General features: G+C 63.4%; 52 protein-coding genes. 14 read left to right on the forward strand and 38 right to left on the reverse strand.

Annotated elements, in window-relative coordinates; all coding sequences use genetic code 11:
- Positions 1–277: ester cyclase (locus AC04PH_RS16840; RefSeq protein WP_483067000.1), on the forward strand; the 277-nt coding region annotated here is incomplete at its 5' end.
- A 31-nt stretch (positions 278–308) separates the two neighbouring features.
- On the opposite strand, the gene AC04PH_RS16845 is transcribed toward AC04PH_RS16840, so the two are convergent.
- The 10 genes from AC04PH_RS16845 to AC04PH_RS16890 all read right to left on the reverse strand — a co-directional run bounded on the left by AC04PH_RS16845 (position 309) and on the right by AC04PH_RS16890 (position 8,447).
- Positions 309–806, reverse strand: a complete 498-nt coding sequence (locus AC04PH_RS16845) for a peptide-methionine (S)-S-oxide reductase (protein WP_483067001.1) — start codon at positions 804–806, stop codon at positions 309–311.
- 4 nt (positions 807–810) lie between these two features.
- A complete protein-coding gene (locus tag AC04PH_RS16850) occupies positions 811–1,269 on the reverse strand; it encodes a carboxymuconolactone decarboxylase family protein (protein ID WP_483067002.1) in 459 nt (152 codons plus the stop codon).
- A gap of 142 nt (positions 1,270–1,411) precedes the next feature.
- Entirely contained in the window at positions 1,412–2,899 is a 1,488-nt protein-coding gene (locus tag AC04PH_RS16855) for a multicopper oxidase family protein (RefSeq protein ID WP_483067003.1), read from the reverse strand.
- A gap of 35 nt (positions 2,900–2,934) precedes the next feature.
- Positions 2,935–3,543 carry a DedA family protein gene (locus AC04PH_RS16860; protein WP_483067004.1) on the reverse strand — a complete coding sequence of 203 codons (609 nt, stop codon included), beginning with the start codon at positions 3,541–3,543 and terminating at the stop codon, positions 2,935–2,937.
- Entirely contained in the window at positions 3,540–3,893 is a 354-nt protein-coding gene (locus tag AC04PH_RS16865) for a hypothetical protein (RefSeq protein WP_483067005.1), read from the reverse strand. The genes AC04PH_RS16860 and AC04PH_RS16865 overlap by 4 nt, the downstream gene beginning before the upstream one ends.
- Positions 3,886–4,410: a ricin-type beta-trefoil lectin domain protein gene (locus tag AC04PH_RS16870; protein ID WP_483067006.1), complete on the reverse strand. Its 525-nt coding sequence runs from the start codon at positions 4,408–4,410 to the stop codon at positions 3,886–3,888. The genes AC04PH_RS16865 and AC04PH_RS16870 overlap by 8 nt, the downstream gene beginning before the upstream one ends.
- Entirely contained in the window at positions 4,407–5,183 is a 777-nt protein-coding gene (locus AC04PH_RS16875; protein WP_483067007.1) for a MarR family winged helix-turn-helix transcriptional regulator, read from the reverse strand. The genes AC04PH_RS16870 and AC04PH_RS16875 overlap by 4 nt, the downstream gene beginning before the upstream one ends.
- On the reverse strand, positions 5,072–5,377 hold the full coding sequence (locus tag AC04PH_RS16880) for a hypothetical protein (protein ID WP_483067008.1): 306 nt from the start codon (positions 5,375–5,377) through the stop codon (positions 5,072–5,074). Before AC04PH_RS16880 ends, AC04PH_RS16875 begins: the two co-directional genes overlap by 112 nt.
- A complete protein-coding gene (locus AC04PH_RS16885; protein WP_483067009.1) occupies positions 5,374–7,842 on the reverse strand; it encodes a cbb3-type cytochrome c oxidase subunit I in 2,469 nt (822 codons plus the stop codon). Before AC04PH_RS16885 ends, AC04PH_RS16880 begins: the two co-directional genes overlap by 4 nt.
- On the reverse strand, positions 7,839–8,447 hold the full coding sequence (locus tag AC04PH_RS16890; RefSeq protein ID WP_483067010.1) for a cytochrome c oxidase subunit II: 609 nt from the start codon (positions 8,445–8,447) through the stop codon (positions 7,839–7,841). Before AC04PH_RS16890 ends, AC04PH_RS16885 begins: the two co-directional genes overlap by 4 nt.
- Before the next feature lie 54 nt (positions 8,448–8,501).
- On the opposite strand from AC04PH_RS16890, the gene AC04PH_RS16895 reads away from it, so the two are divergent.
- Positions 8,502–9,047, forward strand: coding sequence for a DUF2231 domain-containing protein (locus tag AC04PH_RS16895; protein WP_483067011.1), 546 nt, complete (start codon positions 8,502–8,504; stop codon positions 9,045–9,047).
- Here AC04PH_RS16895 and AC04PH_RS16900 read toward each other — a convergent pair.
- The 11 genes from AC04PH_RS16900 to AC04PH_RS16950 form a co-directional block, all read right to left on the reverse strand.
- On the reverse strand, positions 8,999–9,511 hold the full coding sequence (locus tag AC04PH_RS16900) for a CopD family protein (protein ID WP_483067012.1): 513 nt from the start codon (positions 9,509–9,511) through the stop codon (positions 8,999–9,001). The genes AC04PH_RS16895 and AC04PH_RS16900 overlap by 49 nt on opposite strands.
- Positions 9,508–10,221, reverse strand: coding sequence for a cytochrome c oxidase assembly protein (locus tag AC04PH_RS16905; RefSeq protein ID WP_483067013.1), 714 nt, complete (start codon positions 10,219–10,221; stop codon positions 9,508–9,510). Before AC04PH_RS16905 ends, AC04PH_RS16900 begins: the two co-directional genes overlap by 4 nt.
- Positions 10,222–10,319: 98 nt before the next feature.
- A complete protein-coding gene (locus AC04PH_RS16910) occupies positions 10,320–12,152 on the reverse strand; it encodes an acetyl-CoA hydrolase/transferase C-terminal domain-containing protein (protein WP_483067014.1) in 1,833 nt (610 codons plus the stop codon).
- Positions 12,145–14,220: a 3-hydroxyacyl-CoA dehydrogenase NAD-binding domain-containing protein gene (locus tag AC04PH_RS16915; protein ID WP_483067015.1), complete on the reverse strand. Its 2,076-nt coding sequence runs from the start codon at positions 14,218–14,220 to the stop codon at positions 12,145–12,147. Before AC04PH_RS16915 ends, AC04PH_RS16910 begins: the two co-directional genes overlap by 8 nt.
- Positions 14,220–15,515: an acetyl-CoA C-acetyltransferase gene (locus AC04PH_RS16920; protein WP_483067016.1), complete on the reverse strand. Its 1,296-nt coding sequence runs from the start codon at positions 15,513–15,515 to the stop codon at positions 14,220–14,222. The genes AC04PH_RS16915 and AC04PH_RS16920 overlap by 1 nt, the downstream gene beginning before the upstream one ends.
- Positions 15,512–17,761 carry an acyl-CoA dehydrogenase gene (locus AC04PH_RS16925; RefSeq protein WP_483067017.1) on the reverse strand — a complete coding sequence of 750 codons (2,250 nt, stop codon included), beginning with the start codon at positions 17,759–17,761 and terminating at the stop codon, positions 15,512–15,514. The genes AC04PH_RS16920 and AC04PH_RS16925 overlap by 4 nt, the downstream gene beginning before the upstream one ends.
- 52 nt (positions 17,762–17,813) lie before the next feature.
- Positions 17,814–21,743: a hypothetical protein gene (locus AC04PH_RS16930; protein WP_483067018.1), complete on the reverse strand. Its 3,930-nt coding sequence runs from the start codon at positions 21,741–21,743 to the stop codon at positions 17,814–17,816.
- On the reverse strand, positions 21,743–22,756 hold the full coding sequence (locus tag AC04PH_RS16935) for a hypothetical protein (RefSeq protein ID WP_483067019.1): 1,014 nt from the start codon (positions 22,754–22,756) through the stop codon (positions 21,743–21,745). Before AC04PH_RS16935 ends, AC04PH_RS16930 begins: the two co-directional genes overlap by 1 nt.
- 355 nt (positions 22,757–23,111) lie before the next feature.
- On the reverse strand, positions 23,112–25,085 hold the full coding sequence (locus tag AC04PH_RS16940; RefSeq protein ID WP_483067020.1) for an ABC transporter permease: 1,974 nt from the start codon (positions 25,083–25,085) through the stop codon (positions 23,112–23,114).
- Positions 25,085–26,104 (reverse strand): quaternary amine ABC transporter ATP-binding protein, encoded by a 1,020-nt coding sequence (locus AC04PH_RS16945; RefSeq protein WP_483067021.1) that lies wholly within the window; start codon positions 26,102–26,104, stop codon positions 25,085–25,087. The genes AC04PH_RS16940 and AC04PH_RS16945 overlap by 1 nt, the downstream gene beginning before the upstream one ends.
- A 77-nt stretch (positions 26,105–26,181) precedes the next feature.
- Positions 26,182–27,123 carry an ABC transporter substrate-binding protein gene (locus AC04PH_RS16950; protein ID WP_483067022.1) on the reverse strand — a complete coding sequence of 314 codons (942 nt, stop codon included), beginning with the start codon at positions 27,121–27,123 and terminating at the stop codon, positions 26,182–26,184.
- Between the two features lie 274 nt (positions 27,124–27,397).
- On the opposite strand from AC04PH_RS16950, the gene AC04PH_RS16955 reads away from it, so the two are divergent.
- The 4 genes from AC04PH_RS16955 to AC04PH_RS16970 all read left to right on the forward strand — a co-directional run bounded on the left by AC04PH_RS16955 (position 27,398) and on the right by AC04PH_RS16970 (position 32,501).
- The gene (locus AC04PH_RS16955) at positions 27,398–28,648 is read left to right on the forward strand and encodes a sarcosine oxidase subunit beta family protein (protein WP_483067023.1); all 1,251 of its coding nucleotides are present in this window, start codon (positions 27,398–27,400) and stop codon (positions 28,646–28,648) included.
- A 67-nt stretch (positions 28,649–28,715) separates the two neighbouring features.
- Complete coding sequence (locus AC04PH_RS16960; RefSeq protein ID WP_483067024.1) at positions 28,716–29,003, forward strand: sarcosine oxidase subunit delta; 288 nt, start codon at positions 28,716–28,718, stop codon at positions 29,001–29,003.
- Entirely contained in the window at positions 29,000–31,945 is a 2,946-nt protein-coding gene (locus tag AC04PH_RS16965; RefSeq protein WP_483067025.1) for a sarcosine oxidase subunit alpha family protein, read from the forward strand. Before AC04PH_RS16960 ends, AC04PH_RS16965 begins: the two co-directional genes overlap by 4 nt.
- A 1-nt stretch (position 31,946) precedes the next feature.
- Positions 31,947–32,501 (forward strand): sarcosine oxidase subunit gamma, encoded by a 555-nt coding sequence (locus AC04PH_RS16970; RefSeq protein ID WP_483067065.1) that lies wholly within the window; start codon positions 31,947–31,949, stop codon positions 32,499–32,501.
- On the opposite strand, the gene AC04PH_RS16975 is transcribed toward AC04PH_RS16970, so the two are convergent.
- Entirely contained in the window at positions 32,498–33,502 is a 1,005-nt protein-coding gene (locus AC04PH_RS16975) for a GlxA family transcriptional regulator (protein WP_483067026.1), read from the reverse strand. The two genes, AC04PH_RS16970 and AC04PH_RS16975, sit on opposite strands and share 4 nt — an antisense overlap.
- 126 nt (positions 33,503–33,628) lie before the next feature.
- On the opposite strand from AC04PH_RS16975, the gene AC04PH_RS16980 reads away from it, so the two are divergent.
- The gene (locus AC04PH_RS16980) at positions 33,629–34,258 is read left to right on the forward strand and encodes a helix-turn-helix domain-containing protein (RefSeq protein WP_483067066.1); all 630 of its coding nucleotides are present in this window, start codon (positions 33,629–33,631) and stop codon (positions 34,256–34,258) included.
- A 60-nt stretch (positions 34,259–34,318) separates the two neighbouring features.
- Here the strand turns inward: AC04PH_RS16980 and AC04PH_RS16985 are convergent, their stop codons facing one another.
- From AC04PH_RS16985 to AC04PH_RS17010, 6 genes are all read right to left on the reverse strand, one after another.
- A complete protein-coding gene (locus AC04PH_RS16985) occupies positions 34,319–35,386 on the reverse strand; it encodes a heme-dependent oxidative N-demethylase family protein (RefSeq protein WP_483067027.1) in 1,068 nt (355 codons plus the stop codon).
- Position 35,387: 1 nt separating this feature from the next.
- Positions 35,388–36,350 (reverse strand): PDR/VanB family oxidoreductase, encoded by a 963-nt coding sequence (locus tag AC04PH_RS16990; protein ID WP_483067028.1) that lies wholly within the window; start codon positions 36,348–36,350, stop codon positions 35,388–35,390.
- Positions 36,347–36,943 carry a dimethylamine monooxygenase subunit DmmA gene (gene dmmA / locus AC04PH_RS16995; RefSeq protein WP_483067029.1) on the reverse strand — a complete coding sequence of 199 codons (597 nt, stop codon included), beginning with the start codon at positions 36,941–36,943 and terminating at the stop codon, positions 36,347–36,349. The genes AC04PH_RS16990 and dmmA overlap by 4 nt, the downstream gene beginning before the upstream one ends.
- 1 nt (position 36,944) lies before the next feature.
- Positions 36,945–38,096: an aminomethyl transferase family protein gene (locus AC04PH_RS17000; RefSeq protein WP_483067030.1), complete on the reverse strand. Its 1,152-nt coding sequence runs from the start codon at positions 38,094–38,096 to the stop codon at positions 36,945–36,947.
- Positions 38,097–38,259: 163 nt separating this feature from the next.
- Positions 38,260–38,430, reverse strand: coding sequence for a hypothetical protein (locus tag AC04PH_RS17005; RefSeq protein ID WP_483067031.1), 171 nt, complete (start codon positions 38,428–38,430; stop codon positions 38,260–38,262).
- Positions 38,431–38,446: 16 nt separating this feature from the next.
- Positions 38,447–39,835: an ammonium transporter gene (locus tag AC04PH_RS17010; RefSeq protein ID WP_483067032.1), complete on the reverse strand. Its 1,389-nt coding sequence runs from the start codon at positions 39,833–39,835 to the stop codon at positions 38,447–38,449.
- A 213-nt stretch (positions 39,836–40,048) separates the two neighbouring features.
- Here AC04PH_RS17010 and AC04PH_RS17015 point away from each other — a divergent pair, with 213 nt between their 5' ends.
- The 4 genes from AC04PH_RS17015 (at position 40,049) to glnT (ending at position 44,417) form a co-directional block, all read left to right on the forward strand.
- On the forward strand, positions 40,049–40,978 hold the full coding sequence (locus tag AC04PH_RS17015) for a class II glutamine amidotransferase (RefSeq protein ID WP_483067033.1): 930 nt from the start codon (positions 40,049–40,051) through the stop codon (positions 40,976–40,978).
- 3 nt (positions 40,979–40,981) lie between these two features.
- Positions 40,982–41,665, forward strand: coding sequence for a protein GlxC (locus tag AC04PH_RS17020; protein ID WP_483067034.1), 684 nt, complete (start codon positions 40,982–40,984; stop codon positions 41,663–41,665).
- A gap of 12 nt (positions 41,666–41,677) precedes the next feature.
- Complete coding sequence (locus AC04PH_RS17025; RefSeq protein WP_483067035.1) at positions 41,678–43,024, forward strand: FMN-binding glutamate synthase family protein; 1,347 nt, start codon at positions 41,678–41,680, stop codon at positions 43,022–43,024.
- Between the two features lie 67 nt (positions 43,025–43,091).
- On the forward strand, positions 43,092–44,417 hold the full coding sequence (gene glnT, locus AC04PH_RS17030; protein ID WP_483067036.1) for a type III glutamate--ammonia ligase: 1,326 nt from the start codon (positions 43,092–43,094) through the stop codon (positions 44,415–44,417).
- A 49-nt stretch (positions 44,418–44,466) separates the two neighbouring features.
- On the opposite strand, the gene AC04PH_RS17035 is transcribed toward glnT, so the two are convergent.
- Positions 44,467–45,078, reverse strand: a complete 612-nt coding sequence (locus AC04PH_RS17035) for a hypothetical protein (protein ID WP_483067037.1) — start codon at positions 45,076–45,078, stop codon at positions 44,467–44,469.
- 272 nt (positions 45,079–45,350) lie between these two features.
- On the opposite strand from AC04PH_RS17035, the gene AC04PH_RS17040 reads away from it, so the two are divergent.
- The gene (locus AC04PH_RS17040) at positions 45,351–46,685 is read left to right on the forward strand and encodes an NAD(P)-binding domain-containing protein (protein ID WP_483067038.1); all 1,335 of its coding nucleotides are present in this window, start codon (positions 45,351–45,353) and stop codon (positions 46,683–46,685) included.
- On the opposite strand, the gene AC04PH_RS17045 is transcribed toward AC04PH_RS17040, so the two are convergent.
- The 5 genes from AC04PH_RS17045 to AC04PH_RS17065 are packed head-to-tail and all read right to left on the reverse strand — an operon-like array spanning position 46,682 to position 50,553.
- Positions 46,682–47,092 carry a PIN domain-containing protein gene (locus AC04PH_RS17045; protein WP_483067039.1) on the reverse strand — a complete coding sequence of 137 codons (411 nt, stop codon included), beginning with the start codon at positions 47,090–47,092 and terminating at the stop codon, positions 46,682–46,684. The genes AC04PH_RS17040 and AC04PH_RS17045 overlap by 4 nt on opposite strands.
- A complete protein-coding gene (locus AC04PH_RS17050) occupies positions 47,089–47,334 on the reverse strand; it encodes a type II toxin-antitoxin system Phd/YefM family antitoxin (RefSeq protein WP_483067040.1) in 246 nt (81 codons plus the stop codon). The genes AC04PH_RS17045 and AC04PH_RS17050 overlap by 4 nt, the downstream gene beginning before the upstream one ends.
- A 59-nt stretch (positions 47,335–47,393) precedes the next feature.
- Positions 47,394–47,807, reverse strand: coding sequence for a hypothetical protein (locus tag AC04PH_RS17055; protein WP_483067041.1), 414 nt, complete (start codon positions 47,805–47,807; stop codon positions 47,394–47,396).
- Positions 47,804–48,184 carry a hypothetical protein gene (locus AC04PH_RS17060; protein WP_483067067.1) on the reverse strand — a complete coding sequence of 127 codons (381 nt, stop codon included), beginning with the start codon at positions 48,182–48,184 and terminating at the stop codon, positions 47,804–47,806. The genes AC04PH_RS17055 and AC04PH_RS17060 overlap by 4 nt, the downstream gene beginning before the upstream one ends.
- Positions 48,184–50,553 carry a trimethylamine N-oxide demethylase gene (locus AC04PH_RS17065; protein WP_483067042.1) on the reverse strand — a complete coding sequence of 790 codons (2,370 nt, stop codon included), beginning with the start codon at positions 50,551–50,553 and terminating at the stop codon, positions 48,184–48,186. The genes AC04PH_RS17060 and AC04PH_RS17065 overlap by 1 nt, the downstream gene beginning before the upstream one ends.
- Before the next feature lie 161 nt (positions 50,554–50,714).
- Between AC04PH_RS17065 and AC04PH_RS17070 the strand changes: the two genes are divergently transcribed.
- Positions 50,715–51,560, forward strand: coding sequence for a DMT family transporter (locus tag AC04PH_RS17070; RefSeq protein WP_483067043.1), 846 nt, complete (start codon positions 50,715–50,717; stop codon positions 51,558–51,560).
- Here the strand turns inward: AC04PH_RS17070 and AC04PH_RS17075 are convergent.
- The 3 genes from AC04PH_RS17075 to AC04PH_RS17085 all read right to left on the reverse strand — a co-directional run bounded on the left by AC04PH_RS17075 (position 51,555) and on the right by AC04PH_RS17085 (position 54,352).
- Positions 51,555–52,421, reverse strand: a complete 867-nt coding sequence (locus tag AC04PH_RS17075; RefSeq protein ID WP_483067044.1) for a bifunctional 5,10-methylenetetrahydrofolate dehydrogenase/5,10-methenyltetrahydrofolate cyclohydrolase — start codon at positions 52,419–52,421, stop codon at positions 51,555–51,557. The genes AC04PH_RS17070 and AC04PH_RS17075 overlap by 6 nt on opposite strands.
- Before the next feature lie 115 nt (positions 52,422–52,536).
- Entirely contained in the window at positions 52,537–52,905 is a 369-nt protein-coding gene (locus tag AC04PH_RS17080; RefSeq protein WP_483067045.1) for a hypothetical protein, read from the reverse strand.
- An 88-nt stretch (positions 52,906–52,993) separates the two neighbouring features.
- Complete coding sequence (locus AC04PH_RS17085; RefSeq protein WP_483067046.1) at positions 52,994–54,352, reverse strand: cytochrome P450; 1,359 nt, start codon at positions 54,350–54,352, stop codon at positions 52,994–52,996.
- Between the two features lie 91 nt (positions 54,353–54,443).
- Between AC04PH_RS17085 and AC04PH_RS17090 the strand changes: the two genes are divergently transcribed.
- Positions 54,444–55,262, forward strand: a complete 819-nt coding sequence (locus AC04PH_RS17090) for a helix-turn-helix domain-containing protein (protein WP_483067047.1) — start codon at positions 54,444–54,446, stop codon at positions 55,260–55,262.
- Positions 55,263–55,314: 52 nt separating this feature from the next.
- Here AC04PH_RS17090 and AC04PH_RS17095 read toward each other — a convergent pair whose 3' ends face one another.
- Positions 55,315–57,168, reverse strand: coding sequence for an extracellular solute-binding protein (locus tag AC04PH_RS17095; protein WP_483067048.1), 1,854 nt, complete (start codon positions 57,166–57,168; stop codon positions 55,315–55,317).
- Positions 57,169–57,190: the final 22 nt, after the last annotated feature.

A 57,190-nucleotide genomic window follows, 5' to 3' on the forward strand; every position in this document is an offset into this window, starting at 1 on the left:
CATCTGTTCCGTCCCCTGCGAGGAGGGCGGCGTGAAATACGCAGTGCGCTGGATCGTCGAAGGCCACCATCTGGGCTGGGGCGTGTTCGAAGAGCTGGGCGCGCCCACCGGCAAGCGGTTGCAGGTCATGGGGATGAGCCATTTCCACGTGCGCGACGGCAAGGTCGTGGACGAATGGACCAACATCGACGAGATGTCGCTCTTGATGCAGATCAAGCTGGCGCAGATGGCCGACAGGGGCAGCGCGGTATTGGGCGACGACGATCCGCTGGCCTGATCCGCCGTTTGGATCGTTCAGCGCAGGAACGTCATGTTTCGCGCTCCGTGGTTTTCAGCAGCGGCAGGAATTCCCGGCGGAGCGTTGCAAGCTTGGGGTCGATGTAGGTCTTGCAGAACGGACGCTCGGCATTGCGGGCGTGGTAGTTCCGGAACCGGTCGTCGGACGGTCTGAAGCCGGCGTGCGGCAGAACGCGCGTTACAAACCCAAGGCCGGTCTCGCGGGCGACGTCATGCACGGCGGCGCGGGCCTGCTTACCCATGGCATCATCCGGCACGTAGATCGCGCTGCGGTATTTGCCGCGCATCCGGTGATCGGCGGTGCTGGCATGGGTCGCCAGATGGACCCGGATCAGCGCCTCCAGCGCGATGTCGCCCGGGTCGAACGTGACCTCGATCGCCTCGGAAAACGTATCGTGCGGCGGGGTGGACCGGATGAACCCCTGCGACACCGAATCCACATCGCGCAGTGACTGGAACACCGCCTCCGTGCACCAGTGGCAGCCACCGCCGAACCCGACCAGCGCCATCCCCTCAGCCCGCCGTGGGAACCTGGCCCTGCGCCAGTTTCAAGCGGGTCCAGAGGTTCATGTTGATGACGATCGCTGCGATTTCCGCGATGGCCTTTTCATCGAAGTGGTCGGCCAGCGCGTCGTGGGCACCGGGAAAATCGCGCAGGTCGTATGCGGTCAGCGCCTCGCAATAGGCCAGCGCGGCCTGTTCCTGGCCAGAGAACATCGTGCTTTCGCGCCAGCTTGCCAGATGGGCGACCTTTTCGACCGCGATGCCCTGATCATGCGCGGCCTGTGTGTGCAGGATCAGGCAATAGGAACAGGGGTTCATCTGCGCGACGCGCAGCCGCAGCAACTGCGCCAGCTGACCGTCCACCGACAGGTCCGCCGTGTAACCGACCGAGGCCGCCATCTGCTTGGCGATGCCGTGGAACTCGACCAGATCGGGATCGAAGCGCGTGTTCTTGAAATCGACGTCCATTTTTCAGCCTCCCTTGGGGTTTCCTGTGATTGATACCGGCACGATCCGATGCATGGAACCGCCATACTCTCCACGGCCGTCAGCGGCGGGCTGTCAGATGTGTCGCACATCGGACTTCAACTTGTTTTGAAAAAAATATGCGCTACGCTTCGACAATTTCCACGGTCTGCATCATGCCGCGATCTTCGTGACGCAGGATGTGGCAATGAATGACAAACTTGCCGGTGAATTCCGCGAATCGGGTCTTGTAGGTAATGCTGCCGGGGCCGGTGTTGTCGCTGAACGGCAGTGCGATCGTGTCCTGCCAACGCCGGCGCGGATCATCGCGTGAAAGTGCGACACCGTTGATATGGGTGATCAGGAACGGATTGACGTGGATATGGTGGGCGTGGACTGCATTGGTGTTATTCTCGATGGTCCATTCTTCGGCCGTTCCAAGCGTCATGACATGCTTCGTCTCGCCGGAGTATTGCTCTGCGTCGATCTGAAAGCCGCCCTGGAAATTGATCACCCGCCGACGAAGCGGGGTGTCGTCGAAGTCTTCGAGCATCACGGCTGGAAGCGCGGGGTCGTCCGACCACAGGTGATCCACCGGATCGCCTGTGATCTCGATGTTGAGGACGATCCGCTCGACCGTCGAGGTGAACGCCAAACCATCGGCGATCGACGCGCCCAGATCGACGATAAAGCCCCGTTCGTCCGCGTCGGCAGGTACGCGCACCATCAGATCCATGCGGTTGCCGGGGGCCATGGCAGCAGGGTTTTCCCACGGCTCATCCCGGTCATACTGATCAATCGCAAACCGTCGTGGCAGCGTCAGGCCGTCAAAGGCAATCTGATACATCTCGAGGTCGGGCACATTTGTCGAAATCCGCGCAAACGACCCGCCCCCGATACCTGATGCCTGCGCGTTGATGATGCGCCAGCGTTGCACCTCGCCGGGGCGGAGCGTCAGCGTCGGATCGACCTCTCCTCCGCCTTCGGGGTCCACCAGAACCAGCCCTTGGTTCATGAGCATGAAGGTCTTTTCTTCGGCTTGTTCGATATACGGGGGCATGCTGCCCGGCTTGTCGCGCACGATCAGTGGCCCGGCCAGACCGCCCGCGACCTGACTTTGCGTCGCACCGTGTTTGTGCGCGTGATACCAGAACGTGCCGGATGGATGATCGGGGCCGATCTCAAACCGGAATTGGTTACGATGTTCGCGGAACACATCTGCCACTTCAGCGCCGCAGATTTCCTCACACGGCACAAACTGGCCACGCGGTGTGACGTTGACGAAAATGTTGTCCGCATCGAATTCACCTGACGTATCCGTCGTCGGGGACACATGAAGCCCGTGAGTATGCAGATTGGTCGTATGCAGCCCGTGAAACTGGTTCACGTCGTCGGTGCAGTCGTCGTGCAAGGGTTCAAGATCGTTGACCAGCTCGATATCCAGCGTATCGCCGGGGTCCATCAGAAACGTCGGTCCCGGCGATTTCCCGTTGTAGGTGAACGCGCCGTCTGATCCTGCAACAGTCAAAACTGTCGGGTTCGATTGCGCTGTGGCGGGACGCCCGAGCATCAGACCCGTTGCAATCAAGGCGGTCGATCCCGCAAGGAACGTGCGGCGGCTTGTCTTGAGCATGATTGATCTCCCGATCGACGAAGTGACGAAATTGCTTAGGCGACAGTGCGGGTCTGCGCCGCTTTCCATCGGTTTTTCAAAAGCATCAGTGCGGCGACCGCGACGGCACCTGCCAGCACGACACCGAAGAAGTTGCTGATCAGCGTGGCCACCTGCTCTAGCTGGGTGGCAAAGACATAGCCAAGCCCGACATAACCCGCCGTCCAGACCGCAGCGCCCGGCAGCGCCACGGCCGTAAAGCGCGACCACGACAAGCCGCCCGCACCGCTGAGGTAGGTCACATAGGGGCACGTGGGGCTGAAGATCGTGTGGCTGAGCAAGACGGCGGTCGCACCCCGGCGGGCCAGCATATTCTCGCTCCGCGCAATGACAGGGCCCATGCGGGGCGAGTTTGCGAAGCGGACGATCAATTTGCGGCCAAATCGGTGTGCCAGCAGGAACGCCATCTGGTCTCCGATTACGAATGCGGCGAAGGTCGTCAGCAGCACCAAAGGCAATGACAGGTCACCGACTGCAGCAAAGCTCCCTGCGGTCAGTGTCAGCACCGAGGCTGGCAACGGCACGGCCATACAAGCCAGCACAACGACCGCAAACACGATGAACAGCCCGTAGTCCGGAATGAGGGCGAGAACGGTCTCGGTCATTCCTGTTCGGCCCGGTATCGCTCGGCCGCTTCGCGGACACGAACGGTCAATTCATCCATGGTGATCCCGTCACGCTCAGCAATACGGCGCAAGCGAAGACCCGCGTCTTCCTCTGGATCGAGCGACAGCAACTCGAAAACGAAGGGGCGTGGCAGGTCATATGTCAGCACCACGAAGCGCGGTGTCATCCACGGCTTGAGATCGACATCGACGTTTTGGGGATCGTTGAAATAGAGGAAATCCAGAAACACGCGCGACGCCATGAACAGAGCGAAAACGACAGCCACCAGAAAGACTGACAGAAGCATCCAGTTCTCACGGACAAAAGCGGCCATCCGACGCTCAGCCATCGCGCACCACCCATTCTCGCAGTTCGGCGGGTGTTTGGGCGCAAGCAGCCATCTCTAGCGGCCGGGACATGAACGGCCCTGCCCGGTGGCTTTGCGCCCCGACACGCATGCACAGGGTCGTATCATCGGTCGGCGATATGGCGCGGGTTGCGGGATCGTAAGTAAACTGCTGGGCGACCAAAGCGGGATCACAGCGCGTCAGAGCAAAATCCAGTGCGGCATGCGGTGTGTGCTCTGCGCAATACTCGGGAAAGGCGACCGAGCGGATCAAGCCGGTTTCCGGTTCAAAGGTGAATTGCACATCCCCGCCTTGCGGTTTGCAGGAGTGTGCCTGAAGCGTCTCCGCGAAACCGCGACCCAACGTGTCGATGCACCATCCCAGTTTGTCGGCCTCATCGAGGGTGTCGGCCAGATAGATTACCGGTGCCGGCGTCTGTAGGTTCGGTGCTTCGGCGACGGCGGCACCTGATGCAAGAACGAATGATCCGATAAGGCAAAGTCGCAAGGATTCCATCATGTCTTTCTTTCGGATACGTGTTGTTTTTGGGCCTGGCCGTTCGATTGGACCGGATGATCAGGATGGCCGATCACCCGCCCGCCGAGCGCGTACTTCAACTCTCGTGTCAACTCGTTGAATATCGCGGCTTTTTCGGTGCCAAGCCTTTCGACGATCAAATCGTCGATCTCTTGCCAGACGTCACGAACCTCGACCAGCACATCGCGTCCACGCTCGGAGAGTGAAATGACGTCAGTGCGCTTGTCGTCCGGGTGCTTTTCGCGATGTACCAGACCGGCAGCCAAAAGTCTGTCGATCATGGTGCTCATACTGCCGGAGGTGACGTCGAATTGTTCGGCCAACACCTTTTGTGAGGATGGGCCGATCCGTTTCAGAACGTTCAGGATGCGTGCCTGCTTCGGTTTGATCCCGATTGGCGTCAGCAGCGTGTCCAGCCGCTTGTCGATGATGCTGGCGCTGTGCAGCAGAGAATGAAATTTGAAGCGGCTTTTGGACATATACAGCATGATACAGGAATTTACCTTGAGTCCAAGGTAAATTAGAAGAGACACTGCTTCATTATGCAGCATTGGAAATTTCGGATGCGGCGCGGCAGCTTTTGATATGTCGCGTCGGTCAAACGCCGCCAGCGTGTCCGGCTCGTTCGTGACCGGATGATCTTCTAGGTGCAGCCTGGCAAAAGCACCGGAAACAGCGACCACAACATCGCCGCGATGGCGGTCCAGCCAAGCATCGTGGTGATGCGCTGGATCGGCGTCGATTGCGAGGGCCATCTGTAAAGGCCGATCAATACGCCGGTCTGCAGGCAGATCGCGACGATCCATGCACCGATCAGGACGCTGTTGGCAGGCAGTTGTTTCAGCACATTCGAATGTTGCGAACAGGCCAGCCCGTGCAGCCCGTAGATCGCGCTGAACGCGGCCAGCCACAGCAGCAACGGGATCAGAATGCGCAGCACGTCCCTCATGTCAGCAGCGCCGGCACGTGGGCGATCATCAGACATGCGGCACCCACGGCGGCGGTGTAGTCGACCCAGAGTTGCACGATGGCGGGTTCCGCCGCCCGCACGGGTGAGACATATCCGCGTTTCAGCCGCAGTATCGCGAATGCCAACATCAGCACGGTCAGAGCCGCATGGAACAGCCCGTATCCGCCCAGCACCAGTAACGTCGCGCCATAGGCATGGGCTGTCGGGTCGGGTGTGCGCCACATCAACGATCCAAGGCACAGTGCCAGCAGCAGCATGCCGCCAAGTGTCGTGCCGAACAGCGGTAGGGACAGGCGGGTGCGGGCGATACGCACCAACACAGGCGCGGCAAGGGTCGCCAGCAGGCCGGCGATCAGTTCGGGCCACCACTGATCGAGCCAGACCGGCGGCGGCCAACCCGGCGCGATGGTGGCCAGAAACGCATAGCCGAACAGCAACGACCCGAAGAACGTCGCGTTCGCGACGAGCAGGAACGTGCTGCCCCACCATCCCTGTGATCTGGTCGTTTCCGTCGCGAGCGGCAGTTCTGTATCCCGACCCGTGGGTTGTGGACCGGCATCCGAACGCGCGCCCAGCGACCAGACCCAGTACCACGCGAATGCGGCGACGCCGATCACAGCAAACGGCGTGATCCAGTATTGCTTGATCAGCAGCGACAGAAAGAACACGCCCGTCACGGCGGCCATCCTGATCGGCAGTGTGGTGTTCGGCGGATAGATGACCATCGCTTCGGGGGTGCCGCTGGCGACATCGACCATCAGCGTTTCGCGTCGGTCGCCTTGCGGATCACCGAGATACCCCAGACCCCGCGCCAGTTCATCCGGCAACGCCGGGTTGTCGGTGTAGGGTTCGCGCGAGGTGATGTGCGGCAGGCTGGCGAAATTATAGGACGGCGGTGGCGACATCGTGGCCCATTCCAGCGTGCCCGCGCCCCAAGGGCTGCGCTTGCCGCGCACGGCGACGAACAGGTGGATGATGATATCGACCAAAACCAGCCCCAGCCCGATCGCCATGATGAAACTGAAGATCGACGCGGTCAGGTTGATCGCGGTCCAGCCTGCATCGGCGTCATAGGTGTGGATACGGCGACGCTGGCCCAGCAGGCCCAGCACATGCATCGCCAGAAACGTGCCGTGGAATCCGACAAAGATCAGGGCAAAGGCCGTCTCGCCCAGTTTGAAGAACCGTCTGCGGCCCGTGACCAGCGGTAACCAGTAATACAGTCCCGCTAAAAGAGGGAAAACGAAGCCGCCGAAAAGGACGTAATGCAGGTGTGCCGTGATGAAGGCGGTGTCATGCACCTGCCAGTCGAACGGTACGATGGCGACCATCACGCCGGTCAGCCCGCCGATCACGAAAGTGATGAAAAAGCCGAGGATATGTAGCATCGGCAGATGCAGCTCGGGGCGGCCTTTCCACATCGTGCCGATCCATGCGAACACCTGCACCGCCGTCGGCACCGCCACCAGCGTCGAGGCGGCGGAAAAGAACGCGACACCCATGTGCGGGATGCCGGTGGTGAACATATGATGCACCCACAGCCCGAAGCTGAGGAAAGCCAGTGCCACCACGCTCGCCACGATCCAGCCGTAGCCCAGCAGGGTCGTGCGCGCCATGACGGGAATCAGCGTGGACAGGATGCCGGCGGCCGGCAGGAAGATGATGTAGACCTCCGGATGCCCGAAGAGCCAGAACAGGTGCTGCCACAACAGACTGTCGCCGCCCAGATCCGCCTGAAAGAACGGCAGCCCGAAGGCACGTTCCAATTCCAGCAGGATCGAGCCGAGGATCAGCGGCGGGAACCCCGTCAGGATCATCAGAGACGTGACGAGGATGTACCAGGCAAAGATCGGCATCTTGTCGAGCGACATGCCCGGTGCGCGGAATTTCAGGATCGACACGCAGAGTTCGACCGCGGCACATATCGCGGAAATCTCGACGAAGGTGATCCCGATCAACCAGAAATCGGTGTTGATCCCCTGCGCGTGGATGCCCCCCGTCAGCGGCGGATACATGAACCAGCCGCCGTTCGGCGCCAGCCCCAGCACCAGCGAGGCCAGCATCATCGCGCCGCCGAACGCATAGCACCAGAAGCCGTAGGCCGTGAGCCGTGGATAGGCCAGATCGCGCGTCCCCAGCATCTTGGGGACCAGATAGACGGCCATGCCCTCGATCGCGGGGATCGCGAACAGGAACATCATGATCGTGCCGTGCATGGTGAACAGCTGGGCGTAAACCTCTTCGCTGGCCCAGGCGGAATGGGGCGTGGCCAGTTGCGCGCGGATCAGCATCGACAACACGCCCGCGACGCCGAAATAGAAGAAAGCGGTCACAAGGAACATGCGCCCCAGATCGGTATGGCTGACGGTGCTGAACCAGCCGCGAAAGCCCGTGTCGGACGCCCAGATCGCGTGCAGTTTGCGGTGCCGCTGCAGGGCGTTCATTCGGTGTCTCCGCGCAGAAAGGTTTGCCAGCCATCGGCGTCATGGGCGCGCACCTGGAACCGTCGGTCAAGGTAGCCGGGTCCGCTGTATTCGGCGCTCAGCCCTTCGTACAGACCGGGTGTGTCGGCGTGGATGCGCAGCGTGTTCACGTGACCCGGGATGGCGTCGATCTTGCCCGCCAGACGCGGCACCCAGAAGCTGTGAATGATGTCGCCGGTGGTGATGGCGACCTCGACATCGCGTCCGGCGGGGATGTGCAGCGTGCCCGTGGTGTCGGCACGTTCACCGTAACCGAAGGTCCAGCCATCCAACCGTGCCAGGGCCGTGACCTGCACGGCATCGGCCGACGGGGCGGTCAGCCGCCCACCGACGGCAATGCCGTATGCCAGCAATGCCGCCAGCACCGCCATGGAAAACCCGAGGCCAAGGCCGACGATCCACGTCCGTTCCCGCGTCGCATCGTCGCCCGCGGCCGGTTTGCTGTGAAAGGCCAGTGCCAGCAGGACCATGACGAACCCCAGGATCGCCACCGCACCCGCCAGCATCACCCACCACAGCGTCGCGATATCGCGGGCAGCCGGTCCGGCGGGGTCGACAATCGACAAGGCCCCGTCGCACCCTGTAGTGAGGATCAACGCCCCGATGCACAGGAGCCTGAGATGACCGACAAAGACCCGCAAACCGAAGAGACGCCGGACGCGCCCGAACTGATCGACCCCATCGCGGAACTGCCCGGCCATGACCTGACCGAATCCCGCGTTGCGATCTTCGGTCATCCGATCCACGCGATGAGCGTCGCGTTTCCCGTCGCGTTGACGTTTTGCGGCTTCGGCGCGGACATCATGTACTGGTTCACCGGCGAGACATTCTGGGCGCGCGCGGCCCTTTGGGCCATCGGCACCGGTTTCATCTTCGGTATGTTCTCGGGCTTTTCGGGCACCGCTGAAATCCTGTTCGTGCCGGGCATCCGCGCCCGCGCTCCGGCCTGGACGCATTTCATCATCGCCGTGACCGCCCTTGCGCTGATGGGGGCCAACTGGGGCCATCGCCTGTCGGGCTACGAGAGCGCGGTTCTGCCCTGGGGCATCACGCTTTCGGCGCTCAGCGTTTTGGTCGTGATGGTCACGGGGTGGCATGGCGGGAAACTCGTCTTTGACTACAATCTGGGCACGTCGAGGGGAAAGTCGGCGTCCAAGGGTTCCTGAAGCCAGTCGGGAAATGTAAGCCAGCCCAGATCGGGTTTGGCCAGCACGAGGATCAGAATACACGTCGCGGGCAACAGCACGGCGGCCATCGGCAGCCAGGGGCGGGGCGGGCGCTTGCGACCGGCACTTTCCGCAACCGAAACAAGCACGTCACCGATCCAGATATGCGCCCCCACGAGCAGCACCACGAAGGCGAGTTTGGCATAGAACCACGGAAAATAGGTGCCGCGCATGAATATCAGCCAGGTTCCGGCGATCACGGTCAGCACGGCGGCGGGTGTCACCGCAAGCGTGTAGGTCAGATGGGTGGCCTTGCGGATGCGCCTGTAGTCGACCGGCGTGACGGCTGGATCGTGCCGCGACAACATCAGGGGCATCGCGATCAGGCCACCGCACCAGACGATCAGACCGAAGATATGTCCGGCCTTGAACAGCGGAATCAACCAGATCAGCCAGTCGTTCATACCTGCGCGCGGCGCAAGTCCGCCCACCATCCCCGTGCGACCAGGCCGCCAAGAACGGCATAGGCAAATCCCGCAGGTCCCCACATCACCAGACCGCCGAACTGTTGATCCGACAGCGGCGTCACGCCCCACAGATAGGGCGACATGACATGCGCGGCGTAAAGCGGGTCGGGCGCGAATGTCAGAACCGCGCCCAACATGCCCATCTGGGCATAGGCGATCACGATGAAAGACAGCGCGTCCGTCGGCGAACGTCCGGGGGTGAACACCGCTCGCCAGAACCAGACGGCCGAGGCCAGCAGGCTGATCTGCATCACCCAATAGACCGCGACGTTCGACAAGGCGAGGTCATAGGCCGCCGGAACATGCCACCCCCACAGGATAATCGAGGACAGGGCCAAAGGCAGTCCCGGATGCGCCGAATCTCGCGCAGGTCGGACGCGCGCGAACAACGGTGCCGCCACCGCGATCAGCAGAACATGATGCACGACGCGCGCGGAAAACAGGGCCGAAGACAGCGCGCAGAGCGGTGACACGAACGCGACCACCAGCACCGCGACGCCCCAAAGGCCCGACGGGCTGCGCCGCACACGCCAGCACAGCACGGCGAGCGCCAGCAACAGCACCGGATCCAGGTTCCAACCGGACCAAAGCTGTGCCGGACCCGGGGGCGGGCCACAGTAGATCGTGTTCCACGTTCCGTTCAACAAGGGTTACCGCTCCAGTTCTCGTGCCCTGCGGTTTCCCGAAACCGCAGGGCGATGGTCGCGTGTGTATGCGGTATGGTCAAGCGTTGCGCGTCACAGCGTCAGGTCACACAGCGCAATGCGCCGCGCAAGGCGCGCGCCTGCAAGGGTTCGCTCAGACGCGGGGAGGGGACAAACCCCATACGCTCCATAGCGGCGGCCTCCTGCGGATGGGGACTACGGGTCACGGACGCCGCGATCAGGCCCAGGAGCGCCCGCTTGCTGCCCGTCGCCTGTGACAGCTTTGACAAGGCAGGCAGCAGCACACGCTCGATATCCGAAAAATCGGTACCGAGCGGGAAATCCGGCAACAGGTCAGACCGATGGGGGGCCAGCCACTCTTTAATCGTTTCCGGCGTATTGTTGCGGTAGCAATCGGGCACCTGCCAGTCCCCTGCCAGCTTGCCCGCCGCCTTTGCTTGCCTCAGCAGATCGTCCTGAAACCGGCTGTCGGCGATGCAGATCAGACGTTTGATGACCTCTTCATCGGTTTGCCCGCGCAGATGCGCGGCCCCGTATTCCGTCACCACCACGTCGCGCATGTGACGTGGCACTGTAGTGACGGGCAGTTGCCAGACGATGTTCGAACTCGTCTTGCCGCCGCTTTTCCGCGTGGCGGGCAGGGTCAGCACGGCATGGGCGTCCTTCAGCGCAAAGGCTTGTTCGAAGAAATTGAACTGCCCGCCGACGCCGCTGACGACCTGTCCGGGCTTGGCGGCATCCGACATCGCGTCGCCCAGCAGGCTGACCTGCATCGCGCCGTTGACGAAACGCGCGTCGGTGCGTGCGGCGCGTTTCGCTTGTTCGTCACCGTAAAGCGCGTTGGTGAAGCTGACGGGCATCATCTGTATCCTGGCGCGTTGGTCTGCGGGCATCGCGCGCAGGCGTTCGTACATATCCCGCGCTTCGACGAAAAAACCGGCGTGAATCGCGGCACCGTCAACCTCGCGGCGCAGCACGCGGCCCTCGAACAGGGCGAGCAGCCCGCCGACCAGCATTTCGGTGACCGCATAGAGGCCCTTTTGGAAAGGCGCGGTGTGATCGCCGGTCAGGGGCAGGGGGCTTGTCGACCAGACTTGATCCAGCTTATCCGCCTCGCGCTGCAACAGAGCGTTGGCTACCGCGTCGCCGATCGCACCGATGCCGATCTGCAGCGTGCCGCCGTCGGGGATCAGGCGCGAGACGTGCAGGCCGATGGCGTGCTGTGCGTCAGACACAGGGCGGCGCACGGCGGAAAACAGGTCGATCTGGTCTGGCGGGTCGAGGACCATGGCGATCCGGTCGGCGGCCACCACCGCGGGGCCGTCCATGAAGGGCAGGGCGTCGTTCACCTCAACCACCGCGATGAAATCCATCTCGCCCGCCGCGCGTTTTGTGAACAGGTCGGCGGAAATGTCCGTGTTGCACGACATGCTGAATCGGTCGCCCTCGCGCGGCATCAGTTGCGCCAGCACGTTGGGTTTCTGTGCGATCAGCACGTCGCGGGCGTGGGTGTAGTTGGCGGAGATATAGTGCCGCTGCGCGTAGTCGTTGCCCAGCCAGCTGCCCGCCTGAAAGAAGAATTCCGACACGGTGATGTTGTCGGGCAGGGTGCCGTCCTTGATCATCTGGGCGTAGAGCAACGGCGGCGTGGTGCCGAACAGACGGTCGGCTGCAGGCTCCAAGAACCGCCGTTCCATGTCCGACGACGCGTCGGGCCGTTGCAGGGTCAGGGCGGTGAAGATGTCCAGCCGCAGCGCCGGATCGTCCACCGCTGCCTGCACCAGCGCGTTGACCAGCGTGACGGGCTTGCCCAGCCCGAGCGGCAGGGCCAGCCGGATTTCACCACCTGCCCGGTCAAAGATCGCCCGCGCCAATTCGGAGGCGTCGGTGTGGACCACGGGGCCGTCAGCCAAGGCTGGACCAGCCCTCGTCCGGGGCGAAGCGGGGGCCGTGCGCCTGTTCCAACTCGCGCAGTTTCGCGGTGATCTCGTCCACACCGCGTTGTTTCGCGTAATGCATCGGCCCGCCACGGAACGGGGCCCAGCCGGTCGCGAAGATCATCGCGCCGTCGATCTGGTCGGCGTCCTTGGCCACGTCCCGGCGCAACACCTCGACGCAGGCGTCGAGCATCGGCAGGATCAGCCGGTCGGTCAGGTCCGCGGGGGCGTCGTCCATGTCCGCGTCGGGGTGGGGGGTGCCGTCGGACCAGTCGTAGAAGCCGCGGCCAGTCTTCTTGCCCAAGTCACCGTTCTCGACCTTCTTGCGCAGATCGTCGCTGATCGGCGGCATGGGTTTTTCGAGGCTGTGCGACAGGCTCTCGGCCACGTGCAGCCCGATGTCGAGGCCGACCTGATCGGCCAGCGTGACCGGCCCCATCGGCATCCCGAAACGCAGGGCGGCGGTGTCGATCACCTCTTTGCTGACGCCTTCGTCCATCAGCACCATCGCCTCCAGCATGTAGGGCACCAGCGCGCGGTTCACGACGAAACCGGGGTAGTCGCCGACCAGTGCAGGCAGTTTGCCGATGGACCCGCAGAAGGCGGCGAGGCGCTTGGCGCTCTTGTCAGTGGTGGCGCTGCCCTTGATGACCTCGACCAGATCGATGCGCGACACGGGGTTGAAGAAATGCAGCCCGGCGAAACGCGACTTGGCGGGCGCGCCCGTGGCCAGTTCATCGACCGACAGGCTTGAGGTGTTGGTGGCAAGGATCGCGTCCTTTTTCAGCTTGCCCTTCAGACCCTTGTAGATCTTGGCCTTCAAGTCGGCCTTTTCCGTCGCCGCCTCGATCACCAGATCGGCGTGGGCAAGGCCATAGCCACGCGGGTCGGGCATCATCCGGTCGAGCGCGTCGCGGGTTTCGATGTCGCTCAGGTGCTTGTCCTTGCAGATTTTCGCGGCACGTTTCACGGCCTGGCCCAAGGGGTCGGTTTCGATATCGCCCAGCGTGACGGTCTTGCCCTTGATCGCGGCCATGGCGGCGATCTCGGCCCCCATTTCGCCCGCGCCGATGACGTGGACGTGGGTAATGCCGTCGTCACCGCGGCCCGCGTCTTTCAACGCCTGGCGCAGAAAGAACACGCGGCGCAGGTTTCGGGACGTATCCGATTGCAGCAGGCGGGCGAAACTGTCGACCTCGGCCTTTTGCATCGCGTCGCGGTCGTCGCCGTGTTCTTCCCACAGGTCGATCAGCGCGTGGGGGGCGGGGTAATGTTCCTTCGGTGCTTTTTTCGTGGTCTCGCTGCGCATCTTGCGGGCGGCCAGGCTGCGCGCCTGATCGAAGCCGAAGGCACGGGATGTCATGCCCGGTTCGTGCTTGTCCACCTTGCCGTCGATCACGGCGGCCACGGCAGCGGCGACATGGCGTTCCTCGACCACGGCGTCGACGATGCCCTGCGACTTGGCGCGTTTGGTGTGCGCCGTCTTGCCGGTCAGCATCATGGTCATGGCGTCGGTCGGGCCGATCAGCGCGGGTAGGCGGAAAGTGCCGCCAAGGCCGGGATGCAGGCCCAGCTGCACCTCGGGGAACCCGAAGGACGCGCCGGGGGTGGCGATACGGTAGTCGCAGGCCAGCGCGAGTTCGAACCCCGCACCAAGCGCAGCACCATGCACGACGCAGATCGTGGGGCAGTTGAGGTTTTCGATCCGGTCGAGAACGGCGTGCGCCTGATGCAGCAAGTCGGCGGCCCCGTCGTCCGTCATCTTTTCGAAGCCGGAAATGTCCGCCCCGGCGGCAAATCCCGCATTTTTGGCCGAACGGATCACGAGCGCCTTGGGCAGATCGGCCTCCGCCGCCGCGATATGATCATCCAACCCGCGGATCACGTCCTCGGACACGGTGTTCGTGCCGGTGCCCTGCTTGTCCAGCACCAGCCACAGCACGCCGGCATCGTCGCGGCCCGTGCGCCAGTTGCCATCGGCGTCACCGACGGGACCCAGTTCCAGCTTCGTCTCGCCCAGAAATTTCAGAACATGCCCGGTCATCACACAGCCTCCAGCAACATCGCGCCGCCCAATCCGCCGCCGATACATTCAGTGGCGATGCCGCGTTTGGCGCCGCGGTCCTTCATGGCGTTGGCCAGATGCAGCACGATGCGGTTGCCGCTGGTGCCGACGGGGTGGCCCAAGGATATCGCGCCGCCGTCCACGTTCAGCCGGTCGCGGTCGATGCGACCGAAAGCGCCGTCCATGCCCAGCACTTCGCGGCAGAAGTCGGCGTCGTTCCACGCGGCCAGGCAGGACAGCACCTGTGCGGCGAACGCCTCGTTCAATTCCCACAGGTCGATGTCGTCGACGCCCAGCCCGTTGCGCCGCGCGATGGGGGTAGAGGCCATGACCGGCCCCAGCCCCATGATCGACGGATCGAGGCCCGCCCATTCGCTGTCTTTGATTTCGGCCAACGGTTCCAGCCCATGCTTGTCCACGGCGGCCTGCGAGGCGAGGATACACCAGCTTGCGCCATCAGTGATCTGGCTGGAATTGCCCGCCGTGACCTTGCCGTAGGGTTTCTCGAACACGGGTTTGGGTTTGGCCAGCCCTTCCATGTCGCTGTCCGGGCGCACGCCGTCGTCGTGATCGTAGACTTTGCCGTCACGGTCGAAGGCGGGCATGAGTTCGTCCTTCAAACGCCCCTCATCATGTGCAGCGGCAAGGCGGTGATGGCTTTGCATCGCGTAGGTGTCGGCGGTCTTGCGGTCGATGCCGAAATGATGCGCCAGCACCTCTGCCGTCTGGCCCATCGACAGGGTGGTGATCGGGTCGGTCAACCCGCGTTCGAGGCCAACAACCGGTTTGAAGAACTCGGGCCGGATGCCCGCCATCGCGCGCGTGTAGTCCAATGGCCCCTTGGCCGCGTTCATCTGGCCGAACCATTCCACGGCGGATTGGCGCAGTGTCAGCGGCGCGTGGCTCAATGCCTCTGCCCCGCCCGCAAGGATCATGTCGTGCGAACCGTCGCGGATATAGCGGTAGGCGGTGTCGATGGACTGCATCCCCGATCCGCAGTTGATCTGCACCGTGAAGGCAACGGTCTTTTCCGGCAGGCCAAGGCGCAGACCGGCCACGCGGGCGGGGTTCATTTCGTCCGCGATGACGTTCACGCAACCCAGGATCACCAGATCAAACGCGCTGCGGTCAAACGGTTGCCGCGCCAGCAGGGGCCGCCCGCATTGCACCGCCAGATCGACAGGGGTGAACGGGCCGGGTTTGCCCTGGGCCTTGAGAAACGGGGTTCGCGCGCCATCGACAAGATAGACGCGCTGCTTTTGCGGGTCGGTCATTCTGCGGCCTCCTTGGGGGCGTAGTCCTGCGCGTCCGCGTTGGGAAACAGCGCGTTGAAATCCTCGCGCGAGTATTCGTCCACCGCCACGACCTCATCCACCAGCTTTCGCATTTCGGTGATCTCGGCCATTTCCGCGTCGCTCAGGATACCGGCTTCAAGCGCCTCCTGCGGTGTCTTGCGGGCGTCGCGCAGGCGCTTCATCACTGGGGCCATTTCCACCACCTTGGCGTAACAGGTGTTGAGCAGCTGCACGCCGTCGCGGTGGCACCCCTCGAACAATTGCCCGGTGATCCGGTCGCGGGTGGGCGAGGGGTTGTAGATCAGATCGCTGCATTCCGCGACCAGCCGGTCGTCGGGCTTGCGCGTCGTGGCACCGGGCAGGGTGATCGCGCGCAGGATCCACGCGGCCCAGCGGGCGGGCATGTTGGCGATGACCTCGTCCAGCGATGTCTGTATCCGGTGCAGCGCATCGGCGGCGGCGTAGTTCAGCACCGGCAGATCGGTCTCTTGCCGGCCTTCGTCCTCCCACCGTTTCAGGGCGGCGGACAGGATATACATATCCGACAGGATATCGCCCATCCGGCCCGAGATCATTTCCTTGCGCTTGAGCGCGCCGCCCAGCGTGAGGAACAGCACATCGGCGGTCAGCGCATAGGCCGCCGACCAGCGCGACAGCTGCCGGTAGATCGGCGTGGCCTTGCCCGCGTCGGGGGCCGGGGCGAACCGGCCGCCGGTGATCGCACGTCCGAAGGACCGGAAGATGGTCTTCGTGGTGTGACCGACATGCGCCCACAGCGATTTGTCGAATTTTTCGAGCGATGTGTCCGGATCGTCCTCCTGCAGCGCCAGCATGTTGTCGAGCATGTGTGGATGCGCGCGGATCGACCCTTGCCCGAAGATGATCAGCGACCGGGTGACGATGTTGGCCCCCTCCACCGTGATGCCGATGGGCACGGCACGGTAGAGCGGCAGCAGGTAGTTGGACGGCCCGTCGATCACGGCCTTGCCGGAATGCACGTCCATCGCGTCGTTCAGTGCCTCGCGCATCTTGAAGGTCGCGTGCGCCTTCATGATGGCCGACACGACCGACAGCGCGCGGCCTTCGTCAAGCCCGGCACAGGTCAGATGGCGGGCGGCGTCCATCATATAGGCATCGGCGGCCAGCCGCCCCAGACGTCGCTGCACACCACCGAACTTGCCGATGGGCAGGTTGAACTGCTGGCGGATGCGGGCGTAGGCCCCGGTGGTGTGGGCCGACAGCGCGATTGCCGCGCAACCCATCGAGGGCAGCGAAATCCCGCGTCCGGCGGCCAGCGCCGACATCAGCATCATCCAGCCCTTGCCCGCGAAGTCCGGCCCGCCGATGATGTTGTCGATGGGGATAAACACGTCGGTGCCCGTGGTCGGCCCGTTCATAAACATGGTCGACGACGGAATATGCCGCCGCCCGGTTTCCACGCCCTCAAGGTCGGTCGGCACCAGCGCACACGTGATGCCGATGTCGGGCTGATCGCCCAGCAGGCCGTCGGGATCGGTCATCTTGAACGCAAGGCCCAGCACGGTGCAGACCGGCGACAGCGTGATATAGCGCTTGGCCCAGTTCAGGCGAATGCCCAGCACCTCCTCGCCGTCCCACTGGCCTTTGCAGACCACGCCGCTGTCGATCATCGCACCGGCGTCGGACCCGGCCTCGGAACTGGTCAGGCCAAAGGCGGGCAATTCGCGTCCGTCGGCCAGCCGCGGCAACCAGTAATGTTTCTGATCGTCGGTGCCGAATTGGTGCAGCAATTCACCCGGCCCCAGCGAGTTGGGCACCATCACGGTGACGGCGGCGGCGACCGAACGGGTCGAGATGTAGCGCACGATTTCCGAATGGGCGAAGGCAGAAAACGCCAGCCCGCCGTGATCCTTCGGGATGATCATGCCGAAGAATTTCTTGTCGCGCAGGAATTGCCAGACCTTGGGGGACAGATCGCCGGTTTCGTGGTTGATCTGCCAGTCGTCCAGCATCCCGCACAGCTCCTGCACGGGGCCATCGAAGAACGCCTGTTCTTCCTCCGTCAGCTTCGGCGCCTTTACGGCATGCAGCTTGGACCAGTCGGGATTTCCCGAGAACAGCTCCTTTTCCCACCACACCTCACCGGCGTTCAGCGCCTCGCTTTCCGTATCCGACAGTGTCGGCAAAATTCCTTTGGCCCATGTGTGAATAGGCTTGGTCAATGTGCGTGCGCGAAAACTGGTCATATCGGGACCTCCCTTAATCGAACATCCGACCCGGGGGGATGGTTCCGCGAGCCTAGTTCTGTATCGTGATCTCGCCGCTGTAGCGCGCGTCGCCGGATCGGGCATCGAATACCAGTCGCCGCGCGCCGCTTTCGCCGGTTATGACGGCGATCTGTCCGGAGTCCGTCTCCGCATCATCCGCAAAGCGCAGGATCAGCGTCTGCCGGTCCGTGCCGCGGTCGGCGCTGATGAACCCGTGCGGGCCGGTGGCCGGGTCGGGCATGTCGAGGATGATCGTCTGCCGCCCCAGATCGAGCGCGATGGTGCCGTCATCATTTTGCGTCACCGCTGCAATGGTCATCGCGCGCGCCTGATCACCACGCGTGATGGAGATCGTATCGGGCTGCGCCACGGGTGGTGCCTCGGCGCAGGCGCTGTCCTGCGGACCGCTGACCGGCCAGGCCGGTTGCGCGCGTGCAGCGTTCCCCGCGCTGTCACGCAGCGGGTCGGTCGCGCTGACCATGTAGTCGCGGCAGGGCAGGAGCGGCACCTCGGGCGTGAGAAACAACAGATCACCCGACACGACCGCGCGCACGGAAGTGTCACTGTCACCTTCGAGCGTTTGCAGCATGAACGCGGGGGGCGCAGCGGCCAGGGCACGGTTGAACAGCACCGACACCGTCGGCTGTGCGGGCGGACCATCCTGCCGGACATCGAGCGCCTGCAGCGGTGTCGCAAACTGCGCGGGCAAGGTGAAATCGCGTTGCGCCAGACCGTTGTCGAACGTCAGGCTCAGCGTGCCCGCACCCGACAGACCAGCGGCCACCGCATCGAATTGGAACGTGCCGGTATCCGTCGTGCCGCCCAGCGTGCGGGCAGTCTGCGCACCATCCGGCTGGAATGTCACCGCCACGCGGGTCGTCGTGCCTTCGCTTGGCCAGTCGATGGTCGTCGGGCCGTTCGGGTCGGTCTGCACGGTGACGGGAAGCTCTGCGGGAAGGGGCGCGATGGTGTGCGACCAGAGCGTCTCGCCCTCCACGTTCGTCAGGCGCAGGCGGGTCACGGCATCAAGGTTTGCGATCGGCAGGAACAGGCGGATGTCGTGCGACACGGCCTCGCCCGCCATACCAGCGGGATGGGTGACGGGCCCGGGCATTTCCGCCAGAACACCACCGGGCCCCTCGGCAATCAGCCGGTACGGGATGACCGCATCGGGCAGGGGATCGTCGTTCACCTGCGCGGTGAACCGTTCCGGCGCGCCTATGGTGCCGAGGATACGCGCGTCATCCTGTGTCAGCGCACCAAGTCGCACCAGAAGACCCAGGTCGCCCGCCGGATTGGGTGCCGAGTAACCCACGCGCCGGGTGATGCGCGCGGTGTCCGGCAAGGGATCGTCGCCGATGATCGTCAGGCGCGACGCGGGCAGGCTGTCCCTGATCTGCGCATAGGTTTGCGACGACAGCGGGCTGACGCGGGTATGGTCGAAGTTGCCGAACTGCTGTGCCGCGACGCCGCCGTAAAGCCTGTCCATCCACGCGGCATAGTGATCGTCGAGAATGTGCAGGGTGCCGTGGGGCATCACACCTGGGAACATCAGCGGACCCAGCCGCGCAGGCACTTCGGGATTGCCGGTTGCCGTGCTCTTGAAAACGCCCGACTGCCCGTGCAGCGCCATGCGCACACCGTCGATGCCGGGAAAGGACAGGTTGGCCTGGGCAAAGTCTTTGAAGTCGGCGTTGCCCGCCACCCGCAGGGGCACATGATTGAGGCCGTAGCTGTGACCAACCTCGTGCGCGACATCGGCGCCGTTGGCCAGATAGGTGGGGCCGGTCTGCGCCCCCGTGGGATCACCGGCAAGGCGCGTGGCATGTCCGAAGATCGCGCTGGACAGATAGATCGCCCGCACGCCGACGGTCCCCGACATATCCTCGTGACTGCGCAGCACACCGGGCACGAACAGCAGGCAGATATGATCGGCGTCGTGGCAATGCTGTTCGGCAAAAGCCTGTGCGGCGCGTTGCGGGATATGTTCGAAATAGTAGTCCCGGTATTTTTCCAGCGACAGGCAATTGCCCTGTGCGCAATCGACGTTGCGGGATGTGAAAAGGGCACTGTCGAACAGATCCGGGTCCGCGATCTCGGCAAAGTAGGCCAGATCGTCCAGCCCCACCGACGCAAGGCTGACACTGCCGATCACCTGCATGTCCACCGCGCCCGCGGGAGCGGTCTGCCACAGGAACCGCCGCCCGGCGTCGGCGTGCTGCAGCATCTTGGTCAGGATATCGGGCGTGACCCCGTCGGCAAAATCGAACGCCCGCAGGTAGCCGACCTTGAGGGTCAGCGTCGCCGCCCGCTCGGGCCTGATCGAAACGGGGTGCAGGTGTTCCAGCACCGGGGGCGGGCTGGTCGCGTCGGGGCGGTGCCAGTAATGGCTTGGCGTGACCTCGATGCGCAGTTGCGTTGGTTTGTCCTCCGGCCGCCAGCCAAAAAGGTTGGCGGTATCCTCGGCGTGGCGGCGCTCGGTGGCGGTATAGCTGGCGGTGGGTTTGGCATCGAACCGCTTGGGAAGATAAAGCAGTTCATCGTCAAGGTGGTTGTACACCGTCACCTCGGTACACAGGGTCTGCACCTGATCGGGGATGGTCGAGGTGTCCTGCGGCCAATCCAGCCAGACGCGCGTGGCGGTCGGCCTGTCGCGCAAAAGCGGGGCGTCGCGGCTGACCTGATAGACGCCACCTTCGACCCCGAACCGGTCGAAGCTGTCAGGATCGCCCGCGGAAAACGGGGCCGCGTGAAACCAGATGACGGGCATGAAATCGGGATCGCGCGATGTCGGGATAATCCGCGTGCTGTCGGCAGAGGTGGCGGGCAGGGGGGCCAGATCGGTCAGCGGATCGCCAGTCTTGCTGAGCAGACCGTCCTCGCCGGTTTTCACCTCGACCCAGTAGAACGCCTCGGGGATCAGCGGCGCGTCCGGCGTGATGTCCAATAAGGACCCGTTTGCAGTGATCGTGGCAGGCACGGTTTGCTCTTGCCCGCTCGCCCGGCTGCGCAGGCGGATGGTGTCGGCAAGGCGGTCGGTGTCGGCGGCCACGTTGGTGACGATACGGAACTGCGGGTCGACGTAATCGGCCACAAGGCAGGCGTCGGGCGCAGGCTGCACCTGTTCGATCGTGAACGGCGCCTCGCTGGGGTTGATCTGCGCCGAGACGATAAACGCCGCGCAGTCGGGGCGCACGTAGCGGTAAGTATATAGTGCGCGAAATGTCTCTGGCGTGGGATCCAGCACGGTGAGCGACGCCTGCGGCGGAGCGGCCAGCTCGCACAGCGCCAGCGCGCTTTCGATCCGGCCGCCCATGTCCTCCGCCCAAGCCTGACAACTCGCACTCAGCTGTCCGAAAACATCCTCGACAATGCAGTCGTTCATTTGCTGCATGTCCATTCCGGTCAGCATCAGATCTCTGGCGTAGGCGTCGCGCAATGCCTCGTAATAGGTGCATTGGGCCGGCCGGGGGGTGTTTGGGTCAAAAGCCTGCTGGAGTGTCAAATTGCCCAAGGCGATGCCGCAGGCCTCTGCGGCATTGTTGATCCGCGTGATCCGGGCGACCACCATGTCGGGACGGTTGGCCGTGGCGAAATCGCAGTTCTCGCCGGTCACAAAATCGCCCGACACAAACGGCGTCAGATCGACCTCACCGCTGTGTTCGACGTAGTTCGACACCGCCCCGCCGGTGCCGTCCTCGCCCAGAAAGAAACCGGCATCGAAAATTCCGCCCCAGACGGCAATGTCCACAAAATCCGGCAGCGTGTCGAAGGAACGGCGCGTGATGAAGAGATCGAGCTCGCATTCGGCGACATAGTTTTCCCAATCGCCAGACAGGGTAACCCGCACCGGCACATCGCGGATTTGCTTGAACTCCGATCCGGTCTGCACCGGCTGCGCCCCGGCCATCCCGCCGGTAAGCATTGCACAAAGGGCAAGGTTCAGCGCGAGGGCGCGCATCAGAATACCTTGGGCAGCCGGGCGAGCGTGCCGCTTTGCATCCCGTCGATCACGAAGGTGCCGCTGACGGGGGCATAGGTGTCGCCCCTGTCCATGTCGATCATGCCCAGCGGACCCGGTTCTGCCCCGCTGGGGGTCATCGTGACCAGCGCGCCGGAAAACTGGCCGCGCACGTCCACGCCGCCTTCGGAGTTGGTGCTAATGCTGTCCAGCACGGCGGTGAAGGCCGCGTTGCGTGCGTCCGCGGTGCCCCAGGATTGGCTGGCGGCGATGAAGGGCGGGCCATCCGCGCCGAACACATGCGCCTCGACCACGTCCATCGCGCAGGGGCAGGGAAGGTCGGCGGGGTTGTCCAGCGCCGCCTGAAACGCGGGCGACTGCAGGCGGGTCCACAGGGATTGCCGGGTGGCATCGTCAATCGTCTGGTCGTTGACGATGGCCATCTCGCTTGTGCCCGCGATGCGCAGGGTCAGATGCAACGCGCCCTCACGATCCGGCAGGCGACTGTTGAAATCGTCGATGACGGCCCAGGCGGCGTTGATGGCATCCACCTGTTCCGGGGTCAGCCGTGCCGCGTTTTGCATCATCATCAGGTTGCGCAACGTGGATTGGCTCGGGGACACGCTGGCCAACGCGCCGCCCAGGACGCTTTGCGCCTCCAGCAGGGCGGTATAGGCGTCCAGCAATTCAAGCACGTCCTCACCGCAGATCGACGCCGTCACCCGGTCGCCATAGCCGGGTGGAAAGGCGGTGATGGACATGACGTTGAAGAACGGGTCAACCGGTGTCGCGTCGCGCAGATAGGCGGCAGAGCCGAAACTCTCGATATCGCCGAACAGGAAATCCTCGATCCGAAAGCTCAGCACCTCGCGGGTGATGGTCTCGCCGTCCAGCACGGCCTTGACCGTGCCGATCTGTTCCACAGTCAGCGGGTCCTGACAGTCTTGCGCGTGCGCCGCTCCGGCGGCAAAGACTGCACCGATCCCCACGGCGGCCAAGATCGCTTTTCCCATACCGGTTCCCCCCCAACGCGATTGAGCGACAAGACTATCGCCAAACCACATGGCTACCGCAAGTAGGGGAAACCTGTATCAAGGCGACCTGCGAGTGACGTCGGACTGCCGGCTGCGCGGGTGAAGGTAGACAGTCCGATGTTTAGGAAATTCCGAAGAGCCCCGTGACGTTTCGAGGCGCGTTGACCAGCTTGCCGCCATTTTCCGCTCTCATGTGAAAAAAAAGCGGTTTCCAGTCTTCATAGTTGGGACAACGTTCTGTTCTGATGCAGAATTTGCACTTCGTTTGTGAATCCACCCTAGGTACACAGAAGCGACCTATAATCTGTCTTATGTTAAAACCTGCAATCGAAACTCAAGGCAATCCGAGCGCGCGCTTTTTATCCGCGGCCCATTTCATGATCGTCATGTCGAAGGTCAGCGCCATGAGCGATACGCAGATGCCCAGCACGAAGTTCTTGCCCAGATCGGTGCCCGCCAGCGTGCGCTGCAGCTCCTGCCCAAGGTCCTGGGTGCCGATGAAGGCCGCGATGATGACCATGAAGAACGCGAACATGATCGCCTGATTGAACCCCACCGCCATCGTGGGCAGGGCAAGCGGCAGTTGCACGTTCACCAGCTTCTGCAGCTTGGTCGCCCCCGCCATATCCGCCGCTTCGGTCATTTCGGGCGGCACGCCGCGCAGACCCTCGACCGTGTAGCGGATCAGCGGGACCATCGCGAAGATCAGGATCGACATGACCACGGATGTGGCGGTGATCCCGAACAGCATGATCGCGGGGATCAGGTAGATGAAGCTGGGGAAGGTCTGCGCCGTGTCGCAGGCCAGCAGCACGCGGCGCGACCATTTGTCGGACCGTGCGGCAAGAATGCCGATGGGCAGACCGATCACCATGGCCAGCGCCACCGCCGACAGGACGGAATAGAGCGTGATGACCGACCGGTCCCACCAGCCCGACAGGGCCACGAGACCGAAGAACGCGACGGCGAACAGCGCCTGCCTGCGCCCCGCCAGCGCCAGAGCGAAGGCCACCACCAGCATCACGAAGGCAAACGTGGGGATCGACAGCAGGAAGTCGCGGAAAGGGTTGAGGATCCAGACGTTGAGGACGTAGCGGATCGTGCCGGTCACGGCCTGCACACCGTCGAGCGCCAGAAACCACTTGATGCCTGTGTCGATCTCGGACCCTTGCGACCAGCTTTGACGGCGGCCGATCTCTGCGAACCATTCGACGAAATAAGCCAGGATCGTGAAGCCGATGAAGAGCGCCAGCGCCAGCAGCGCCAGCTTGTTTCGCTCCCACCACGGGGTCCCGCGTTCGAAATGTTCAGGCTGTCTGACGACCCAGGCCTTTGACATGCGGTCCAGCGTCACGGCCAGCAGCACGATGGTCACCCCGATCTCGAACGACCGGCCCAGTTTGAAACTGCCCATCATCGAGAGCAGCTTCGCCCCCAGCCCCGGCATCCCGATGAATGCGGTCAGAACGACCATCGCGAGCGACAGCATGATGACCTGATTGACGCCTACGAGGATATCGGTGCGGGCGGCGGGCACGTAGACGTGGCGCAGCATCTGCCAGCGCGAACAGCCCGACATCTTGCCGGCCTCGACCACCTCGGGCGATACCTTTTGCAGGCCCAGCGTCGTCATCAGGATCATCGGCGGGATGGCATAGACGATTGTGGCCACGGCGCCTGCGGTGGGTCCGACCTTGAAAAAGATCACGGCGGGCAAGAGGTAGGTAAAGAACGGCAGCGTCTGCAGGACCGACAGCACCGGGCGGATCATCCTGTCCACCGTGGGCGATTTCCACGCGGCGATGCCGAGGCCCAGCCCGATGATGAACGCCATGGGCGCGGCCACGACGAGGACCGACATGGTTTCCATCGCGTCCTCCCATTGACCGACGAGGGCGGTCCACAGGCAGGTGACGAGCGCCAGCGTCGCCAGCCGCCAGCCGCCAAGCGCGTAGCCCAGCACCGTCATGGCGGCGGCGATCGCGCTCCACGGGATCGGGCCGAGGTTGGGCCAGCGCCGTTTGCCGAACAGCAGGTTGCCGGTGGCATCGAGCAGAAATTGCAGCTGTTCGGTCAGGAAGCGGGTCAGCACCAAGAGGCCCAGATCGTCCTTCACGAAGTTGAAGAACGCATCGAGCCAGAAGGCGAAAGGCGGGATCCAGCTTTCCGGCAGGCGATGAATCCAGCCGGGCAGGACGCCCATATATTGCAATACCGTCAGGATGACGGCGGTGATCGCAAGTGCCGCCGCGATCTGGTGGCGCGAAAACGTGCGCTCGTGCGCGGCGTTGGTGGTGACGACGGCCATCAATCCGCCCCGAGCAGGACGGCCAGGGCCTCCTGCCGGTTCAGAGCGCCGATCACGGTGCCGCCCCGTTGCACGGGGATCGTGTCGCGGGTGTCGTGGATCAGCAGACGGGCAAGGTCCTTGACGGTGGCTTTGGCATCCACCGGCTCACCTTCGCCGGTCTGCGCCGCATCGGCCAACACGCCGGCATGAACGACGCGGGCCTTGTCGATGTCTTCGGTGAACTTGCGCACGTATTCCGTGGCCGGGTGCAGCACGATCTGATCGGGCGTGTCGCATTGTTCGACGGCGCCGTCCTTCATGATGGCGATCCGGTCCGCCAGGCGCAGGGCCTCGTCGAAATCGTGGGTGATGAAGACGATGGTTTTGTTCAAAAGCTGCTGCAGGCGCAGGAATTCATCCTGCATTTCCTTGCGGATCAGCGGGTCGAGCGCCGAGAACGGCTCGTCCAGGAACCAGATGTCCGGCTCGATGGCGAGGCTGCGGGCGATGCCCACGCGCTGCTGCTGGCCGCCGGACAATTCGCGCGGAAAATAATCCTCGCGCCCTTCGAGCCCCACCAGCTTCACCACCTCAAGCGCGCGTTCGCGGCGGGTGTGCTTGTCCTGTCCGCGCATTTCCAGCGGGAAGGCCACGTTGTCCAGCACCGTGCGGTGCGGCAGCAGTCCGAAGGACTGAAACACCATGCCCATCTTGGACCGCCGCAGGTCGATCAGGTCCTTTTCGGCCAGCGACATGATGTCCTGCCCCTCGACCGTGATCGTGCCGCCGGTGATGTCGTGCAGCCGCGAAAAACACCGGACCAGCGTAGACTTGCCGGACCCCGACAGGCCCATGATGACCAGCATCTCGCCCTTGTGGACGTCGATGGAGACATCCTTGACGCCCGCGATATAGCCCGCGGCGCGGATGTCGTCGAAACTCATCCCCGGGTCCATCCCCTTCAGGAACTTTTCGGGATCGGACCCGAATACCTTCCAGACGTTCTTGCAGGAAATGACGGGGGCTTGCGTGGACATGGGATGCTTTCTGATAGGAACCCCCGCCCGGCGTGACCGGACGGGGGATTAGTCCGTTTGACGGTACGAACGCTGGTTTAGTTGATCCAGCTTTCCCAGACGTCGCGGTTCTCGTCCAGCCAGACCTCTGCGGCCTCATCGGGCTCAAGCTCGTCCACGTCGACGAGACGGGCCATTTCGGCGATCTGCGCGTTGGTGAAATCCACCTGCTCCAGCACCGCATAGGCGCCTGGCCACTTCTCTTCCATGCCTTCCCAGGCGGCTTTCTTCAGATAGCCGTTGGCAGGGTTGCCGCAATCGAAGAGCGCGTCAGGGTTCGGACCGACAGCCGGATCGGTGTCGCAGCCGGCTTCCCACTCGGGGAATTCGACGAACTCACCCGGCCAGACGGCCTCGGCAAAGTTGGGGGTCCAGTTGAAGACCACGATGGGGCGCTTGTCAGCCTCGGCTGCACCGATTTCCGCCCAGAGTGCCGCTGCGGAACCCGCATTCACCACGACGAAGTCCATGCCCAGAGCCTCGACCCGTTCCTGACCGTGCTTGAGCCAGTCGACCGGACCATCCAGGTAACGGCCCTTGTCGCCGGTTTCGGGTGTGGCGAAGAGGGCGGCGCACTCATTCAGGGCCTCCCAATCGGGCAGACCGGGGCATGCCTCTTTCGTCCACATCGGATACCACCAGTCCTCGCGGGTGACGGCGTTGTGGTCACCCACATCGACGATCCCGCCCTTTTCCATGGCGGCACGGAAGGATGCGCCGAACGCGCCTTCCCAGACCTCGAGCTCCATCGTCACGTCGCCGAGGCGGATCGATTCGTAAACGGCCTGGCTATCGGTGGTGACGTATTCCACGGCGTTGCCGCGCTCTTCCAGAATCTGGCCCACGACGTTGGACATCACGATCTGGGATGACCAGTTGTGGATCGGAATGACGATCGGGTCGCTGCTGTCCTGGGCCAGTGCGGCCAGCGGTGCAAGCGCCAGAACCCCGGCCGTCAGTGCAGTTGTCATGCGTTTCATATTTCTTCTCCCTTTATCTCTGCGCCCGTTGGCGGCGCGTTCGACCAGTCGCAATGCGGGTCGATGGCTTGGGATTCGCGATTCTGCCGTGCCGCGTGTTGTATCCCTTCGTGCACTGTCGCATGGTTTCACTCTCAATCAAGTTTTTTTCTTGTGAATACCAAAAATTGAACGCGCGGAAATCGGCGCATGTCGTATTTCAACGGGTGAGTGTCCAATCCCAAGCTGCCGAAACGCCTTGCTGACAGTAGCTTGGGCGAAAGGGGTGTCGAAAATGCGCTATTCGGGTTTCAGGGTCATCAAAGAGGCGTTGACCGGCCACAAAGGCTGGCAACCGGCGTGGCGCGACCCCGAACCGCAGGCGCATTACGATATCGTCATCATCGGTGGCGGCGGGCACGGGCTGGCCACGGCCTATTACTTGTCCAGGGAATTCGGGCAAAAGCGCATCGCGGTACTGGAAAAGGGCTGGATCGGCGGCGGCAACGTGGGCCGCAACACGACGATCATCCGCTCCAACTACCTGCTCGACGGGAACGAGCCGTTTTATGAATTCTCGCTCAAGCTCTGGGAAGGGCTGGAGCAGGATTTCAACTACAATGCGATGGTCAGCCAGCGCGGTATCCTGAACCTGATCCATTCCGACGCACAGCGCGACGCCTTCACCCGGCGCGGCAACGCGATGATCCTGAACGGCGCGGATGCGGAGATGCTGACCACAGCACAGATCAAGAAACGCTATCCTTTTCTCAATACCGAAGACGCGCGCTTCCCGATCAAGGGCGGGCTGGCGCAGCGTCGCGGCGGCACCGTGCGCCACGATGCGGTCGCCTGGGGCTATGCGCGCGGGGCCGACAGTCGCGGCGTCGACATCATCCAGAATTGCGAGGTCACGGGCTTTCGCATTGAAAACGGTGTGTGCAAGGGCGTGGAAACCTCGCGCGGGTTCATCGGCGCGAGCAAGGTCGGCTGTGCGGTCGCCGGATCGTCCAGCCGGCTAATGGCCAAGGCCGACATGCGTCTGCCGATGGAAAGCCACGTGTTGCAGGCTTTCGTGTCCGAGGGGCTGAAACCCGTGCTGCCCGGTGTCGTCACCTTTGGCGCGGGGCACTTCTATGTCAGCCAGTCCGACAAGGGCGGTCTGGTCTTCGGCGGCGATCTGGACGGCTACAACTCCTACGCCCAACGCGGCAACCTGCCCGTGGTCGAGGATGTCTGCGAGGGCGGCATGGCGATCTTTCCGGCCTTCGGGCGCGCGCGGCTGCTGCGGATGTGGGGCGGGATCATGGATATGTCGATGGACGGCTCGCCCATCATCGACCGCACCCATATCGACGGCCTCTATTTCAACGGCGGCTGGTGTTACGGCGGGTTCAAGGCCACGCCCGCGTCGGGCTTCTGCTTCGCGCATCTGCTCGCCCGTGACACCCCCCACCCCACCGCGCGGGCCTACCGGTTCGACAGGTTCGAAAAGGGCCTGATGATCGACGAAAAAGGCATGGGCAATCAGCCCAACCTGCATTGAGGCGCGTCACCATGTATCATTTTGCCAAAAATACTCAAAATTCCGCCCTCTCAACGGGACCAGACGCATGATCATCGACCACCCCCTTCTCGGCCCGCGCGACAGTGCCGAATTTACCTATATGGGCGACGCGAAACTGATCGACCGGCCCGATGGCATGGCCGAAGACAGCGCGGATGCGTTCTACGAATACGCCTACATGCGCGACAATCCTGCAGGCTGGCACGAGGAATTGTGGTTTCACGAAGCGGGCGACCGGTCCTGGCTGGTGGTGACACGCAACACGGTGACGCATGAGATCAGCAAGGTGGAACTGGCCCGCGACGTGGCCCGCAGCCGGGGGCGGAGCAAGTGACCCAGAAAAACCGCATCGACGGCGGCCAGATCGACCGCGAGACCGCGCTGAATTTCACCTTCGACGGCAAGCGTTATCAGGGCCACGCGGGCGATACGCTGGCCTCTGCCCTGCTGGCCAACGGTGTGTGGCTCATGGGCCGGTCGTTCAAATACCACCGCCCGCGCGGCCCACTGACCGCCGGATCGGAGGAACCCAACGCGCTGGTGGAATTGCGCAGCGGCGCGCGGCAGGAACCCAATACGCGCGCGACCACGGCAGAATTATACGACGGGCTGACCGCGAAAAGCCAGAACCGGCTGGGATCTCTGAAATTCGATCTGCTGTCGGTGAACGACCGGCTGTCGAACTTCCTCGCCGCCGGGTTTTACTACAAGACCTTCATGTGGCCCGCCGCCTTCTGGGAAAAACTCTACGAGCCGATCATCCGCCACGCCGCCGGGCTTGGGTCACTGTCGCTCAAGGACGACCCGGACGTTTACGACAAGGGGTTCCTGCACTGCGACCTGCTGGTCGTGGGCGCAGGTCCCGCCGGTCTGGCCGCCGCCCTGACCGCCGGGCGCGCCGGTGTGCGCGTGATTCTGGCGGACGAGGATTTTCGCATGGGCGGGCGGCTGAACGCCGAGACGCTGACACTGGGCGATCAATCCGGCGCAGATTGGGCGGCTGAAACCGTGGCGGAACTGGCCACCCTGCCCAATGTGCGGCTGATGAAACGGACAACCGTGATCGGTGCCTTCGACCACGGGATTTATGGCGCGGTAGAGCGGGTCAGCGACCACCTGCCCACCCCGGCCCCGGGCAAGCCGCGGCAGATTTTGTGGCGCATTTATGCCAAGCAAACCGTGTTGGCCGCCGGTGCCATCGAACGGCCCATCGCGTTCGAAAACAACGACCGCCCCGGCATCATGCTGGGCAGCGCGTTGCGCACCTATGCCAACCGCTACGGCGTGGCCGCCGACAGGCGCATCGCGATCTTTACCAACAACGACGAGGGCCACCAAACCGCCCGCGATCTGCACGCGCATGGCATCAAGATCGCCGCCGTCGTCGATACCCGCGCCGATGCCCCGCGCAGCGTGGATTACGAGGTGCTGCACGGGCAGATTGCCGACACCAAGGGCCGTCTTGGCCTGACCTTTGCCGAGGTGGCGCTGGCCGATGGCACGACCCGCACGCTGGAATGCGGCGCACTGGGCGTGTCGGGCGGCTGGAACCCTAATGTGCATATGACCTGCCACCAGCGCGGGCGGCCCACGTGGAATGAGGACCTTGCCGCCTTTGTTCCGGGCAAGGATCTCCCGCCGGGCATGACCGTCGCGGGGGCCGCGAAGGGCGATCTGTCCACCCACGGTACGCTGCAAGGCGGCGCGCGGGCGGCGCAGGCAGCCCTCAAGGCGCTGGGAATGAAGGGGGCGAAACCCAAGCTGCCGCAGGCCGAGGATACGCCGGTGAACATCACCCCGTTCTGGTACGTACAGGGCGCGAAACGCGCGTGGCTCGATCAGCAGAACGACGTGACCGTCAAGGACGTGAAGCTGTCGCATCAGGAAGGTTTCCGCTCGGTCGAGCACCTGAAACGCTACACCACGCTCGGCATGGCCACCGATCAGGGCAAGACATCGAACATGGGCGGCCTTGCGATCATGGCCGAACTGGCGGGCAAGGCGATCCCGGAGGTCGGCACCACAATCTTCCGCCCGCCCTACACCCCCACCGCCATCGGCGTGCTGGGCGGACGGCATCGCGGGCAGGAGTTCCACCCCAAGCGGCTGACGCCCTCGCACAAATGGGCCGAGGAGCGTGGAGCGGTCTTTGTCGAGGTCGGCAACTGGCTGCGCGCGCAGTGGTTCCCCCTGCCCGGTGAAGAGACATGGCGCGAAAGCGTGGACCGCGAGGTGTTGGCGACGCGCCAGTCGGTCGGTGTCTGTGATGTGACGACGCTGGGCAAGGTCGATGTGCAGGGCACGGATGCGGCCACGTTCCTCAACAAGATCTACGCCAACGGCTTTGCGAAACTGGCGGTCGGCAAGACCCGCTATGGCCTGATGCTGCGCGAGGACGGGATCGCGATGGACGACGGCACCGCCGCGCGTCTGGCCGAGGATCATTTCGTGGTCACCACCACGACCGCCAACGCCCTGCCCGTCTATCGCCACATGGAATTCGCGCGGCAATGCCTGTTCCCTGATCTCGATGTGCAGCTGATCTCGACGACCGAGGCCTGGGCGCAATACGCCGTCGCCGGCCCGAACGCGCGCAAGCTGCTGGCCAAGATCGTGGATCAGGACATTTCCAACGAGGCATTTCCCTTCATGGCTTGCGCCAACATCACCATCTGTGGCGGGCTGCGCGCACGGCTGTTCCGTATCTCGTTTTCCGGCGAACTGGCCTATGAGATCGCGGTGCCGAGCGCCTATGGCGACGCGCTGATCCGCAAGATCATGGAGGCGGGCGCGGAATTCGACGTGACCCCCTACGGCACAGAGGCACTGGGCGTCATGCGCATCGAAAAGGGCCACGCGGCGGGTAACGAATTGAACGGCACCACGACCGCCGCCAACCTTGGCATGGGGCGCATGGTGTCAAAGGCCAAGGACAGCATCGGGTCGAAACTGTCGGAACGTGCGGGGCTGAACCGCGACGGTGACCTGCGGCAGGTGGGGATCAAACCCGTCGACCCCGCGCAACCCGTGCCCGCCGGCGCGCATCTGATGAACGCCGATGGCCCGGTCTATGCGGCGCACGATCAGGGCTATGTGACATCGGCTTGTTTCTCGCCCAATCTGGGCCACGCAATCGCACTGGGGTTCCTCAAGGACGGGGCGAACCGCATGGGCGAGCGGATGCGGCTGGTCAGCCCGCTGACCGGCGTGAACACCGACGTAGAAATCACCAGCGCCCATTTCATCGACCCAGAGGGGGAACGATTGCGTGCTTGAGATGAAACCGATCACCGCTTTGGGCGGAACGGAACCACAGGTCGATACCTTCGACCATGTGACGATTACCGAGAATGACGGGCTGGCGCTGGCGTCGGTCGCGGCCCGCATGGGGCGCGAGGCAGAGGTACATGGCGCGCTGGAAAAGCTGCTGGGTGAAGTGCCTGCCGTGGGCCGCGCCGTCCTGCACGACCCGGAGGCCGGGTTCTGGATCGGGCCGGAGCAATGGATGATCGGCGCACCACGCGCCACGCATGAATTGCTGGCCGATCAGCTCAAGAACATGATGGGCGATGCGGCATCCATCACGGAACAATCGGGCGGCTGGGTGACGTTCGATGTCGTCGGGCGCGGCATGCCGGATATATGCGAGATCCTCTGCAACGTGCCGATCCGCACGATGACGGCGGGCGACGCGCAGCGCACGGTGATCCACCAGCTGGGCTGTTTCGTGATCCGCCGCGAAGATGACGACCACATCCGCATCCTCGGCCCCCGCGCATCGGCGGGCACGCTGCATCACGCGCTTGTCACGGCGGCACGCGCGACAGCCTAGGCCTGCGGAACGATCGTGTTCTCGCGCACGCGGAACATATTGATCTTTTGCCGGTCGTCCTTGGGATAGACGCCAAAGACGTCGTGATAGCTTTTGCTCATCGACCCCGAGGTGGCATAGCCCACTGCAATCGCGATCTGGATCATGCTGTCCTTGCTGTAAAGCAGCAGTTGCCGCGCCTTGTGCATCCGCAGGGACTTGTAATAGCCCAGCGGCGTCGTGCCGGTGGTTTTCTGGAACATCCGTTCCAGCTGCCGCACGGAAACGCCGACCGCATCGGCGACGTCGGCGATGTTCACCGGGTCCTCGATATGGTCTGCAAAGACGTCGATGGCCTGTTTGACCAGCGGCGGAAGCATGTCGTTGGTGCTTTCGGCGGCAAAGGTGGGCTTGCGCTGGGTCACCCCCTGCCCGCGCACCAGCGGATGTTGGAACCAGCAGGCCACTTCGGTCGCGACGTTCGCGCCGAGCGATTGTTCGATCAGGTGCAGCGCAAGATCGAAGGCCGCCGCGGCACCCGATGCGGTGATGCGGCGGTTGCCCAGCACGATCACGTCTTCCGTCGCGGCGATCTGCGGGAATTCCGCGGCAAAGGCGGTTTCGTAGCACCAGTGTACCGAGGTCAGATGCCCGTCGAGCAGCCCTGCCCGCGCAAGCGGGAAGATACCGCCGCTGATCGCACCCATCGTCATGCCGTGGCGCGCCAGTTTACGCAGCTTGCCGTCCGACGACGCGGGGGTCGCAAAGCGCGACGACGGCCCGCTGAGCAGGAAAAGCTGATCGCAGTTGTCCGTGTCGGCCAGCGCCGCGTCGGGCTCGAACCAGACCTTCGCGCTGGCCTCGACCCGCGCGCCGTCTTCCGACACCAGCCGCCAGGCGAATTTCTCGCGACCGGCGATTTCATTGGCCGCGCGCAGCGGCTCTATCATCGAGGTGAGGCAGGCCATCGGGAATCCGGGGAAAATCAGAAAGCCAATGACAATAGTTTCATCAGAAGTCATAAAATTATCCTATCAGGAATAATTCATGATATACCAGTGAAAATAATGTCTGTTTTTGCTGGCGGTTCTTGTGCTCCGATCCAGAAAAGAAGTATCGCGATGACCGTTCAGAAAAGAGATTTCGCCATGTCCGCCGCCATGCTTCAGCAGGACCCGCACCGCGTCCGTGATGCCCGTGAGAAAGTCCTTGAGGTCGCGATCGGCCGGGAGGTGCGGGCATTCCGCCGCAAGCAGGAGATCACCGTGGCGGAACTGTCGGCCACCACGGGCCTGTCGATCGGGATGTTGTCGAAGATCGAGAACGGCAACACGTCGCCGTCGCTGACCACGTTGCAGACGCTGGCCAACGCTCTGTCGGTGCCGCTCACGTCGTTTTTCCGGGGGTTCGAAGAGGCGCGCGCCGCCGTGCACACCAAGGCCGGCGAAGGTGTCGCGCTTGACCGTGACGGCACCCGCGCGAACCACCATTACAACCTGCTGGGCCACATCGGTGCCAACGCCAGCGGGGTGAACGTCGAACCCTATCTGATCACGCTGTCGGATGCGTCCGACACATTTCCCACGTTCCAGCATGGCGGGATCGAGACGATCTACATGCTCGAAGGGGCGGTCGATTATCGCCACGGCGACACGGTCTACCCGCTGCGCCCCGGCGATACACTGTTCTTCGACGCCGACGCGCCGCACGGACCGGAGGTGCTGGTTGAACTGCCAGCGCGGTATCTGTCGATCATCAGCTATCCGCAGAACCTGTGAAGGGGCGCCGCAGACTTTTCGAAAAGTCTGCCCAAAATCCTTTGAAGGATTTTGCCGCGCTCACTTTTGCAAAGGCGGCTCTGTCTCCAGATCGGGCCAGATGCCCGGCGATGTGGGCTGGCCGTCGTCGAACCGCGACAGGTAATCCAGCATCATGGGCCGGTTGTCGATGAACCCTTTATAGGTCGCCAGTTCGACCGGCAGATCGCGCACCACGCGGTGCAGACGGCGGCCCCATTTCGGCACGGTCATCAGGTCCTGAAAGCTGCACAGGTAACAGCGGATCGGGAACACCAGCGCGTTGGACCGCGGCAGGCGGAAGAACGTCTGCAATTCCACCCGCAAATGCTGTTTCGCGCCGATGTTCTCCGGCGTCAGCGTCGTTTTCTGGATGCCCCATTTGTGGTAGTTTTCGGGGCTGGTGTCCAATAGCGGGTTCACCGTCATCGTCCAGTTCAGCCGCCGCGCAGGCGCGCCCTGCTGGATGTTGAGCAGGAATTTCAACGCCCGGACGAAAATCCCCTTTTCGTGGGCCAGCGGCACCGGCGCGTGCCATTCAAAGAAGTTCATCCCGATATCGAAATCCAGCGACCAGTCGGCCTGCGTCGTCACGCAGCCGGCATCCATCCACAGGTTGTCGTCGCGCTGGTCCAGCACGCAGAAATCGCCCTGTGCCTGACGGGTGATGTATTCCATCGGGCCATAGGGCAGCGTCGCCTCGTCCAGAAAGGTGAACGTTTCGTCGATCCCCAGCGGCTTGTTCACCCAGCGCCACTTGTTGCCGTCACGGTGCAGCTCGAACAGGTCGGGGTAATCCTCGGACTTGCTGACCATGATCAGCTCCAGCAGGTCCCAGCCTGCCAGCGTCATATGCGGCAGCGACTGGCAGCGCAGCGGATCGTCGGCCAGCACCATTTCGCGGTCGCGCATTTCCGCGACATAGTGTTCGTCCACGTCGAACCGCTTTTCGTAGACGCTGTCCTTGGGGCCGCCGCGGTGCTGCTCCATGTTCACCGAATACATGTAGCTGTCTTCGTGAAACGGGAACGGGAACCGTTTGATCGCGCGGTCCGAGTTGTAGAAGGAATAGTCGTCGCGAAACGTCTCGTCGTTGAACTGCAGGGTCATGTCATCGGTCCAATACTAGTGTCTTGCCTTCGAAACGGCTGACGCAGGGCATGATCTTGTCGCCGCTGGCGTGTTCGGCATCGTCGAGCCAGTGGTCGCGGTGGATGAATTTGCCGCTGTAGTCGATCACCTGCGTTTCGCATTGGCCGCAGGCCCCGCCACGGCACAGATAGGGCGCATCGACGCCCGCCCGCTCGATCGCTTCCAGCAGACTTTCGTGTTCGCCGACCTGAACGACCTTGTTCGACACCGCCAGTTTCACCTCGAACGGCTTGCCGGGCTGCGGTGCGAGGAATTCCTCGTAATGGATGGCTTCACGCGGCCAGCCTTCGTCGGCGGCGGTCTGGCGCACCCAGTCGATCATCCCCTTCGGCCCGCAGACATAGACATGCGTGCCGAGCGGCTGTCCGTCCAGCAGGGCGGCAAGCGCGATCCGCTGGTCCTGATCGTCGTAATAGATGTGCGTCTCGTTGGGGTAATGGCTGGTCAATTCATCCACGTAGGACCCGAGCGCGGGCGTGCGGCAGGCATAGTGCAGCTCCCACCGGCCACCCAGCCGCTCCAACTGCTTGATCTGCGCCAAGAACGGCGTGATGCCGATGCCGCCAGCCAGAAACAGGTGTTTCCTGGCCCGCAGGTCGAGGCTGAACAGGTTGACGGGATAGGAGATCACCATCTCGTCTCCTACCTTAACGTTGTTGTGCATATAGAGCGACCCGCCCCGCCCCTCATCGTCGCGACGCACGGAAATGGTGTAGGTGGTCTGATCCATCGGATCGGACATCAGCGAATAGGGGTTCAGTCGCGTGATGTCGCCGTCAGGCATTTCCACCACTGTATGCGCACCACCCGAAAACGTGGGCAGCAGCCCGCCATCGGTGCGGCGAAAGGCAAAGCGCGTGACAAGATCGTTCAGCGGCACCACATCGGTGACAGTGACGGCGATTTTCTCGGCCCCGCTCATGTGTACAGCTCCTTTGGCTCCGGCACGTTGCCGGGGTCTTCGGCGTCGATGCACACGCCCTGATAGGCGGCCAGCCTGCGCGAATAGTGATCGCGCACGAACAGGTTCAGCCCGCAGTGGCTGCACACGAACGGGTCGGTCGTCACATCCTCGGTGATCCCCTTGCAATGCACGCATTGCATCCGCCGCGCGACCGATCCGCGATGTTCGGTCTGGATCGCGGTATGGGGGATACCGGCCTGCATCGCCTCGTTCTGGGCCTGCCCCATCAGCCCTTCGGTGCCGGTCAGATAGACCTGCAACCCCATCTTGGCGTCCGACAGGGTGCGGCGGATGCGCGGCACGGCGGCGGCGTAAGTTGGCCCCTCGTAATACTTCGCAGGTGCCAGCGCGCGCAGCCTGTCGCCGAACGCCTCACCCTTCGGGATGTAGATGATGTGCGATTTCGCCATCAGATCGGGCGTCGCCACATCCAGAATCGCCTCGGCCCCGTGGGCGTCGGCGATGAACAGATGCGCCGGCCCGGTCTGCGGGGCAAGCGTGCCATAGACCGGGCGACTTTTAATGCTTGGCGGAAAGGCAAATGTCGACATATCAGCCCTTTGCGGTGCGGATGGATTTATCCTTGTCGTAGAACGGCATCTCTTCCGCCGTCGCTGCCAGTTCGGTGCCGTCGGGCTGCACGACCGTCAGCTTCGTTCCCGGTTTGGCGACGGCAGGATCGAGCCGCGCGATGGCGACGGAGTAATCGTTCAGTTCAGACGACAGGCCATAGGTGATGACGCCCACATCCTTGCCGTCTGCATGAACGCGCGCGAACATCTCCATCCGGTCCATGCTGTCGGTCAGCTTCACACCGTAGATCTTGAAGCGCTCTTTCCCTTCCAGCGCATAGTGGTTTTCCGCCCCGATGAACCCCTCCTTGCCGGGCGAGACCACAAAGTCGAGCCCCAATTCCCACAGGCTGTCGCCCGCGGGCGTGCCATCCTCGAACGGGAAGGTTTCGGAATTGTCGCCGGGGTAGAACAGCAGATAGCTTTCGATGCGCAGCATATCGAGCGTGCTGAACTGCGTGGGGCGGATGCCCATGCTTTCACCCTCGGACAGGATATTGTCCCAGACGTGCACCGCGTCCTTGCGGCCCACGAAAATCTCGTAGCCCCGCTCGCCGGTGTAGCCGGTGCGCGAGATCATCACGTTCCGACCGAAGAGCTTGGTGTGCATGATCCCGAAATAGGCCAGATCGCGGATGCCATCGACGTGCTTGGCCAGAAAATCGACAGACACGGGCCCCTGCAGGGACATATCGTGCAGATCGTCGTCGAACAGCACCGCAACGTTCTTGGCCGCAGCCACCTTGGTCAGCTGTTCCATCCCGGTACCGGTGCCGTGCACGACCATCCATGAATTGACCGCCAGATGGTAGATCACGCAGTCATCCACGAACAGGCCACGCTCGTCCAGGATCGCGGCATAGGTCGACCGCCCGACACCGATCTTCTCGACGTTGCGAGTGGTCACGCGGTCGATCACATAGGCGGCGTCCTGCCCCACGACATGCACCTTCTTCAGGCCGGACACATCCATCAGCCCCGCCTTGGTGCGGATCGCCTCGTAATCGGCCTTCGCCCGTTCCGGCGTATCGTCGTAGAACCAGGCGGTGCCCATGCCGTTCCAGTCCTCCAACTCGCCCCCGATAGCGGCGTGGCGATGCGCGAGCGCGGATTGTCTCCAGAGAATGGCCATGTGATCTGTCCCTATCGGTCTATTTTTCGTTGCCTTGATTGAGACTCACTCGGCTTTCAAAAGCAAGACTGTTAGTCAAAAAAGTTTCCTGTCAGGGAAAACGCGGCACGTAAAAAGGGGCGACGCCGGCGCCGCCCCTTTCCATCGTTTCACACGCAGCGCGTTACTTGTGATTGCGGTACTTGGCCGCTTCGCGGGACTGCCCGATCACGAGTGCGCCGATACAGATGGCAATCGCGATCACGGTGAACATGCCGGGCATCGACGTGCCCCAGCCCATGAAGATCGCGCCTTCCGCGACATCCCACGATGCGGTTTCATATGGATAACCCATGTGTCTTCTCCTTTGTTCAGCTTGAAGCAGGCGGGGACACGACGATCCCCTCCGGATAGGCCTGTGCAGGGACTTTCACCGTGTCCAGACCCGCAATCTCCGCGGCTTCCGGCACACGCAACATGCCCAGCATTTTCAGCACCAGCGACGTGACGTAACCGGTGCTCAGACCGATGGCGATGAACACCACCGCCCCCACCAGCTGACCGATGAAGCTGACGGTCGGCACGCCGACCTCGCCCGACAGCGCGGGATAGCCCGATGCAAAGACGCCCAGCATCAGCATCCCGAAGACACCGATGGTGCCGTGCACGGTGACGGCCCCCACGGCGTCGTCGATGCCCATGCGCTCCAGCACACCGGCGGCGGGCTTGAGCATGACACCACCGGCGAAGGCGATGATGAAGGTCAGGCCAGGCCAGTAGATATCAAGGCCCGACGCGGTCGCGATGATCCCCGCAAGCGCCCCGGACATCATCCAGAACGGATTGCGCGTGAACAGCCACGCACCGATGATCCCGCCGGCCACGGCCATCAGGATGTTGAACGACAGCGCACCAAGGTTCGTGGGTGTACCGTAGATGGTGGTGAAGTTGTCACCCCACGACCAGGCCTCGCCGCCCACGACCAGACAGGCCATCAGGAAGCCCCAGAAGCCGACGATGATCAGCATCAGGCCGGTCGCGGTGAACGGCAGGTTGTGGCCGGGCAGATCGTTGGCGCTGCCGTCGGCGTTGAACTTGCCGATGCGCGGGCCAAGGTTGATCAGCACACCCAGCGCAAAGAACGCCGCGACCGCGTGCACCAGACCGGCGGCACCAAAGTCATGCAAGCCCCAGCTTTGCACCAGCCAGCCATCCGCGTGCCAGCCCCATGCGGCGGCCAGCGTCCAGCTGAACCCGCCCAGCACGACGGCGCAGATGACGAAGCCGACGGTCTGGATCCGCTCGATCACGGCACCCGACATGATGGATGCGGTCGTGGCGGCGAACAGCGTGAAGGCCCCCCAGAACACACCGCTGATCTGGTCCTGCAGGTTCGGCCCCATGAATTCGGCCCCCGGCCCCCAGCCGAATGCGATGGCGGCGGCGTATTCGCCCCCCGAAATGCCGTTCGGCCCGGCGGAAAGCGAAAAGCCCGTGGGCATCGCCCAATAGACCCACCAGCCGAAAAAGTAGAAGGCCGGGATCACGAAGGCGAAGGCCAGGATGTTCTTCACACCCGACGACAGCGCGTTCTTGGCGCGCGATGCCCCCATCTCGTAGGCTAGAAAGCCCGCGTGGATGATGATCATCAAAGGGATCGTCAGATAATAATAGGTTTCGGCAAACATGGTGTTGGTCAGGTTTCCCTTCGCCTCGATGGCAGCGACCTGCGCTGCGAGTTCGGCAAGTTGTTCTTCCACGTCTCATACCCCCGCGTCGAATTACTGTTGGCTGCGGTCCTTGGCCTTGCGTGCCACCGCTGGCGGAAATGAAACACGGGTTGTCGTTTTTACATAGCGTTTTTTGCCCTATGTGAAAAAAAGTTTCCTAGTAGTTGAGTTTCTGATTTTTGGTGATAGCGTTCGATCAGGCGTCGCGGTATAGGCCTGACGCATTTCTAAGGGATGACAATCATGTGCGGAATTGTGGGATTATTCCTCAAGGACAAGGCCTTGGAGCCTCGGCTGGGCGAGATGCTCACAGCGATGCTGATCACCATGACGGACCGTGGCCCCGACAGCGCGGGCATCGCGATCTATGGCGGCGAATCGCAGGGCCGGACCAAGCTGGTGGTGCAGTCGGACGACCCCGATGCCGCATTTGCGGGTCTCGACAACGCGCTAAGCGACGCGCTCGGCGGCCCGGTGACGATGACCGTGAAAAGCACCCACGCGATTCTGGACATCCCGTCGGGCACCACGGCACAGGCCCGCGCGGCAATTGACGATCTGGCGCGTGGCATCCGCGTGATGAGCCGGGGCGACAGCCTTGAGATCTACAAGGAAGTGGGTCTGCCCAAGGATGTAGCCGCGCAGTTCGACGTATCGTCCATGTCCGGCACGCACGGCATCGGCCACACCCGCATGGCCACGGAATCCGCCGTCACCACCATGGGCGCGCATCCGTTCAACACCGGTGACGACCAGTGCCTCGTGCACAACGGATCGCTGTCCAACCACAATTCCCTGCGCCGCAAGCTGCGCCGCGAGGGGATCCACATCGAAACCGAAAACGACACCGAGGTGGGCGCCGCCTACCTCACCTGGCAGATGCAGAACGGCATGACCCTGGGCGAGGCGCTACAATCCTCGCTCGACGATCTGGACGGCTTCTTTACCTTCCTCGTCGGCACCAAGGACGGGTTCGGCGTGGTCCGCGACCCGATCGCCTGCAAACCCGCCGTGATGGCCGAAACCGATCAATACGTCGCCTTCGGCTCCGAATACCGCGCGCTCGTCGACCTGCCCGGCATCGAAAACGCAAGGGTGTGGGAGCCGGAGCCCGCAACCGTCTATTTCTGGAGCCACAACGCCGCTCCGACAGCTACCGAGAAAGCCGCCTGACACATGCAAACCATTGATCTGACCGAAGTGGGTCTGCGCGAAACCAACAAGACACTGCATGCCCAGGCGGAAAACACCAACCAGACCGCGTGGGAAATCGTGAACCCGCGCGGCGCACACGCCATCGCCTGCGGGTTGAACGCGCCCATCGAGGTTACCGTGAAAGGCTCCACCGGCTATTACTGTGCCGGCATGAATCAGCAGGCCACGGTGAACATCCACGGCTCTGCCGGGCCCGGCACCGGCGAGAACATCATGTCCGGCAAGATCGTGATCGAGGGCGACGCCAGCCAGTATCTGGGGGCCACGGGCCACGGTGGGCTGATCGTGGTAAAGGGCAACGCCTCCTCGCGTTGCGGCATCTCGATGAAGGGCGTGAACATCGTCGTACAGGGCAACATCGGCCACATGAGCGCGTTCATGGGGCAATCCGGCAATCTAGTCGTCTGCGGCGACGCGGGCGACGCATTGGGCGACAGCTGTTACGAGGCGCGGTTTTTCGTGCGCGGCTCGGTGAAATCGCTGGGGGCCGATTGCGAGAAGAAAGAGATGCGGGCCGAGCATCTGGAAATCCTGCGGGACCTGCTGGACGAGGCCGGGATCGACGCGGACCCCTCGGAATTCACCCGCTACGGATCGGCCCGCAACCTTTACAACTTCGACGTCGACAACGCCGCGGCGTATTGAGGATACAATCAGATGAACGATCAGAACCCCAAGGGTATCCCGCAGACGACCCCGCGCCAGTCGGCGACATTCACGCAGGATATCAACTCCGACATCCGCCGCGCGGCCGCCACCGGCATCTATGACATTCGCGGTGGCGGGGCGAAACGCAAGGTGCCGTCCTTCGACGACCTGCTGTTCATGGGCGCGTCGATCTCGCGCTACCCGCTCGAAGGCTACCGCGAAAAATGCGAGACCAACGTGACCATCGGCGGGCTGCACGCCGAAAACCCGATCGAGTTGGACATCCCCATCACCATCGCGGGCATGTCCTTCGGCGCGCTGTCCGGCCCCGCGAAAGAGGCGTTGGGCCGTGGCGCATCCGCCGCCGGCACATCGACCACCACGGGCGACGGCGGCATGACGCCCGAAGAGCGCGGCCATTCCACCAAGCTGGTCTATCAATACCTGCCATCCCGCTACGGCATGAACCCCGATGACCTGCGCAAGGCCGACGCCATCGAAATCGTCGTGGGTCAGGGCGCCAAACCCGGCGGCGGCGGCATGTTGCTGGGCCAGAAGATCAGCGACCGCGTGGCGCAAATGCGCAACCTGCCCAAGGGGATCGACCAGCGGTCCGCCTGTCGTCACCCCGACTGGACCGGGCCGGACGATCTTGAAATCAAGATCCTGGAACTGCGCGAAATCACCGGCTGGAAGGTCCCGATCTACGTCAAGGTCGCGGGTGCGCGCCCCTATTACGACACGACGCTGGCGATCAAGGCCGGGGCCGACGCGGTCGTCCTCGACGGTATGCAGGGCGGCACAGCGGCCACGCAGGATGTGTTCATCGAACACGTGGGCCTGCCCACGCTGGCCATCGTGCGCCCCGCCGTGCAGGCGCTTCAGGATCTGGGGATGCACCGCAAGGTGCAGTTGATCCTGTCCGGCGGGATCCGGTCAGGTGCCGACGTGGCCAAGGCGATGGCGCTGGGGGCGGATGCCGTCGCCATCGGCACCGCCGCCCTGATCGCACTGGGTGACAATGACCCGAAGTGGGAGGCCGAGTATAACAAGCTGGGCACGACCGCGGGTGCCTACGACGACTGGCACGAGGGGCAGGACCCCGCCGGTATCACCACGCAGGACCCGGAACTGATGGCGCGCTTTGATCCCATCGAAGGGGGCCGCCGTCTGCGCAACTACCTCAAGGTGATGACGCTGGAGGCGCAGACCATCGCGCGGGCCTGCGGCAAGAACCATCTGCACAACCTCGAACCCGAGGACCTCGTCGCGCTCACCATGGAGGCAGCCGCCATGGCCAGGGTGCCGCTGGCCGGCACCGACTGGTACCCCGGCAAACCCAACACATCCTACTGACCTAAAACGAGGGCGCGGCCGGTAACGGACCGCGCCCCGCTCATTCCAAAAGACAGGGAATAATCGCATGGCAACCGACCTCGCAAAATTCGCCAAGGACAACGGCGTCAAATACTTCATGATCTCCTTCACGGACCTGTTCGGCGGACAACGCGCCAAGCTGGTCCCTGCCCGCGCCATCGCGGACATGCAGGAAGACGGCGCGGGCTTTGCGGGTTTCGCCACATGGCTCGACCTGACACCGGCGCACCCCGACATGCTCGCCATGCCGGACCCCGAGGCTGTGATCATCCTGCCGTGGAACAAGGAAATCGCCTGGGTGCCGGGCAACTGCGTGATGGAGGGCGAGGATGTCGCACAGGCCCCGCGCAACGTCCTGCGCCGCCTGATCGACGAGGCAGCCGCGGAGGGTATGCACGTCAAAACGGGGATCGAGGCCGAATTCTTCCTGCTCACCCCCGAGGGCGATCAGATCAGCGACCCCCACGATACCGCCGCCAAGCCCTGTTATGACCAACAGGCTTTCATGCGCCGCCTCGACGTGATCCGCGAGATTTCCGATCATATGCTGGAACTGGGCTGGAACCCCTACCAGAACGACCACGAGGATGCGAACGGCCAGTGGGAGATGAACTGGGATTTCGACGATGCGCTGCGCACCGCCGACAAGCACAGCTTCTTCAAATTCATGGTCAAATGCGTGGCCGAAAAGCACGGCTTCCGCGCCACCTTCATGCCCAAACCCATCGAAGGGCTGACTGGCAACGGCTGCCACGCGCATATCTCGGTCTGGGACAAGGACGGCAAGACCAACGTTTTCGCCGCCGAACCAAACGACAGCAGCCAGACGGCCGAACTGGGCCTGTCCGAACAGGGCCGCCATTTCCTCGGCGGCATCATGAAGCACGCAAGCGCCTTGGCCGCGATCACGAACCCGACGGTGAACAGCTACAAACGCATCAACGCGCCCCGCACCACGTCAGGGGCCACATGGGCGCCCAACACGGTGACGTGGACAGGCAACAACCGCACCCACATGGTCCGCGTCCCCGGCCCCGGACGGTTCGAACTGCGCCTGCCCGACGGCGCGGTGAACCCCTATCTGCTACAGGCGGTCATCATCGCGGCGGGGCTGTCCGGCCTGCGCTCAAAGGCCGACCCGGGCAAGCGCCACGACATCGATATGTACGCCGAGGGCCATAAGGTCCGCGGCGCGCCGAAACTGCCGCTCAACATGCTGGATGCCCTGCGCGCCTACGACCGCGACAAGGGATTGAAAGAGGCGATGGGCGAGGAGTTTTCGGCCGCCTACCTTAAGATGAAGCGGCAGGAATGGGACGATTTCTGCGGTCACTTCTCCAGCTGGGAAAAGGCGAACACGCTGGATATATAACAGAACTTGCGTTCAATAGCGGGGGCGCAACGGCCCCCGCATTTCACTGTCATTCCTGAGTAGCAAATACCAGCGAATTTAGATTGTCGTTCCTACCGGCAATTGCAAATACGTCGGCATCTGCACCAATCGCTAACCCTACCGCCTCGCTTTCAAGACTGTAAACGGTGCCGTCGAGAGCAGTGGCGTTGGCAGTGACCGTGCCAACATAACCGATTTCACCTGCCGCCGCTGCGCTCAAATCAAATGAAATATTTCCGTCGATGGCAGCCCCCTGTGATCCCGCAAATAAATCGGAAAGGCCTTCGGCGCTATCGTCGGCCGTGACTTCGGTGATCTGGAAAAGGTCGGTCGCCAACGCCGAAACGGTGCCCGATGCAAAATCCACCGCGACAGTCGTGTTCCCGATCGCTCCGAACCCGCCCTCATCAAGACTTGCGCCTTCGTCAAAAAGCATGGCAACACCGTCATAGCTCACTGAACCCGAAGGCAACGCTGTGTTTGGTGTCGGGGAGAGATTTCTAAAATCGCCACCAATCGCGGCGTCGACGTCAGCCAGACGGGCAAGCGTGTCCTCATAAGTGGCAGGGCCGCTGCTACTCCCACCACAGGCCGACAAAACAGCAACAGCTGTGCAAGACACAATACTTTTCTTGATCACAAAATACTCCTGACTGATCGTGAAACATCACGACAACCCTAAGTTCGTGTATCGCAGCCGGTCAACTGCCGCCGCCGTGATAGTGGGCCCCATCGACGTTATATGCGACCGACAATTTCAGCCGACCCCGCTTTGCCACACCCTTTTCACGCGCAGCACAAAAAAGAGCCAACCCGTTTCGACTCCGTTTACCCACAAGAAAAATTGTTGACTTACAGTAGTCACCCCTGTGCAATTGCCACAACTGGAATCCGCATAAGGAGCGCCGCAGCATGACCAAACGTATCGCAGTTCTGGGGGCCGGGCCATCCGGTCTGGCACAGTTGCGCGCCTTCCAGTCCGCACAGGCCAATGGCGAGGACATCCCCGAGATCGTCTGTTTCGAGAAGCAATCCAACTGGGGCGGCCTGTGGAACTACACCTGGCGCACGGGCCTCGATGAATACGGAGAGCCGGTGCACGGTTCCATGTATCGCTATCTGTGGTCCAACGGCCCCAAGGAGGGGCTGGAATTTGCCGACTACTCGTTCGAGGAACATTTCGGCAAACAGATCGCCTCCTACCCGCCCCGCGCGGTGCTGTTCGACTACATCGAAGGCCGCGTGAAAAAGGCGGGCGTGCGCGATTGGATCCGGTTCGAAACCGCCGTGCGCTGGGTCGAGAAGGACGGCGACAAGTTTCAGGTCACCGTCTGCCACCTGCCCGAGGATCGCACCTATACCGAAGAGTTCGACCACGTGATCGTCTGCACCGGCCATTTCAGCACCCCCAACGTGCCGCAGTTCGACGGGTTCGAGAGCTTCAAGGGCCGGGTGCTGCACGCCCATGATTTCCGCGACGCGATGGAGTTCAAGGACAAGGACATCCTGATCGTCGGCACCTCCTATTCGGCCGAAGACATCGGCTCGCAATGCTGGAAATACGGCGCGAAATCCATCACCGTCAGCCACCGCACCGCTGCCATGGGATACGACTGGCCCGACAACTGGCAAGAGGTGCCGCTGCTGACCCACGTCGACGGCAACACCGCTCATTTCAAGGACGGCACGACCAAGGACATCGACGCCGTGATCCTGTGCACCGGCTACAAACACCACTTCCCGTTCCTGCCCGACGATCTGCGCCTGAAGACCGCGAACCGTCTGGCCAGCGCGAACCTCTACAAGGGTGTGGTCTTTGTGGACGAACCCGCGCTGTTCTACATCGGGATGCAGGACCAGTGGTTCACTTTCAATATGTTCGACGCACAGGCTTGGTGGGTGCGTGACGCGATCATGGGCAAGATCGCCCTGCCCGACCGCGCCACCATGATCGCCGACGTAGAGGACCGCGTCGCGCGCGAGGACGCGGGCGAGGATGATTACGACGCGATCTGGTATCAGGGCGGCTATATCCGCGAGTTGATCGAAGAAACGGATTACCCGACATTCGACGTGAAGGGCGCCTGCAAGGCGTTCAAGGAATGGAAGGGCCACAAGAAGGCCGGGATCATGACCTTCCGCGACAACGGTTACAAATCCGTGATGACCGGCACCATGGCCCCCAAGCATCATACACCGTGGAAAGACGCGATGGACGACAGCCTCGAGGTCTATCTCCAGAATTAGCCCGCAAAGGGGTCGTGCAAGGCAACCCCTGTCGGCGCGAAATCCGCCGTGTTCCCGGTCACCACCGTCGCATCCCGCGCGATCCCCTGTGCCGCGATCATCAGGTCCGCGCCCGGATGGCCGATCCTGGCGGACAGCTCCCCCCAGACCAGCGCATCACCCGCGTCAAATGGCAGGATCCGGTCGGCAAACAGCGTCGTCGTCGTGTCCAGCCACGCGCGCAGGTCTGCGGCGAATGCCGGGTTGCGTTTGTCCTGCAAGGCGATGCCCCGCGCGATTTCCCCCAGCGTGATCGCGCTGAGATACAGTTGCGTCTCCGGCACGGTGCCGATCCATGCGGCGACCTGCGGTGTGCGATCCGCACGGCGCAGCGCGGAAATCACGTTCGTGTCGAGGATATAGATCAAAACTCCACGTCGCGCGGTGCCGCCGCGATGCGCGCCATATCCTCACCCGCCGGGAACGCCATCAGATGCCGCGCGAACGACCCGCGCTGCCCCTGCGCCTGTGCCACCAGCCGCGCGTATTCATCCGCCGCGACCACCACGACCGCAGGCTTGCCGCGTCGCGACACCTGCTGTGGCCGTCCGGCCAGCGCCGCCTCGACCACCGCGCTGAAACGGTTCTTTGCATCCTGAAGGCTGAGCATGGTTTATATCCTGATCAATCTAGCCAGATATCTAGCCAGATAACCTATATTTGTCAAGATCAAGGCTGGTCCGGCACCGTCACCCACAGGAAAACCCAGGTCTGATCCAACGCTGCCTTATCCTTCAACGACAGGCCGATCTGCCGGTCACCTGCCGTAAAAATGCGCAGATCATAGAAATCAGGGTGATTCACACCCGGGTCTTCGATGACCGCGCCGAAACAACCCTGCAATGCCGCAAGCCCCGCATCGAACGCACCCGTAGCGGCGGCGGCGCGATAGGCAAATGGCCAGCCACAATGCACCTGCCGCCCGCCCCCCAAGGCCAGCGACTGCGTGCAGGCGATGGTCTCTGTCTGCCCCGGCAAGGTCAGCGCGGGCGCGACGCTGTCCTCCAGCGCCAGCACGTCATCGCAGAAATCAGCCGCGACCCCCGACCCCAACCCGATCAGCAAGGCGGCCAGCCGGATCATTCGGCGACCAGCTGTTGTCCCTCGACCATTTCGAACGGGGTCGGCGGTGTGGTCTTGCTGACCCAGAACCAGACGCCGCCATATTCCATGACGAACCAGCCTTCCCAGTCGGCAGCGCCGGGCCAGGAGCTTTGGTATTCGTCTGCCTCCGCATCGACGCGCCATGCACCAAGGGCCGATCTGGCGCCATCCTGCGCGAAAATCGTCGTGCCGTCCTCGGCAAAGAACTGGCGATACGACACGCCGTCCCATCTGCCCACGGCGGTATTGCCGGTGAGCAGAATCGCGATTTCCTCCGCCGTCAGCTTGACCGACTGCGCCTGAGCAGAGGTCACGAGCAGGCATAGCGAGGCGACCGTGGAGAGGACAAAACGCATCACGAGCGGGGCTTCTCTTTGCGCGGGTCATAGGCCGCCAGCGTGTCGGCCACCCGCGCGGGCAGGCGTTTCTGGTGCCCGTCCAGCTTGCCCACCTCCACCTGCGTGCCGGGGGCCGCGTGCGTCACGTCGATCCGTGCCATCGCGATGTTCTTTTTCAGCAGCGGCGAGCGCATGGCTGATGTCACCTCGCCCACCTGCGCGCGCCCGATATGGATGCAATCGCCGTGGCCCACCTCTACCTCGCTGTCGATCTCAAGGCCCACCAGTTTGCGCATCGGGTTTTCCTTGCGCCGGATCAGCGCATCGCGGCCCACGAAATCATCGGTCTTGGATTTCAGCGGCACGGTGAACCCGATGCCCGCCTCGAACGGGTCCGTCTGGTCGGAAAAATCGTAACCGGCAAAGATCAGCCCCGCCTCTATCCGCACCATATCCAGCGCCTCCAACCCCATCGGCGTCAGCCCGTGGTCCTGCCCCGCCGTCCAGATCGCATCGAAAATCTCGGCACAATCGCGCGGGTGGCACATCACCTCGTATCCCAATTCACCGGTGTAGCCCGTGCGCGACAGCACGAAAGGCGTGCCGCTTTCGTTGTGCAGCCGCGCGGGCGTAAAGCGGAACCAGTCCAACTGGTCGAACTCCGGGTTGTGCGGCGCGGTCCAGACCAGCTTGCGCAGCAGGTCTCGGCTTTCGGGCCCCTGCACGGCGACGTTGTGCAACTGATCGGTGGAGGAGCGCACCAGCACCTTCAGCCCGTGCTTGTCCGCCAACTCGCGCAGCCATTCGCCGCCGTAATCCGTGCCGCCGATCCAGCGGAAATTGTCGCGGCCCAGCCGGAACACCGTGCCGTCGTCGATCATGCCGCCGTGTTCATAGCACATCGCGGTATAGACCACACCGCCTACGGGCAGCGTCTTCATGTTGCGGGTAAAGGCATATTGGCACAGCGCCTCGGCGTCCGGCCCCGTCACCTCGAACTTGCGCAGGGGCGACAGGTCCATGATCACGGATTTCGTGCGGCATGCCTCGTACTCCGCGATCGGGCCGGAGGCGGCAAAGCAGTTCGCCAGCCAATAGCCGTTGTATTCAACAAAATTCCGCGTGTGTTTGGCAAAGCTCGCGTGAAATCCGGTTTCCTTGGTCATCTGCGCCTCTGAATCTGGGGTCGCGCGGAACGCGATGGCCCGCTTGAAGGTCTCTTTGCCGCTGTAGGTGCGAATATGGATATCGGTGGGGTTCCAGCCGTTGGCCGCCGTCGTGTCGTCCGGGCAGGCGCTGGACACGCAGACGATATCCGTCAGCGCCCGCAGCAGCACGTAGTCACCGGGCCGCGACCATGGCTCGTCCGTGTACATCACCCCGTGATCGTCGATCCCGGTGTTGAAAAAGAAATTGATCGCCATCCAGCCCCGGCGCGGCGCGACGTTGTATTGCGCCAGCGCGTGGTTGAAGTTCGTCGAACAGTTCACATGCCCCGGATAACCGATGTCGTTGTAATATTTTTCGGTGCAGGCCATGGCGAACGCATCGTGCCGCCCGCAGGTATCCTGCACCACCTCGACCAGCGGGATCATCTCCTGATCGTAGTATTTCGCGTGCAGGCCCGGCATCGGATAGGCGTGGCCCATCAGGGTGCGCGTCGTCGTCACATCCAGCGCGTGTTCGATCCCCTTGTCCAGCTTGCGCGCGCTGAAACATTCGAAATCGGTGCATTGCCGCCCGTCCACATCCTGAATCTGGATGTAGTCGCCCGCCTTCACGAAATAGGCCTCTGCCGTGGCGCTGTGCACGCGGATGTCCTGCAAGGGATCGGCCAGCGGATCGGGCAGTTCGAATTTCACCTGCGATTTGATCACGGCACGCTTGACCATCACCACCAGCGGTGTCGCCGTATCCTGCGCCTCGATGTCCATCGGCCCGCCCGTCGCGGCGATCACCACCGCGCCCGTCGCCGTCGCGGTGAACACCGCTTCCGTCTTGGCCGGTGTCGTGGCCTCGAACAGATGCAGCGCGCCCGCACCCGCCAGATCGACACCGCGCGCCTCCAGCCCCATGCGCAACCCGCACAGCGATTGATCATCACCGGCCAGAAGCGCGCGCAGCCCCCCAGCCCCGCCGTCCAGCGTGGCTCCGATTACGGCACCGTCCACACGGCCCTTGCCGTCCAGCGGCACGATCTCGCAGCGCTGCCCGCCCTCGTCGTTAATGATGGTGAGCGTATCGCCCGGCTCGACCGCGATCAGCGCGGCCCCCAGCCCCTCGACCACATACCGCTCCACCCCCGGCGGCATGGAAAAGACGCGCGGCTGAATGATGCTGCTGGGTTTCGGCGGGCCGGGTTGCACCGTAGGGTACTGATCAAGCATAGGCGCGGCTCCTGATCTGCGGTGTTGCATGAGCGGAATAAATATTGAACCTTATGAAATCAGACAGGCAGGATCACGGCAAATGAAATCGCACCGATGAGTCGTCTTCTATTCACATTTTTGGGCCGGACACCTGAGCGGGTCACGACCGGACCCGCCGCATGAGCGCGCTCGCTCTCGGCCTGATCGCGGCCCTGTGCTGGGGCTTTCATGACATCTGCGTGCGCTTCCTCAGCCAGACCATGGCCATGACCGCCTGCATCCTGACCGTGCTGGTCACGGGGCTGGTGTTCCATCTGGGCCTGATGGCCGTCACCGGCGGCTTTGCCCCGGTGCCTGCCGCCGCACTCTGGCCGTCGCTGCTGGCCGGTGCGTTCTTCGTGCTGGCCACTTTCGGGCTTTATGCCGCGTTCCAGCGCGGGCCGGTGCGGCTGGTGGCACCGCTGATCGCGGGCTACCCGATCCTGTCGGTCGGCTGGGCCGCCATGCAGGGCATCGCCGTCACACCGCTGCAATGGGCCGCCGTGCTGGCCATCGTCGGCGGCGTGGCGCTGGTGGCGGCCCTATCGGACGCCAGCACCGATCAGGCCCCGCCCAAGGGGCCGACGATCCTCTACGCGCTGCTCTCCGCCGTGGGCTTTGCCGGCACCTTCGCCCTGGGCCAATACGCCGCCGGGATCGGCCACGAGATGCCCACCACGCTCGTCACCCGCGTGCTTGCCGTGGCGCTGACCGTGCTGATCCTGCTAGTCGCACGGCAACCGTTCTGGCCCGACACGCGCGCCCTGCCCTGGCTTGTGGCGATGGGCGTGGCCGACGGGATCGCACTTTACTGCGTCCTCTCAGCGGGCAACTTGCCCGACGCGCAATATGCCGCCGTCTCGTCTTCCATGTTCGGCCTGCTCACGATCCTGCTCGCCTGGGCGCTGCTCAAGGAGGCGATGACCCTGCCGCAGTGGGGCGGCTGCGTGATCGCGTTCTGCGGCGTGGGGTATCTCGCGCTATAACCAGCCCGCCGCGATCTGGCGCTGATGCGCCACCATCGCGTTGCGCATCAGAATCGCCACCGTCACCGGCCCAACCCCACCCGGCACCGGCGAGATCCACCCCGCCACGTCGATCACGCGGTCGGTATCCACGTCGCCCACAATCCTGGGGCCCTCGTCCGTTTCGATCTGGTTGATCCCGATGTCGATCACCGCCGCCCCCGGCTTAATCATGTCCGGCCCCACCAGATGCGCCTTGCCCACCGCGACGACCACCACATCGGCCCGCCGCGAGTGCATGGCCACGGATCGCGTCATGTGGTGGCATACCGTCACGGTGCAGCCCTCGGCCATCAGCATCATCGCCGCCGGTTTGCCCACGATCTCCGAATGGCCGATCATCACGACCTCCAGCCCTTCCATCGGCAGGCCGGTTTCCTTGATCAGTGCCACGCTCGCCGCCGCCGTGCAGGGGGCGAGCGCGACGTCTGAATAAACGATATTGCCGATAGAGGCCGGGTTCATCCCCTCCACGTCCTTCAGCGGATGGATCGCCGATTGCAGCGACCGCACGTTGATATGCGCCGGCACCGGGCGCTGCAGGATGATCCCAAGCACGTCTGCATCGTCGTTCATCTCCAAAAGCCGCGCCTTGCACTCGGCCTGCGTGATGTCTTGCGGCCAGTTCACCTGCTCGAACGGCAGCCCCGCCTGCGCGGCACCACGCACCTGATTGCGCACGTAGACCGCAGCCTCCGGCACGTCGCCGATCAGGATCGACACGAGTTTCGGCATCGCGTCAAAGCCGCCGGCATAGTCCTTCACCTGCGCGATGATCCGCGTCTTCACGGCGACGCCGTCGATCAGCCGGTTGTCCTTCATGCCGCACCTCTTGTCCGAAACCGTTCGGACAGATCATTGCCGGACGCGGCTGGCGGTCAATCCGGCGGTGCGACATCCTGACCGCGAATTGCGTCAGGTGTTGCGGCATATCCGATTACCCGACGAACGACAGGCCAAGAAAGGCGGCGATGGGCAGGAAAAAGACCCACGACAGGTGCCGGCCCTTCGACACGACCAAAGCGATCAGCCCCATCGCGCCGCAGGCCGCGGCGAGGCTCAGAAGCGTGGCACCGGCGGCCTGTTCGGGTGCATCGGCGATGACCCAAAGTACGGCCGCCTGCGCCCACCAGAACAACGTGAGGGCGTGCCAGCCGAACCACAACGTCAGCCTTGCGTTGCGCCGGCTGCCCAGGATGACCGGAAAATCCGTCCGGGCCAGCAGCGGCGCGATCAGGGCCCGACCGCCCAGAACGCTGTGCATCGCGCCGACCAGAACCAGACAGATGGCGGCAATCTCGATCATGGGTTTGTCTCCGCGAAGCGGATGAGCCCCATGCGGCAGCACAGCAACGCCGACCGGTAACGAAACCAAAGGTGCCAGGCCGGGACGTTCATGACGCGCTACGCCCATGCACCGTGATCTGAAATGGCTCGGGAATCAGAAACGGCAACTGGGTGATCCCGGGCAACGTATCGCGCGACGTCGTGATGCGATGCTCTGCAAGCAAGCCCAGCACGATCGCTGAAAGCTGCTGGATCGCCATCCCCTGCGCGACGCAATTGCGCGGCCCATGGCCGAAGGGCACGAAATGCACCGGCCTGCTCTTGGCGTCCGCGATGAACCGCGCGGGGTCCATACGCTCCGGGTCGGTGAACGCCGTCGGATCGTGATGCATGTTGAAAAACGAATTGAAGACGAACGCCCCCTTGGGCAGCGTATGGCCCGCGATATCCACGGGCTTCGTCAGCACGCGGGGCTGGTTTGCCGGTGCCGGCGGGCGCAGGCGCAGGATTTCCGCGATGCTCGCCTGCAGATAAGGATGGGATTGCAGGTCGCGCGCGGCCGGTCCGGCGGACACGATGTCCTGTCGAATCCGGTCCTGCAACTGCGGATGATGGGCGAGGAACGCCAGTATCCAGCCGACGGCCGATGCGATATTGTCCTGCGCGCCCATGAGCAATCCGACAAGGATCGTCCGCATCTCCGCATCGCTGGAGGTCACGAAATCGCCGTTCACATAATGCGCCATCATGCCATCGTTCGGCGCCGTGGACTGCCGCAGCTCCTCGATCGCCTTGGCGACGATTCCGAAGGCCTCGCGCTTGCGTTGCGCCAGAACCCGCCGCCAGGGTGCCAGCATCCAATGCGGGCGCGCGAAAAGATGCGCACTTTCCGCGTTGAACCGGTCCGCGGCGGCCTTGCTGAAGGCGATCTGCGCATCGGCCTCGGCCAGCGTGATCGGGCGGCCCAGAATCCCCCGGCTGGAGGTGATGGCCGCAAGCCTGCGGGCAACCGTCAGCGCCTCCTGCGGCCCCTCGCCGATCTGTCCGACATAGTCGCGCACGACCGCGACCTGCCCGGCAAAGGACGCTTCGACGATCCTGCGCGAAAACAGCGCGTTCGCCTCTTTCCGCTTCACCCGCCAGCTTTCCCCATGCGCGGTCGCGACGCTGTCGCCCGCCGCGAACAGAAAGGTCTGGATCTGCGAGGGCGACTTTTTCAGGGCCTCCACATGGCGCACGAATAGTTCCCGGTTCACATGCGCATCACTGATGAAGACGAAGTTGATCAGCCCGCCGAAGACCTTCCAGTGTACAAGATCACCGTGGTGCGTCTGGACCTGCGCGAGTGTGCCCACATAATCCGCCGGAAGCTCTTTGAGAAAACGCCGCAGCGGGCGAAAAAACCCGCGTCCGTTTATGATGTTGAACCGCTTGTCCGCGTTCTGATGGGGGGCTTTGCCTGTCATCGCCGGTACCGTCCGTCTGCGTCGTTTCGCGCGTTTTTGCACAATCTCCACCGGCACTATAGAACGAAAGCGTCACGCCACGGAGACGCCGATGCCCACAGTGTCCAGACTGGTCCTGCCGCCGCGCGATCTGGCCGGTTGTATCGCCGCCTGCATCGTGCGGGACACCCGTGGCGTCGCACTGTCGGACGTGGAGCGGATCAACTACTTTCCCGCCTCGCCGCTGTTCTCCATCACACTGACACTGCACGGCCAACTTCATGTCGGCGACACGATTGCCAGCCTCGACGCGCTGCGAAACGTCCCACCGGTCGGCAAACGGCTGATCGACGGACCAAGGCACACGCCCTATTGCAGCTGGAGCCCCGGCCCACTTTTCGCAGTTTCGATCGGATTTTTCCCAGACGCCTGGCAGCGCCTCGGCGGCACGCTTGCGGGCGACCTGCCCGCTGGCATGGCCCCTGCCCTGCGGACGCTGGAAGCAGAGCTGACCGCGCAAAGCTGGCCGGGCTTCTGGAACGCGATATCGGCGCTTTGGCGTCAGACCGGCGGGGTGGACTGGGGCGGCTCGCATCGTCTCGCGGACTGGATGCGCTCGCTGGCGCTCAGGCTCGCACAATCCGGATCGGGGCGCAGCCTGCGCACGGCCCAACGTCGGCTCCAGCACTGGACAGGGCAGAACCGCAAGACCCTGTCCCTGTTCGCCAAGGTCGAAAACCTGCACCGCCTGTCCGTCGCGGCACCCGACGCCGCCCCTGCGGACCTCGCCGCCGATGCGGGTTTTTCCGACCAGTCCCACATGGGGCGCGCCCTGAAACGGGTCACGGGCTTCTCTCCGGCCAACCTCAATCGGCGCGTGGCGACGGAAGAGGCGTTCTGGTGCTACCGCCTGCTGGGCGAGCGGTTCTGAAAGTCCGCGTTACGAACGATCGTGGCACATGGCAGCGGTCCCGGCCCCTGCCCTAGCGGAACGTATCGGGCAGCGCGCCCGCGTCGATCAGCGCCTGATACTTGTCCTGATCCAGCCACCAGAAATCCACACCCCGGTTGAAATCATAGATCGCCGGTTCCGCGGGCATGCCGTAGATATCCCACAGCGCGGTGCGATGCGCACCCAGATGCCAGTTTCCGATCCAGATCACCCGGTCCCGCAACACCCGGTCGAGGGCCCGTGCCGCGGTCGTCAGCTCTTCCCGGCTCTGCGCATCCGCCACATGGCCGATCAGCGCATCGACCACCGGGTCGGCAAGACCGCTCAGGTTGTTGCTGCCCTGCGCTGCGGCGGCGTTCGATCCGTAGAACGCGCGCAGTTCCGCACCCGGCGTGGTCTTGACCTGCCAGGAGGTCAGCGACAGGTCGAAATCGTAATTCTCGCGCCGCTCGTTCATCGCGGCCGGGTCGATGATGTCATAGGTGACATCCACGCCAATGCTGCGCAGGTTCTCGGTGAACGGCACGAGGATCCGCTCCAGGCTCCGGCTCGATCCGGGAAACGACAGCGACAGCAGGTCACCGTCGGCGTTGCGGCGCATCCCGTCGTCGCCCGTGATCCACCCCGCCGCGTCCAGCAGGTCGGACGCGGCGCGCAGTGCCGCCCGGTCGCGCGGCGCGGGATCGCCCGCGTAGGGCACATATGCGGCTTGCGTGAATACGCTCTCCGGTAGCTGGTCGCGATACTGCTCCAGCAGCGCCAGTTCCGCCCCTTCGGGCAGGCCCTCCGCCTGCATATCGGTGTTTTCAAAGAAACTGTCGGTCCGCTTGTAGGTGCCGTAGAACAGCGTCTCGTTGGTCCAGGCAAAGTTGAACCCGTGTTCCAGCGCCCGCCGCACGCGAATGTCCTGCAACACCGGATTGCGCAGGTTGAACCAGATGCCCTGCGCATTGGCGGGCCGCCCGTCGGGCAGCAGCACCTGCTTTACGTGCCCCGCAGCCGCGGCCGGAAAATCATAGCCCGTCGCCCATTTGGCCGAACTGTTCTCGACCCGCATCGCGTATTCCCCGACCGTGAAGGCCTCCAGCCCCACAGTGTCGTCGGCGAAATACTCATAGGCGAAACAGTCGAAGTTGTTGCGCCCCGCGTTCACCGGCAGATCGGCACCCCAGTAATCGGGGTCACGGCAGAACCGCAGCGTGCGCGACGGCTCCACCGCGTCCAGCACATAGGGGCCGGACCCGACCGGCACCGTCATCCAGCTTTCGTCGAACGGCGTATCGTCGTAAAAATGGCGCGGCAGGATCGCCAGTTCGCCCAGCGTGCCGGGGTATCCGGCCCCGACCCCCTCTGCCAGGTCGAACCGCACGCGGTGGTCACCTTCTGCCACCACGGCCTCGATATCCGACAGCAGGTTCTGATAATACGGGTGGCCCTCGGTGCGCAGTGCCTCGACGGTGAAAACCACATCATCCGCCGTCACCGGTTCGCCGTCATGAAACCGCGCTTCGGGCCGCATCTCGAAAGCGACGTAGGACAGATCGTCGGGGTATTCGATGCTTTCCGCCACCAGACCATAAAGCGCGTCCGGCTCGTCATAGGCGCGCACCATCAGCGTGTCGTAGATGTGCATCCCGACCTCGGGCGCGCTGTCGCCCTTGATGATGAACACATTGAGGCTGTCAAAACTCGTCGCCCCGAAAAGCTGCCGCTGGCTCATCACGCCGCCCTGCGGGGCGTCGGGGTTCGCATAGTCGAAATGCGTGAAATCGGCCGGATACTTCAGATCGCCAAAGGTCGAATAACCGTGGCTGATCGTGGTCTCGGCCTGCGCGGCCATGCCGGTCAGCAGAAAAAGGGGCAGTGAGATATGGCGAAGTGTCATGGCCGAGGGTCTCCTGTGCGGT

The organism is Yoonia sp. KMU-150 (assembly GCF_056858355.1).

What these genes read in the sequence shown, in the direction of transcription:
- AC04PH_RS16915 (WP_483067015.1), bottom strand. Translation starts at nt 14,220, where the DNA reads ATGACCGGGCATGTTCTGAAATTTCTGGGCGAGACGAAGCTGGAACTG.
- AC04PH_RS17090 (WP_483067047.1), top strand. Translation starts at nt 54,444, where the DNA reads ATGCCCACAGTGTCCAGACTGGTCCTGCCGCCGCGCGATCTGGCCGGT.
- AC04PH_RS16990 (WP_483067028.1), bottom strand. Translation starts at nt 36,350, where the DNA reads ATGAGCGGGGCCGAGAAAATCGCCGTCACTGTCACCGATGTGGTGCCG.
- AC04PH_RS16880 (WP_483067008.1), bottom strand. Translation starts at nt 5,377, where the DNA reads ATGAGGGACGTGCTGCGCATTCTGATCCCGTTGCTGCTGTGGCTGGCC.
- AC04PH_RS16945 (WP_483067021.1), bottom strand. Translation starts at nt 26,104, where the DNA reads ATGTCCACGCAAGCCCCCGTCATTTCCTGCAAGAACGTCTGGAAGGTA.
- AC04PH_RS16950 (WP_483067022.1), bottom strand. Translation starts at nt 27,123, where the DNA reads ATGAAACGCATGACAACTGCACTGACGGCCGGGGTTCTGGCGCTTGCA.
- dmmA (WP_483067029.1), bottom strand. Translation starts at nt 36,943, where the DNA reads ATGTCGACATTTGCCTTTCCGCCAAGCATTAAAAGTCGCCCGGTCTAT.
- AC04PH_RS17000 (WP_483067030.1), bottom strand. Translation starts at nt 38,096, where the DNA reads ATGGCCATTCTCTGGAGACAATCCGCGCTCGCGCATCGCCACGCCGCT.
- AC04PH_RS16960 (WP_483067024.1), top strand. Translation starts at nt 28,716, where the DNA reads ATGATCATCGACCACCCCCTTCTCGGCCCGCGCGACAGTGCCGAATTT.
- AC04PH_RS16865 (WP_483067005.1), bottom strand. Translation starts at nt 3,893, where the DNA reads ATGGCTGAGCGTCGGATGGCCGCTTTTGTCCGTGAGAACTGGATGCTT.
- AC04PH_RS16920 (WP_483067016.1), bottom strand. Translation starts at nt 15,515, where the DNA reads ATGACCGACCCGCAAAAGCAGCGCGTCTATCTTGTCGATGGCGCGCGA.
- AC04PH_RS17095 (WP_483067048.1), bottom strand. Translation starts at nt 57,168, where the DNA reads ATGACACTTCGCCATATCTCACTGCCCCTTTTTCTGCTGACCGGCATG.
- AC04PH_RS17050 (WP_483067040.1), bottom strand. Translation starts at nt 47,334, where the DNA reads ATGCTCAGCCTTCAGGATGCAAAGAACCGTTTCAGCGCGGTGGTCGAG.
- AC04PH_RS16900 (WP_483067012.1), bottom strand. Translation starts at nt 9,511, where the DNA reads ATGAACGACTGGCTGATCTGGTTGATTCCGCTGTTCAAGGCCGGACAT.
- AC04PH_RS16970 (WP_483067065.1), top strand. Translation starts at nt 31,947, where the DNA reads ATGAAACCGATCACCGCTTTGGGCGGAACGGAACCACAGGTCGATACC.
- AC04PH_RS17025 (WP_483067035.1), top strand. Translation starts at nt 41,678, where the DNA reads ATGAACGATCAGAACCCCAAGGGTATCCCGCAGACGACCCCGCGCCAG.
- AC04PH_RS17070 (WP_483067043.1), top strand. Translation starts at nt 50,715, where the DNA reads ATGAGCGCGCTCGCTCTCGGCCTGATCGCGGCCCTGTGCTGGGGCTTT.
- AC04PH_RS16870 (WP_483067006.1), bottom strand. Translation starts at nt 4,410, where the DNA reads ATGATGGAATCCTTGCGACTTTGCCTTATCGGATCATTCGTTCTTGCA.
- AC04PH_RS17055 (WP_483067041.1), bottom strand. Translation starts at nt 47,807, where the DNA reads ATGATCCGGCTGGCCGCCTTGCTGATCGGGTTGGGGTCGGGGGTCGCG.
- AC04PH_RS16935 (WP_483067019.1), bottom strand. Translation starts at nt 22,756, where the DNA reads ATGGGAAAAGCGATCTTGGCCGCCGTGGGGATCGGTGCAGTCTTTGCC.
- AC04PH_RS16975 (WP_483067026.1), bottom strand. Translation starts at nt 33,502, where the DNA reads ATGACTTCTGATGAAACTATTGTCATTGGCTTTCTGATTTTCCCCGGA.
- AC04PH_RS17015 (WP_483067033.1), top strand. Translation starts at nt 40,049, where the DNA reads ATGTGCGGAATTGTGGGATTATTCCTCAAGGACAAGGCCTTGGAGCCT.
- AC04PH_RS16875 (WP_483067007.1), bottom strand. Translation starts at nt 5,183, where the DNA reads ATGGCCCTCGCAATCGACGCCGATCCAGCGCATCACCACGATGCTTGG.
- AC04PH_RS16845 (WP_483067001.1), bottom strand. Translation starts at nt 806, where the DNA reads ATGGCGCTGGTCGGGTTCGGCGGTGGCTGCCACTGGTGCACGGAGGCG.
- AC04PH_RS17005 (WP_483067031.1), bottom strand. Translation starts at nt 38,430, where the DNA reads ATGGGTTATCCATATGAAACCGCATCGTGGGATGTCGCGGAAGGCGCG.
- AC04PH_RS17080 (WP_483067045.1), bottom strand. Translation starts at nt 52,905, where the DNA reads ATGATCGAGATTGCCGCCATCTGTCTGGTTCTGGTCGGCGCGATGCAC.
- AC04PH_RS17040 (WP_483067038.1), top strand. Translation starts at nt 45,351, where the DNA reads ATGACCAAACGTATCGCAGTTCTGGGGGCCGGGCCATCCGGTCTGGCA.
- AC04PH_RS16860 (WP_483067004.1), bottom strand. Translation starts at nt 3,543, where the DNA reads ATGACCGAGACCGTTCTCGCCCTCATTCCGGACTACGGGCTGTTCATC.
- AC04PH_RS16955 (WP_483067023.1), top strand. Translation starts at nt 27,398, where the DNA reads ATGCGCTATTCGGGTTTCAGGGTCATCAAAGAGGCGTTGACCGGCCAC.
- glnT (WP_483067036.1), top strand. Translation starts at nt 43,092, where the DNA reads ATGGCAACCGACCTCGCAAAATTCGCCAAGGACAACGGCGTCAAATAC.
- AC04PH_RS16885 (WP_483067009.1), bottom strand. Translation starts at nt 7,842, where the DNA reads ATGAACGCCCTGCAGCGGCACCGCAAACTGCACGCGATCTGGGCGTCC.
- AC04PH_RS17065 (WP_483067042.1), bottom strand. Translation starts at nt 50,553, where the DNA reads ATGCTTGATCAGTACCCTACGGTGCAACCCGGCCCGCCGAAACCCAGC.
- AC04PH_RS16855 (WP_483067003.1), bottom strand. Translation starts at nt 2,899, where the DNA reads ATGCTCAAGACAAGCCGCCGCACGTTCCTTGCGGGATCGACCGCCTTG.
- AC04PH_RS16985 (WP_483067027.1), bottom strand. Translation starts at nt 35,386, where the DNA reads ATGACCCTGCAGTTCAACGACGAGACGTTTCGCGACGACTATTCCTTC.
- AC04PH_RS17020 (WP_483067034.1), top strand. Translation starts at nt 40,982, where the DNA reads ATGCAAACCATTGATCTGACCGAAGTGGGTCTGCGCGAAACCAACAAG.
- AC04PH_RS16940 (WP_483067020.1), bottom strand. Translation starts at nt 25,085, where the DNA reads ATGGCCGTCGTCACCACCAACGCCGCGCACGAGCGCACGTTTTCGCGC.
- AC04PH_RS16930 (WP_483067018.1), bottom strand. Translation starts at nt 21,743, where the DNA reads ATGCGCGCCCTCGCGCTGAACCTTGCCCTTTGTGCAATGCTTACCGGC.
- AC04PH_RS17060 (WP_483067067.1), bottom strand. Translation starts at nt 48,184, where the DNA reads ATGCGTTTTGTCCTCTCCACGGTCGCCTCGCTATGCCTGCTCGTGACC.
- AC04PH_RS16895 (WP_483067011.1), top strand. Translation starts at nt 8,502, where the DNA reads ATGACCGACAAAGACCCGCAAACCGAAGAGACGCCGGACGCGCCCGAA.
- AC04PH_RS16980 (WP_483067066.1), top strand. Translation starts at nt 33,629, where the DNA reads ATGTCCGCCGCCATGCTTCAGCAGGACCCGCACCGCGTCCGTGATGCC.
- AC04PH_RS17085 (WP_483067046.1), bottom strand. Translation starts at nt 54,352, where the DNA reads ATGACAGGCAAAGCCCCCCATCAGAACGCGGACAAGCGGTTCAACATC.
- AC04PH_RS17075 (WP_483067044.1), bottom strand. Translation starts at nt 52,421, where the DNA reads ATGAAGGACAACCGGCTGATCGACGGCGTCGCCGTGAAGACGCGGATC.
- AC04PH_RS16925 (WP_483067017.1), bottom strand. Translation starts at nt 17,761, where the DNA reads ATGACCAGTTTTCGCGCACGCACATTGACCAAGCCTATTCACACATGG.
- AC04PH_RS16850 (WP_483067002.1), bottom strand. Translation starts at nt 1,269, where the DNA reads ATGGACGTCGATTTCAAGAACACGCGCTTCGATCCCGATCTGGTCGAG.